The sequence below is a fragment of the uncultured Corynebacterium sp. genome, assembly GCF_946998835.1.
Lineage (GTDB): Bacteria > Actinomycetota > Actinomycetes > Mycobacteriales > Mycobacteriaceae > Corynebacterium.
In genome coordinates this window covers 1-57,671 of record NZ_CAMQAZ010000015.1, presented here as the reverse complement: position 1 = coordinate 57,671, position 57,671 = coordinate 1, and the positions used below count along the sequence as shown (strand labels likewise).

The following is a 57,671-nucleotide window of genomic DNA, read 5'->3' as shown; positions in this document are numbered from 1 at the left end:
CGTGCCGGATACGCGCATCACGCCTCCGGGCGAGGGCTCGCTTGACGACGGCACGGAGACCACTCCCTCCTCTGCCGACGGTGACACTGCCACATCGGAGGCCAACACTCCGGAGGTGCCGCAGGACCAGCGCGTTGTGCCCTCCCCCACAGCGGCCAGCGGCTCTGACTGTCGTAGTGAAGACAATGCCGCGGCCACACCGACTGCCAAGGCTGACTCACCGAAGTTCAACGAGGTCGAGCATGCAGCCAAGATGGGTGCCCGGGAGATTCCGGCGCAGGCTGAGCACCGCGCTGAGGTAGAACGCACTGGTGGCGCTGAGGCTGCGCAAACGGCGCCAGCGGCCTCGGGTGTTTCGGGTACCTCGGGTGCCTCGGGTGCCTCCCCATCCCAGCCAACTCAGTCGACCCAGCCAAGTCAGCCAACTCAGCCATCGCCAGCGGCTATGCCCGGCGCGACGACTGAAACCGCTAGAAACACTGAGAACAGTGGCGGGGCCGAGAATGGGGACACAGCTGGCAATGCAGGGTCGGCGGCGGAGTCGTCGGCAAGCGAAGGCAGCGTCAGTGAGAGCACACCAAAGCCAAGCCCGCGCCCGAACCCGTCGATGATGGCACCGCGGAGGAAGCTGCGCAGTCGGTATGTGCCCCTGCCGAACGAGGTGTGGGCATCCGCGGGGTTCCAGACGCCGTTCGATGTGGGCCAGCAGTATGCGAACTGGTGGTACGAGAATATTGCGACCGAGCAGGCACGCGATAGCGCCCACTTGCTCTCCGGCGGTGGACTGCCGCCGGACATTGATCGTCCGCTGCTGCAGTTTGCGTGCGAGACTCTGCACGAATACACGCTGACGGAGACGCAGCGTGTCAATCTGCGCGATGGTTTCCACGCGGGTATCCGTGGGGTTCTGCTCGCCCGGAAGAACGGCAAGCTGGAAGAGTAGCGCGGCTAGCGGTCTGGTCGATGCTGTCGGCGCCAAAGGCGCTGTTGACGCGAAAAAGTGTCGGGGTTTATAGCAGTTTATGGCGGATTTTCCCGCTCACACTGCTATAAACCCCGACACTTTCTTGTTTGGTTTCTTGTTTGGTGGCCACTGGTGGCCGTCGGTAGTCGGTTAAGGCTACTTCGCGTCGTCTACATCTGCCGCAGTGTCTGCCGCGGTATCGGTTGCGCTGCCCGCTTCGGTGTCGGTGGTATCCTCAGCGACCTCTGCATCCGCGCTATCCTCAGCGGACTCCAGCTCACCTGCGTTGCCCTTCGCGGCAGCACCGGACTCGAGGGCGGTGTTCTCGTTATTCATCTGGGCGCGGATCTCAGCCAGGCGCATATTGGCAGCGGCATCGCGAGTGGAGGTCTCAATCTCGGCCATACGACCTGCCTGTGAGGACTCCGCGAGCTCCTGGGCACCCAGCGCATTGGCGTAGCGGCCTTCAATCTTCTCACGGACCGAATCCAGGGTCGGCACATTCGGATTTTCAGAAATTCCCTGCATACTCTGAAGAGTCTTCGATGCAGTCTCCTGCATCTTGGCCTGATCCGCCTGCGACTCAAGCTTGCGAATATCCTGCTTAATCTGCTCGTAGCGAGCCTGTGACTGCTGCGCCTGACGCTGTGCCTCCTCAGCAGCAGATACGGCCTGCTGGTGGAGCTGCGTGGTGTTCTCCAGCTCCTTTTCCACATTCACCAGCTGCGTGGCAAACACCTCCGCGGTGCTTTCCATCTTCTGCGCAGTTGCCTCATCCCCCTTGGCGCGAGCCTGATCCGCATTAGCGAGAGCCTGGCGGGTGTTCTCAGTAATCTTGTCGCGCTCGGAGGTCAACCGACCAAGCTGCATCTCCAGCTGATTGCGGTTGCCGATAATAGCCGCCGCCTGACGCTGAATCTCCTGATGACGCTGGCGCTCAGCCTCAGCAGCCTGTGCAATCTGAACTTTCGGGTCCGCGTTGTCCTCAATCTTCTTGTCGAATGAAGACATCATGTACTTCCAGCCCTTAGCAAATGGATTAGCCATGCAAATCCAACCTTCCTCAAATATGCGGCGTAAGTTAACAGAACCGAGAAAATTCCATCTTTTCAAAAATTGTACGTGAGCTGGCTCGCTCTCTCTCGATAAACAGAATGAGCTAGTTGACGGCGAGCGCGACTCGCACAGAGTTGTAGACTCTCTAAACATGGTTCATTGCCCTAAACGCGCGCACCGTGGAATCGCCGCGAGTCTCGCCGCGGTTATTACTCTGTCAGCCACTGCACCGCTGGCAAACGCGACAGCCACAGCAAACGCTGATACCACCGGCACCGATGCATTTCCCCAGGTAGTCTTAGCATCGCCATCCTCGACCGAGCCCACTAAGCCGTCCGACGCAAAAACCAAGAAGACCCCTGAAAAGGCCTCTGAAAAAACCACGGAGAAGACCCCGGGCAAGACCGCTGACAAGTCGGCGGAGAAAACCGCTTCAACGACATCGGAAAAGTCCTCCACCAAGCCGTCGAAAAGCACTGCGAAGAGCAATCCGAAGAAGTTTCCACCGATTGTGCCCGGAGCCAAAACCCAATGGGGTCAGGATGTGCAAACGCGGCTCGACGAAGTGACCGAGAAGTTCGACGATAAGGGCGGCATGCTCGGCATGGGCATCCTGGACCGCCAGACCGGTGAGTTCATCTGCAATTCGCATTGCGACGATAAGTTTCGGCTTGCCAGTCTCATGAAGGTGTTCGTCGCCGACGTTGTGGCCTACTCCAACTACACGCCACCTAAGAAGGGCGAAATTGTTGCCGGCAAGGGCGATATGCCAGTCGAGGGCAACCCCGATGCCATGCTGCGCGATGACATGATTCGCTACTCCAACAACGAGGCGACCGACGCGCTGTGGGATGCCTACGGCCAAACTCGCATCGTTGACAATGTTCGAGACCGCTATGGCCTGTCGGATAAGACTGTCGGCTCGCCTATGTGGGGAGCCACCACCAGCACCCCGGCCGACATGGTCGCCTACTTTGACCGCATGCTGAGCGAAAAGGGCGGACTGAGCCACACAGAGACCAGATACATGCGTCAGCTGATGTACTCGCTACCGCGATACTCTTACGGCGATGCGGACCAGAACTTCGGCCTCCGCGCTGCACTGCCGAAGGAAACCATCGCAAACAAATCCGGCTGGTACGAAGAGCAGCACACCACCGCCGGCTTCTTAGGCGACAATGACCGCTACGCCATCGCTGTTCTAGGCAAAAACCTGACCGCTGACGATCTCACCGAAGCCGTCAAGAACGTATTCCCAAGTGGACAGGTGCTGCCAAAAAATGAGAAGGAAACAAAGCCCACCTACACCAGCATGCCCCTTTCGACTGAGGAAGACTCGAACTCAGTCAATCCAGCAGTGTGGGCACTAATGGCCGCAATCGTGGGCTTTGGCCTCGGCTGGCTCATTCGCAGCCAGAGCGCGGACTAGAACAGAATTACTCGGCGGCGCTGTCTTGTGCCGCCTGCTCGGCGATCTGCGCACGGACATCATCCATGTTCAGCTCCGACGCCTGGCCAACCAGATCACTCAGAGCGGTCTCCGGCAGCACACCGGAGTGCTGGAACAGCAGGATTCCCTCGCGGAAAACAAACAGCGTCGGAATCGACTGAATACCCAGAGCTGCCGAAACCTCCTGGTTGGCATCGGTGTCCAGCTTCGCGAACACTACCTCCGGGTGCTTCTCCGATGCCTTCTCAAAGATTGGAGCGAACTGGCGGCACGGACCGCACCAGGATGCCCAGGCATCAACGAGCACAATGTCGTTGTTCTGAATGGTCTCAGCGAAAGTCTCGTTCGTAATATCAACAGTTGCCATGGGACTAACTCCTCTTACTCTTTAATGTCGCGTTCTAAATTCACGTTTTTTACGTAGGTTTTTACCCGTTAGTTCCCCACAACGCACGCGGGGGTCGATTCATTCCCGCGGGGTTCGCGGAAACGTCGTAAAGCGGCGTGTTTTAGTGATTGATGCGGACGGTGTTGACCTGTTTGCCCAGGCCATCGATGGTAATGACCATCTCCTGGCCGTTTTGAAGGTATGTCGGCGGATTCATGCCGTGGCCGACGCCCGCAGGAGTGCCCGTGGAGATGACATCACCCGGGTTGAGCTGGACGAACTGCGAAATGTAGGCGATCAACTTCGCGGGGGAGAAAACGAGATCGGCAATTGGTGCATCCTGACGTAGCTCCCCGTCAATGTACGTGCGCACGCGAGCCGAATCCGCGTCGAAGGCATCAGCAGTGAGCATCCACGGACCGAAAGCGCTGGCACGCTGCAACGTCTTGCCCTGCAGCCACTGCTCGGTGGCGTACTGGAAATCGCGCTGCGTGAAGTCATTCATAATCGCATACCCAGCGATAGCCTCCTCGGCCTGCTCCTCCGACACCCGCAAGCACGTCTCGCCGACGATAACTGCGAGCTCACCTTCGTAATCGAGCTTGTTGGCGCTGGCCTCCGGCACTCGGATGTCATCCTTTGCGCCGGCCACGGCATCAGCAAACTTCGCGAACAACGTCGGCACCTCAGGGCGCTCGTGCCCCATCTCATCGATGTGGGCGGCGTAGTTCAGCCCGACGCAGACAATCTTGCCCGGGCGCGTAATCAGTGGCGCGAACGCCCACGCACTCTCCGCCATGACGTTGTCAGGATTGCTCCCCGCCTCCGCCAGGAGTTCTTCCGCTTCACGACGCCACCCTGGCCGCGCTAACACATCCCCGAGACAGTGGTCATCGAAAAGGACCGCTACGCCGTCGCCGAGAACAGCGGCGCGCGTTCCACCCTGGTGTCGCAACGTTGCTAGACGCATGGCTCTCTCATTTCCCCGTGGTTATTCTTTTTCTCACTACTGCGGCCTGATTATCTCCGCCTCCACGCTACCGCCTTGGCGAGCCGAGTTAGGAAGCAGGTTCGCCCTTAGGGGCGCGCGGGGCTGCGCTGAAAGACCCGTTGCTCCGGCGTTGTCATGCGCACAACCCACGCCGGGCGGGCGAAGAGCCAGCCGGCGCCAATGGCGAGCAGAAGCCGGTGCAGACCCAGACACAGCACTGCCGCGATAATGGTCACCAGCGGGGTCATGATGACCAAGTGCGGGTCACTCGGCAGGATGAGGTCGAAAACAATCATGACCACAACCAGCATGGGAATGTGCATGAGGAAGATGGGCAGCGTTCGGCCACCTATCTTTTCAAAAGGTACGACCAGGCGAGTGTTCTGCAGCATCGCCATAACATTAATTGCAGCCAATGCGCCAGTGGTGGACAGGTACACGCGGGTGAAGCCAACGTTGCCATCGTTAAAGCTGGAGTAGGTGACCTGCACCCAGATTGCCACCGCCAGGAACGCCGTCAGTGTCACAAGCAGTGAGAGGCCGCTGCGACGCTGTGCCATCCGGAAGATCCAGGGCGCACCATACATGCCCAGCACGTAGAAGAACAGCATCTTGCTGACGAAGTCCCACGACCAGCTGGATGACGCAAAAGGAGCCCAGGCGCTAATGAGGCCTGAAACAATCAGCTGAATCGCCGGATGTACCCACCGGAATGCTCGTGTGAGGATTGCAAACAGCGCCAGGGCCCACAGGAACCACAGGTAGGATGTCGGCTCGATAGTTGCGTGAAGAGTGTTGTAGATACGCGGGCCCCACGCGCTCCGGTCCGTAATCGGCGGCGGATACACAATCCCGTCCGCATCCACATGCGTATACGGCATGAGGAAAAGCACCAGGTCACGAAGTGGCACCCAGATTACATAGAGATAGACCATCACCCAGATTCGGCGATTGGCCAGCTTATGCCAGGACTCTTTGAGCGCCTTGCCGGCAAACAGTCCCGACAGCAGGAAGAATAGCGGCATGCGGATGGGTCCGAGGAAGAAGTTGAAACCCGCCCATTGCGCCGTGTAGTAACCGTGCGCCTGCAGCTCGGTGATGGCATGGCCGAGCACGACGAGGAGGATGCACAGCCCCTTGGCCGCATCTACCCAGCCGACGCGCTGCTTCGGTGCGCGTTTCTGGCTTTTGGCTTTGGCCTCCGCTGCCACGGGAGCGGCAGTTGATGACATAGTGCTTCCCCGCTTCCCGACGACTCCGCGTAACCCTCAATAATCCGTAAAACCCTGTCAACGCACGAAAACTCGCTCCGCTGACTGCCACTCACCTTACCTAGCCACCCGAGCTGCACTAATTTTGGGTGGCTAGGCCCGCTGACTAGAGTGAACCGCTGGGCTCCTCAGCGAGGTTCGCGAACCTGGAGTAGTGCAGCTGGTGGGCCACTGCAATACTTCCGGTCGGTCCACCACGGTGCTTCGCGACGATAATGTCCGCCTCACCAGCACGTTCATGGTCAGCCTCTTGCGAGTCCGGCCGGTAGATCAACATGACAATATCGGCATCCTGCTCCAGCGAACCCGACTCACGCAGGTCCGAGACCTGGGGCTTCTTATCCGTACGGGCTTCCGGGCCACGGTTCAGCTGTGAGATTGCAATCAGCGGCACCTCTAGCTCCTTCGCCAGCAGCTTCAGCTGACGGGAGAACTCCGAGACCTCTTGCTGCCTTGACTCGACCTTCTTACCCGAGCTCATCAGCTGCAGGTAGTCGACCACAATCATCTTTAGATCGTGCTTCTGTTTCAGCTGACGTGCCTTCGCGCGAATCTCCATCATGGTCAAGTTCGGCGAGTCATCAATAAACAGCGGGGCGTCCCGAATCTTGTCACCGACCTCGACCAATTTGGTCCAGTCTCGTTCATCCAGGTCACCGGAACGCAACGATGCCATGTTGATCTTCGCCTCGGCGGACATGATGCGCATCATGATTTCATTGCGCGACATTTCCAGCGAGAAGATAGCACTGGTCATACCGTTGCGGATGGATGCCGAACGCATGAAGTCCATCGCGAGCGTGGACTTACCCACACCCGGGCGGGCCGCGATAATCACCATCTGACCTGGATGAAGACCGTTGGTCAGCTTATCCAGGTTGGTAATTCCCGTCGGCACGCCCTGCGCCAGACCGCCGTTTTGGGTAATGAGATCCAGTTCTTCCAGCGTGTCATCAAGGACATCGGCAATGGGAACGTAGTCATTCTTCGTGTTCTCGCGACCGACGCTGAAGATGAGTTGCTGTGCCTCATCCACCAGCTGCTCCGGCTCCGTATCCTCCGCACCCGCATAGCCAATTTGGGCAATTTTCGTGCCGGCCTCCACAAGACGCCGAATTGTGGCCTTCTCTGCGACAATGCGCGCGTAGAACTGCGCATTCGCCGCTGTGGGCACCAGCGAGGCCAACGTGTGCAGGTACAGCGGGCCACCAATGCGCTCCAAGTCGCCAGTACGGTCCAGGCGCCCTGCCAGCAGAATGGGATCGATCTCCGATGACTCACCGTAGAGGTGCAGAATCGCCGAATAGATGGTCTGATGCGCCGGCCGGTAGAAATCCTCCGGTGTCAGCTGTTCATATACATCCGCGACGACCTCGGAGTTCAGTAGCATCGCACCGAGCACGCTCTGCTCTGCCTCGATGTTGTGCGGCGGCGTGCGCTCAAAGGTCGCCCCAGCTACGGCACTCGCACGTGCGCCACGTCCACGGTCTCGCTCCCAGTCCCGAGTCCCGCCCCCGCTTGACGACGCTCCGTTGCCCGAGCTTTGTGAAAACGAGTACTCCTCCGGTGGCGCATCCTCTACCGGTGGTTCCGGTGGCAAGGGAATGTCATCGAAGGAATCGTCGTGGGAATTCACCGCGAAAGAAGATCCTTCCTCCCCTGCCCCGGCTTGATCACCATCACCTACAGGCTGACTCATTGTGAGCTGCTCCTCCCCTTCTGAACCACTTTGGCGCTTGTCCAACCGCCGACATGTAGGACCCTGACTATCTACCGCAGTTATACCCGCTCGGCCGGATTGACGGACCTGTAAAAGTACCCTCAAAAGCAGCGGAAGACAATCTTCTGACTACTTTATCCCCGAAGTTATCCACAACTCCTGTGGATAAACCTGGGGAGAACGTGTGCACAAGCAGGAAAAGCCCAGGTGAACTACCGGTAACCCTAAACTCTCACTTGAGGGTTAACGGGGGTGGTTCATATTTGCCCTGGTCAAGAATCTTCTTCCCAGGTCAGGCTGCATTTTCTTGAAACTCTAGCGAATTCAGGAATGAAGAGCCGCTGTAACATCAGTACTGCTCACGCGGGTGTTATTAACGCTAAATTAATAAGACTTTTGTGGGCTCGAAAAAAGTTATCCACGACGGGTGCATAAGTTACCCACAGGTTTATCCACAGGAATCGTCGTTAAGCTGTGGAGAACTACCAAGGGTCTGCCGCGGCACCTGCGTAAAGAGCCTCAAACCGGCCTAAAACCACGAAAAGCCCCGACCTCTCACTACGAAAGATCAGAGCTTCACGTGTGCTGTTGTCATTGGGCCTCGGAGCCCGCGCACATCTTTTAAACGCAGGACTCGTCGGCCGCCGTCAAAGTAAAAACTTTAAACCGCGAAATTACGCGGCGACGACCTGTACGGAAACATGCGCGGTGATCTGCGGGTGCAGCGCGATGTCAACGGTGTGCTTACCAAGGGACTTAATCTGGCTCGGAGCAAGCACGACTGCGCGCTTGTCGATAGCCTGACCGGAAGCCTTACGAACTGCATCGGCGATGTCACCCTTGGTGACAGAACCGAACAGCTTGCCATTTTCCGAAGCCTTCACAGCAACGGAGACGTTGTCGAGCGAATCAATCTTCTGCTTGACTTCACGTGCATGGTCGAGGTCGCGAATAGCGCGAGCCTCCTGGGCACGACGAATGCCCTCGATCTGCTTTTCTGCGCCGCGGGTGGCAACAATTGCCAGTCCACGAGGAAGCAGGTAGTTACGTCCGTAGCCGGCCTTGACCTCAACGATGTCGCCTGCGACACCGAGCTTGTCAACGTCGGCGGTGAGGATCAGCTTCATGATCCCTGCCTTTCGCTGGATATGTCTTTAAAAGATTTTGAGAATTGTGGATGCTAAATCTGCTGCAAACTAGTCACGTAGTGCCGTGGCTGGAAGGAGCTTAGAACGGAGGCTCATCGCCGCCGAAGCCACCACCGGCCGGAGGAGCTGAATTCCACGGATCTTCCGCAGGGGCTCCGCCACCAAAACCGCGATCGCTCTGTCCACCCTGATTGCCCTGGTTACCGCCAAAGCCACCGCCGAAACTGCCGCCGGCATTTCCACCCTGGCCGCGATTACCGCCACCAAAGTTTCCACCGCCATTGCGCGGAGTGCGCGTGACCTGAGCTCGAGCGAACTTCAGGGACGGACCCACCTCATCGACCTCAACCTCGAAGACAGTGCGACGCTCGCCCTCACGGGTCTCGTAGCTGCGCTGGCGCAGACGACCCTGGACGATGACGCGCATACCCTTGGAGAGACTCTCTACAGCGTTTTCCGCTGCCTCACGCCACAGGCTGCAGGTGAGGAACATGCCCTCGCCGTCAACCCACTGGCCCTCTCGATACACTCGCGGAGTCGACGCGACGCGGAAATTCGCCACGGCGGTGCCGTTCTGGGTGTACTTGAGCTCTGGGTCAGCAACCAGGTTGCCAACCACCGTGATTTGTACGTCTCCCTGAGCCATGCTTTTTCTCCTCGGTTGAATTCTGTCGAGCTGATGATGGGGGCTTTCGCCCGCTATCCTACGGCTTTCGCATTCCCGGCGTGCCTCATTCGAGCACTACGGATTCGCGATTACGGCGCAGATTAACGATCAACCCGCAGCACCTTGGTGCGCAGGATGCTGTCGTTCAGATTCAGACGACGGTCGAGCTCCAGCACGGTTGCGGACTCGCAGGTGAGGTCGACGACAACGTAGATGCCGTCTTCCTTCTTCTCGATCGGGTAGGCGAGGTGGCGCTTACCCCAGATGTCCACCTTCTCCACCTTGCCGTTCTCCTTGCGGACAACGTCGAGGTACTTCTCCAGGGACGGGCCTACGGTGCGCTCATCCTGAGACGGATCGATAATAATCATTACTTCGTAGTGACGCACGGACCTCATCACCTCCTATGGTCTAGTTCTTGTATTTCGGCTACACAGCGTGGTGTGCTGGCACTATCTTTCATGCCAACCGCTATGCAGCAGGAGGATCGTTGCGTCAAGCAACCCTGCCAGGGTACCGCAGGCAGATGTATATGTCCTAATCGCAAGTGCCGTCGGCAAGCGGAGTTGGCCAGCAGGGTTGGTGCGTCGAAAAGAAAAGAGACGCACACAGGTCTACTACGTGCGTCTCGTGAAAGTGTGAAGTTATCGTGCGAGCAGTGGGCAGCCACGTCCTAGCAGCTGACTGCCTATCCTGCGTCCTACATTGACGTGGAGGAGGCGTGCGTCAACGCGATAATCACCGGGATGACCGTCGCGAAGAGGAAAGCCGCAAGACACAGAGCCCAGATAATCGCCGGCTTCCACTTCTGCATGAAGCCCCAGAAAGCGGTACCGAACATCAGGAAGCCAATCGCGACACAGACGATGGTGAAAATTACCCAGCTATCCATTTACTGACCACCCTCGGGGTTACCTGGATCTCCGCCGCCCTCATTTCCACCACCGGGAACTCCCGGAAGCGGAATCGGCAAGAGATCGGCAATTCCACCACCATTGCCACCCGGGAATGGCGGCGGACCAGGCTGCTCCGCAGAGGACTCGGGCGTCGACTCCTCGGTCGCTGACTCTTCGGTAGTTTCCGAGGTACTGCTCTGCTCAGAGTCACTGGTCGACGACTCCTGGTACTGCGGCGCGCCCGCGACTCCCCCGACTGGCTCCGGCTTAGAGAAGTACTCAAAGTCCTTACTAGCCAGAGCGTTGTCCATCGTGTACTTCCACAAATCGCCCGGGGTCTGAGCACCATACATGATGCCACCGCTGGAGTTGTACAACGCCGAACCGTCGACGTTGCCGACCCACACCGCAGTCGACAGCTGCGGAGTCGAGCCAATCATCCACGCATCCTTGTTCAGACCGGTGTCACCCAACTGCGTGGTACCGGTCTTAGCTGCCGACGGACGGCCACCACTCAGCGGCTTGTTGCTGTAGCCAGCAATCGGCTGCATGGCCGAAATCACGTTGGTCGCCACTGCCTTGGAAACCCGGCGGTCACCATTGTCAGCATTGGCCTCGTACACAATCTCGCCCTTGGAGTTCTCGACCTTCTCCACGAAGTGAGTCTGCTGGTAGACACCGTCATTTGTCAGAGTTGCCAGACCAACGGCCATATCCAGCGGACGCGTGAGGTACTGCCCCAGAGCAATACCGTCCTGCGAGTGACCATTGTCATCCATCAGCGTCTTTTCAATCCCCGGGAGGGACTCAGCCACACCCAGGCGGTGCGCCATCTTGGCGGTGTCATCCGGACCATTCTTCAGGTCACGCTGCAGGCGAATGAATGGAGTATTCAACGACTGCTTCAAGGACTCATAGATTGGGAGAACACCACCACCAGCGCCTCCGGCGTTGTACAGAGTGACGTTACCGGACTGGACGGGTGCCGAAGAGTACTGCGCGGTCAGTGGAATGCCCTGATCGAGCGCTGCCGCCAGGGCGAAAATCTTGAAAGTAGAACCGGTCTGCAGCCCACTGTTGGCGTAGTCCCAACCAGTCGGATCATCGCCACCGTAGTAAGCGCGAACAGCACCGGTCTTCGGCTCCACCGAAACGATTGCAGCACGCATGCCGGTTGACTGGTCGATGTAGGTCTCCATCGCATCCAAAGCTGCCTGCTGAACCGTCGGGTCAATGGTCGTCGTAATGCGCAGACCACCAGTGTTGACCTCCTGCTCGGAGATACCTTCGCGCTCCAGCTCAGCCAGCACCTGGTTCTTAATCATCGCAGCCGCGCCCGGTTCCGGAGCCTGCTTCGGCGCCAGCGCCGGGTCGATGGTCTCCGGATACTGCATACCCCCGCGGTCCTGCGGCGAAATGATGTTCATCTCCACCAGACCATCGAGAACGTAGTTCCAGCGGTGCTCCGCCTCCGGACGATTCGTCCACGGATCCAGAGCGGACGGACGCTGAATCGAGGCCGCCAGAACCGCGCCCTCTTCCACATTCAGCTCGCCGACTTCCTTGCCGAAGTAGGCCTTCGACGCAGCAGCAATGCCGTAGGCGTTACGACCGAAGTAGATGGTGTTGAGGTAGGCCTCAAGGATTTCATCCTTGGTCCACTCACGGGCCATCTTCGCCGACATCACCAACTCTTTAGCCTTACGAGTCAGTGTGCGTTCATTGCCCACCACGGCATTCTTGACGTACTGCTGCGTAATAGTCGAACCGCCACCGGCGCTGGAGTTACCAGTCACCAGACCGAGGGCCGCACGACCATAACCGGTCAGCGAGAAACCGGGGTTGGTGTAAAAGTCGCGGTCCTCAGCTGCCAGAACTGCATTGCGCACAGCATCCGGCACCTGGTCGATAGTGATATTGCTTCGGTTACCACCCTCCGGAACAATGCGGGTGATTTCCTTCTCGCCAGTGCGGTCATAAATCACCGCAATCTGGCTATTGGCCAATTCCTCTGGTTCTGGCACGTCCGTCGTCGCGTAGGCAACACCAAACACAACGACCGGCAACAAAACCACCAACGCCACGGCGAGAGCGAGCCACGCTATAATCCGCCGCTTGGTATCGACGGACTGTTCATCTTGCGCCATCGGGTCTTCCTCTTCATGGTCATCTGGGGCGCCCTGCCCCTCCGTCGGCTCCGATTCGCTTACCGACGTCATTTCCGAATCGGTAACCGGATTCTCCTTATAGTCACCGACTGAAGCTACATCTATGTCGTCGCTGAAGTCGTCGTCCAGCGATGCATCATCGGAGCGTGCATGCGTGTTGAAGGAGTCAGCGTCCGGCTGATCCCACCACTCGCCTGATGAATTAGACCCCTGACCCTCGTGAGGGTTATTAGGACCGCCTGGGTTATCGGGTCGATCATTGCTCACGGGTGCTCTCCCTAGTTTTCTGACTCTTCTCGAGCTGCCTGAAGTGTCCGGATCAGGAAACTCCACTTGCACCCGAGGCACACCTCAACTTCTTTGACGGTGCACGAACCATACTCATTAACTATTGCGGATAATTCGTTTTCAGTACAAGCAGAGCCCGAACGACGGCCCAAATTTTCTCCGAATACCCAGAATACGAGCCGGAGGTCCGATTTGCGACATACCGGGCACTCTTCCTGGGACTTTCTGCCGTGAAACCGCGCAGCGGCGACCAATCGAGCATCGGCATCGCAGAGTGATTTCCGTGAAATCTCCCCTGCGCGCCACTGCTCCAATAACTGCTTCTTGAGCAAGGAGTGATCAATCTCGCCCTGCCATGTCATCACGAGGACAGATTAGCAGGTGCGCAGACGCGGATTTCACCCCCGCTTGATCGGTAAACACGTGCCCCCTAGCGGTGTGGACATCGGCAAGAAACGCATAAAGGTATAACGTCACGCTCGTTACCTCGCTCGATGCGTGCACCCGCTCACGGACCCCCACCGCAGGTGCTGGGCCCTGACTCGGGGCCCTGGTTCGAGGTCCCCACAGTGCGAGGTCAAAGCCTCCGAGCACAGACTTTCAAGGAGAAATACCAAATGAGTTCAATTCGCGTCGCTATCGTCGGCGTGGGCAACTGCGCCTCCTCCCTGGTGCAGGGTGTCGAGTTCTACCGCGATGCAAAGCCGGACGAGACCATCCCTGGCCTCATGCACGTCGTCTTCGGCGACTACCACGTCTCCGATGTCGAGTTCGTCGCAGCTTTCGATGTTGACGACAAGAAGGTCGGCAAGGACCTCTCCGAGGCCATTGTTTCCTCCGAAAACTGCACCATCAAGATTGCTGATGTCCCCACTCTCGGCGTTGAGGTTCAGCGTGGCCCGACCCTCGACGGCGTCGGCAAGTACTACGCGGACACCATCGACGAGTCCCCGGCGGAACCGGTCGACGTTGTCCAGGCCCTGAAGGATGCCAAGGTCGATGTCCTGGTCTCCTACCTGCCGGTTGGTTCCGAGCAGGCCGACAAGTTCTACGCACAGTGCGCCATTGACGCTGGTGTAGCTTTCGTCAACGCCCTGCCTGTCTTCATTGCCTCCGATCCGGAGTGGGCCAAGAAGTTCGAGGACGCCGGTGTTCCAATTGTCGGCGACGACATCAAGAGCCAGGTCGGCGCAACCATCACCCACCGTGTCATGGCGAAACTGTTCGAAGACCGCGGTGTCCGTCTCGAGCGCACCCTGCAGCTCAACGTCGGCGGCAACATGGACTTCAAGAACATGCTCGAACGTGAGCGCCTTGAGTCCAAGAAAATCTCCAAGACTCAGGCCGTGACCTCCAACCTCACCGGTCCGCTCGCTGGCAAGATCGATGACCGCAACGTCCACATCGGCCCGTCCGACTGGGTGGACTGGCTGGATGACCGCAAGTGGGCCTACGTCCGTCTCGAGGGCAAGGCCTTCGGCGAGGTGCCGCTGAATCTCGAGTACAAGCTGGAGGTCTGGGACTCCCCGAACTCTGCCGGCATCATCATCGACGCTGTTCGCGCCGCCAAGATCGCCAAGGATCGCGGTATCGGCGGCCCGGTCTACGCCGCTTCTTCCTACCTGATGAAGTCCCCGCCGAAGCAGCTTGCCGACGACGTTGCGCGAGCACAGCTCGAAGCCTTTATCAAGGGCGAAGACTAAACGGACTAAACGCTAAAGACGCGCCACAACGCCAATGCGCCAATGGCTACCTGCGAAGTAGCCATTGGCGCTTTTGCGCTTTTCTGCCTAGTTGACCGCGACGAAGTGGAGCACGCTGTGCTCGTCGTAAAGCTGTCCGCAGATTTATCGCGCCGTACTGAGTTTTTGCGTAAGAACCGAGGGTAACTATCTGATTTTATTGCCAAAATCAGCAGTTGTAGAAAAATAACTAGCACCCCAAATAAATTTCGTATTGGCAACTAGCACTGTTCGCATATAACATCGTCGCTATGACTTTATCTTCGGGCTCGCTTGGCACCCCTGATGCCATTACTCCTCTCGCGCTCGCTGAGCGCATCCGCCCTCTTCTAACTCGCGCCGAACTGCTCTACAGCCGCCGCTCCTCGGAGTCCCAGCTCAGCCGCGCACAGCTGTCCATCATGATGACTCTGGAGACACTGGGCGCCTGCCGTATCAGCCAGTTGGCTGAGGCAGAGGCCATCCGCATGCCCACCGCCTCCAATGCGGTGCACCACCTCGAGGTTGCCGGCATGGTCGAGCGGGTCCGCGACAGCAAGGACCGCCGTGGTGTTCGAGTGGAATTGACCGACCGAGGCCGTGAAGAGCTGCACCGCGTTTCCGAGGAACGCAACCAGCAGATGGCTGAGATGTTCAGCACCCTGACTCAGGAAGAGCTGGAATTTGGCGCTGGTCTTGAAACGATTCTGTCTAAGATCCTCGACAACTACCCAGAGCACCCGAAGACAAACCCGGGCATCTAGCTCCTTTTCGCTCTGTTTTTCAGCTAACCCTTGCGCGGTTTACGCTCCGCAGGCAGGACACATAGCCTTTAGGTTTTATAGTCGGCGTTTTATATATGCCGACTTATCCACGTAGGCTATTAGCCAGAAGCACCACTTGGATATTTCTGGTTAATCACAGGAGGATTAGCGATGGCTTCCCGCCCGCTTCGTATCATGATTGCGTGGCGTCCAGGCGAATACGGCTCTGAAACACTGGCCTACGCTGCCTGGTTAGCTCGCACCACTAAGGTGCAAATTCGCGTCGTAAGCGCACTTTCACGCGGCTGGCCGCTGACCTCACTGGCCCGGTTGAGCACCAACGACTCCTGGGTTGCCAACGAGACCGAGTCTCTGCAGAAGATCATCAAGGATGAACTGAAACTTGCGGGTCTGCGCAAGGGCATGCTTGACGACGATCCTGTGCGGATCATCGAGTCCTCCAGCGAATCCACGACTATCTGTAACGAGGCCGAAGAATTCGAAGCCGATGTAGTTCTACTTGGCACCCGCCGAAGTAATACCAAGGATTGGGCCGCCAAGAATCGCAGTCGCTTTACTGCGGGTTCCACCTCAGATGCGCTGCTGCATTATTCACCAATTCCGCTGGGGCTGGCTATCCCAGGCGCGAAGCTCTCCAAGCACGGTGTCACTCGCGTCAGCATTTGTTACATCGACACCCCGCAATCGCACCACGCGTTGAATAAGGCTGCTGACCTGGCATATCGCTGGGAAGTTCCACTGCGCCTGGTGTCCTTTACACCCCGCGGTGCGACCATGTACCCCACGGAGAACGGCTATGGCCCGTCCTCCGACTTGATGATTGAATGGCGCGAGCAGGCCATGGGGCTACTCGATCGCGGTATCGACCGTGCGCATACCCGTTACCCAGATTTGTCCATTGATTCAGAAGTGGCCTCCGGCAACGGTTGGGAAGAGGCCATTCAGTCCATCAAGTGGAAGAAGGGGGACCTGCTCGTCTTGGGCTCGTCCACGCTCGGCCCCTTTGGACGAATTTTCATCGGATCGTCGACCAACCACATTGTTCGCCACAGCCCGGTGCCAATGCTGATTACCCCAGCCTAATTACTCCGGCCTAATATGGCAGGCACATCAAATGGCATTAGTACGGTATTAGTACGGCATTTTAGAGGCGAGGGGAGCAGATGGTAGACAACACACCTGAGCGCGATGAGGATGAACTCTTCGACGAGCTTGAGCGCAAGATGTACTCCGGCAAGCGCGCCTATGTCTACACCGCAGGCGTGATTCTTACGACCCTGCTGGCGGGCCTCATTATTGGTATCGCCGGCGCAATCGTCGGTGGCCCCACCTGTGATGCGGGCAAGTCTAGCTTCATCTGCTCACGCACTTGGGAGATTCTCTTCCCGGTTGTCCCAGGCGTAATCTCCCTGGTCGGCTGCCTTTTGGGCTTCTGGCAGACCTACGTGGAGTGGAAGAACTTCCGCAACTGGCGCCCGTGGCTGGCCATGTGCTGGGTGCTCATGCCTTTCACTTTGATGTGGATGGTCTCCACATTCGGTGTCCTTATCCTTGGCGTGAAGTAGGGGTAAGAGGCGGCCAGCCTCGGTGCCACCCTCTTGAGGTTTTTGCAAGAAAGCCTCAAGCGAGAAAGTGTCCGGGTTTATGACAAATTTGAGCCAATTTTAGGCCTCAAACTGTCATAAACCCGGACACTTTCTTGTATGCACTGGCTTCCTTGGCTACTTCTTCACAACCAGGTTGACCATCTTGCCCGGAACGACAATGACCTTCACGATATTGCCACCGGCGTTCTCCACAGCTGCGACCACCTTTTCGTCGGCACGCGCCACGGCCTCAATGTCCTCGCGGGAGGCATCGGTTGCCACGTCAATGCGGGCGCGAACCTTGCCGTTGATCTGAACTGGCAGCTCAACGGTGTCGTCGACCAGCCACTTTTCGTCAACTGCCGGCCACGGACCGTGTGCCAGGGACTCGGTGTGGCCGAGGCGGCTCCACAGTTCCTCCGCAATGTGCGGTGCCACAGGGCCAAGCATGAGCGCCAGCGGCTCCACAGCAGCGCGCGGTGCACCGGCCGAACCGTAGGTCTTGGTCAGGTAGTTGACGTACTCAATAAGCTTTGCGACGGCCGTGTTGTCACGCAGCTCCGCGTAGTCAGAGGTAACCCCTTCCACGGTGCGGTTGAGGGCCTTGAGGTCGTCGTCGGTAAGCGCTGCGTCCGTGACGGCGAGCTCGCCGGTGTCCTCGCTGACCACCAGGCGCCAAGCGCGCTGGAGGAAGCGCTGCGAGCCGACCAGATCCTTCGTAGCCCACGGGCGGGAAGTGTCCAGCGGACCCATGGCCATCTCGTAGACACGCAGGGTGTCGGCGCCGTAGTTGTCGCAGACTTCGTCGGGGGAGACGGCGTTCTTCAGGGACTTGCCCATCTTGCCATACTCCTGGAATACCTCCAGGTCAGAGCCATCTTCGGCGCCTCCTGGGATGAGGAACTTACCATCGCGCTCAACAACCTGATCCGCCGGCTGGTAGACACCGCGGGCATCGGTGTAGGCGTAGGCCTGGATGTAGCCCTGGTTGAACAGGCGACGGTATGGCTCCTTGGAGGTCACGTAGCCGAGGTCGAAGAGGACCTTGTGCCAGAAGCGGGAGTAGAGCAGGTGCAGCACTGCGTGCTCAACACCACCGACGTAGAGGTCGACACCACCCGGGTCGTCCTTGCCGTGGGTCTCCGGGCGCGGGCCGGTCCAGTAGCGCTCGTTTTCCAGGTCGACGAACTTCTCAGCGTTGTTCGGATCGATGTAGCGCAGCTGGTACCAGGAAGAACCTGCCCAGTTCGGCATGACGTTGGTGTCGCGGCGGTACTTCTTCTTGCCATCGCCGAGGTCGAGCTCGACGTTGACCCAGTCAGTGGCCTTGTCCAGGGGAGCCTTTGGCTCGGTGTCGGCGTCGTCCGGGTCGAAGGTGACCGGCTTGTAGTCCTCGACCTCTGGCAGCTCAACCGGCAGCATGGACTCGGGCAGTGCGTGGGCGTGGCCGTCCTCGTCGTAGACGATGGGGAAGGGCTCACCCCAGTAGCGCTGGCGGGCGAACAGCCAGTCGCGCAGCTTGTACTGGACCTTCTCGTGGCCAGTACCTTCCTTCTCCAGCCACTCGATGACAGTGGCGATGGCGGTGTCCTTGTCCATGCCGTTGATGTCCAGGCCGGAGTCGTTGGCGGAGTTCACGCATGTGCCGTTACCGACGTACGCTTCCTTCGCAATGTCGCCACCTGCGACAACCTCGCGGATTGGCAGACCGAAAGCGGTGGCGAACTCGTAGTCACGCTCATCGTGAGCGGGTACGGCCATGATGGCACCGGTGCCGTAGCCGATTAGGACGTAGTCGGAGATGAACACCGGCACCTGCTCGCCGCTGACCGGGTTGGTGGCGTAAGCGCCCAGAAAGACGCCGGTCTTTTCCTTGTTCTCCTGACGTTCCAGGTCGGACTTGGAGGCGATTGCGGCGCGGTAAGCGGCAACGGCCTCAGCCGGGGTTTCTTTGCCGAAGGTCCAACGCTCATCGACGCCCTCGTAGGAACCGCTGCCGGCTTCGACCAGCTTGTCCACCAGCTCGTGCTCTGGAGCGAGCACCATGTAGGAGGCACCGAAAAGGGTGTCTGGGCGAGTGGTGAAGACCGTAATCTTGGTGGAGACCTTCGGCCCGACCTCAGCTGTAAAGTCGACCTCGGCACCGCGGGAGCGGCCAATCCAGTTGCGCTGCATGGACTTGACCTTGTCCGGCCAGTCCAGCAGCTCCAGGTCGTCGACCAGGCGGTCGGCGTATGCGGTGATGCGCATCATCCACTGACCCAGGCGCTTGCGGAAGACCGGGAAGTTACCGCGCTCGGAGCGGCCCTCGGCGGTCACTTCCTCATTGGACAGCACAGTGCCGAGGCCCGGGCACCAGTTGACCATCGAATTCGACTGGTAGACCAGGCGGAATTCATCGACGGCTTCGCGCTGCTCAGTCCCGCTGAGCTCGGCGTAGACACGACCGTCCTTGGTAGCCATCTCGCCGGACTCCAACAGCGGAATCAGCTCATCGATGCGACGTGCCTTCTTCTGCTCCTCATCGAACCAGGCGTTGTAAATCTGCAGGAAAATCCACTGGGTCCACTTGTAGTAATCCAAGTCAGTAGTCGCGAAAACACGACGGCGGTCATGGCCGAGACCCAGGCGGCCCAGCTGGCGCTCCATGTTGGCGATATTCGCTTCCGTCGTCACGCGCGGGTGCGTACCGGTCTGGATCGCGAACTGCTCCGCCGGCAGCCCGAAGGCGTCGTAGCCCAGGGTGTGCAGCACGTTTGCGCCTTGCATGCGGTGGAAGCGTGCGAAGACGTCGGTGGCGATGTAGCCCAGCGGGTGGCCTACGTGCAGGCCGACACCGGACGGGTACGGGAACATGTCCTGGACGAAAAGCTTGTCCTCCGGCGGAGTCGAGCCGTCGGCAGCTGCTAGATCGCCCACCGGGTTCGGGGCGTAGAAGGTGCCGTTATCTTTCCAATACGCCTGCCACTTTCCCTCTAGCTGAGTCGCCAGCTCGGGGGAGTAGCGGTAGTCGGTGGCTTCTGCCGAGGACGAGGACTTTTCGCTGTTGGTCATGGTCTCACAGTCTAATAGGTGCGTTTGGCACGTGCCCAACCACCTATATAAATTGGAGGCATGATTGTCATCCCTGTAATTACCCTGGTTCTGGCTGTTTGCGTAGCCGTTGTCGCTGGTTTGGCATGGTCGGCGAAGCTGCCGGGTAATAACTGGATTGGAATTCGCGCGCCCGAGGCTCGAAAGTCGCAGGAAAACTGGGATATTACGCACCGTGTTGCCGGTCCGCCGTGGGCTGTGTCTGCCATCGCTTTCCTCGGTGCCGCCATGCTCGGTTTCCTCGCCGTCCGCCCGGAGGCCTCCGGTTGGATGTGGCTGTGGTACGCCGTCGCTCTGCTTGCCGGTATCGCCATGCTCGGCGTCGGTGCGGCTATCGGCTCGCACACCATCGCGCTTTACGACGCCAAGGTCTCCACCGAGTCCGACTCCGGTTGTGGGTGCGGTGACGGTGACAGCGGTTGTGGCTGTGACTCCGCCGCCACTGACGCTGCTGCTAATGCCTCGAACAAAGATGCCTGCTGCTCCGACGACCCGGCAGCTGACTGCGGTGTCTCCGGTGGCTGCGGCTCCTGTGGGCTGGAGGGACTGTGCACGGACCAGGGCACGTCCTCGAATGCCACCTTCAAGCCGGTGGACAAGGATGCGCTACGCAAGGCAGCTGAACAGCAGAAGTAAAACGTTATTGCAGGAAAAAGCTTCTGCAAAACGGTAAAACAGCAAAACAGTAAGACAACATCTGGTTGCACACTAAGCTATTTGTTCATGTGGCAACGAATTGTGAATTGGCGTCCAGATCCCCTCATCGTCGGTATCGTTGCTGCAGCGATACTGGCGATTATTTTTCCTGCAAGCGGCACGACCGCTGAGGTTTTCGGCTGGGCAACGAAGATTGCCATTGGTTTCCTATTCTTCCTCTACGGTGCACGCCTGAGTCCGCAGGACGCATTGGCCGGTGTCAAACACTGGCGACTGCACGTGACCATTCTGGCTTTCACATTCGTGCTGTTCCCAATCCTCGGCCTGTTGATGAAACCGCTGGATTTGATTCTCTCCCCAGGGCTTTACCTGGGCATTCTGTACATGACGCTGGCCCCGTCAACAGTGCAGTCGAGTGTGAACTTCACGTCCATCGCCAAGGGCAATGTCGCTGGTGCGATTGTCAGTGCTTCGGCTTCTAACCTGCTGGGCATCGTCGTCACACCGGTGCTAGTGATGCTGCTGATGGCCACTGGCGGTGGCGTCCACGTTGATTCTTCGGTGTTTTTGGATATTTCGCTGCAGTTGCTGCTGCCATTCGCAATCGGCCAGGTCACTCGCCGCTGGACCTTCAAGTTCGCCGCGGCAAAGGTGACCAAGAATGTCGACCGACTTTCCATCGCAATGGTTGTCTACGCCGCATTCTCCCAGGGCATGGTGCAGGGCATTTGGTCGAAGGTACCAGTCGGAGACATTGTCATTCTGTGTGTGCTCTCGGTCGTGCTGGTGGAGTTCGTGTTGCGCCTGTCTGGTTTCATCGCAAAGAAGATGGGCTTCGACCGCGGCGATCGCATTGCCATTCAGTTCTGTGGTTCGAAGAAGTCCCTGGCCACCGGCCTGCCAATGGCCGCTGTTATCTTCGGCGCCGATGCCAGCCTCTACATTTTGCCGCTGATGATTTTCCACCAGATTCAGTTGATGATCTGTGCGGTCTATGCCGCTCGTTGGGGCAAGGAGGCAGAAGCTGAGCCGGAGCGACAGCCAGCGTAGCGCGGTCTCATAGCCAGGACCGACCTGGGACACGTAGCTGAGAGACGAATCCAGCCTGGGACATAGAGCCACATATACTGGGGCGCACAATAGGAAGTTCGGTTTTAAACGAGCAAACGAAAGTGTGAAATCCAATATGGCTAACGAGAATCCGGCCCCTGTCTCACCGGAGCAGCGCGCCGCAGAAGAGACCGCAATCAACGAGTTCTGGTCGTGGTGGAACTCTTTTGGCGCCGATGCACTCGACGCAATGTTCAGCGTGCAGCTCGGTGTCGATGGCGCACCGAACGCCGCCGATGTGGACATTATTGATGTCCAGAAGGAAGTCGGCGGCCGCATCGCCGCTATTAATGACCGCCTCATTTGGGGTTTTGAGGCCGGTGCTCCGTATTCTCGCCATCTTCTGACTGTGAGCGCCGCAGGTGACCCGGAGCTGCGCCCAGTCGCTCGCCGTTGGCTGGAGGCCGCGCCTGACGACGGCGCAGTGTGGTCTTTCACCGACCTCCGTCAGGCAGACCCGGCGATGAAGCTGTCGCTGGGAGATGTCGCGGCCACGTTGGTTGCGCAGGGCTCTCTCGATGCTGAGGCTCCCGCCGAGGTCGACCCGGCAGATGCCCGCGTGGCTGTGAGTACTGGCCATGGGGCAGTGGACGTTCGCCTGTTCCACCCGCTGTTCCCGGCAATTGCTCAGCTGGAGGACGGCGAGCGCCTGGTAGCTCAACTCGGTTTCACGCTGCTGCAGCTGGCTCTCGGTGAGGAGGACTTCGGCCTGTGGCTGCGCGGCTTTGCCTTCGCTGGCGAGGAGCCTGAAGGTGCTATCCCGCTACCGGAGCTGGGCAGTGTCGTCGAGAAGCTCGCGGAAGAGTGCCCGGAGTGGCTCACCATTGATGCCGAAGCCAACGGCCAGCCGCTCGTCGTCGCTACTCGCGCTCCGATTACGCAGCTAGTGAGCCCGACTATGACGCAGCATGTCCTGATTCAGCTCATGCTTGCTCGCATTGATGACAAGGGCTTGCCGACGGACGAGTCCAAGGAATCCCTCTCTGAGTTCAATACCGCTGCTGCCGAAGTCATCGCTGAGGACAAGGGTATTTTCGTCGCGACGGAACAGTGCGATGGCATGGCTCTGATGCACTTTTTCATTGACCCAGCCTCCGACGCTGAGGCTGGTTTGCGTACGCTTGCGGAGAAGTGGTCCGAGGGCGAGCACGTTGTTGACACCGCTTACGACCCGGCTTGGCAGCGCGTCGGTCACCTGCGCGTGTAGTCACACGACCAGGTTCACGAGCACCATATACAGCGCCGTGCCCACAAATATCGAGGCCACGGTGTTGCGCCGCCACCAGTGCAGGAAGATGGTGACCACCAGCGCCACGGGCACGGCCCACGCGGCGCCGGGGTCGCCACCCTCGCCGCTGAGCCCCAACCGGCCAAAGACGGTGTAGGCAACCAACGCAACCATGACTCCAACCGGCATGGTCGTGCCGAGGAATTCGAACAGGGGAGAGCCCTTCAGAGTGCGCACGAAGGCAAACGGCAGTGCGCGCAGCGCAACTGTCACCGCACCCATCGCAAAGAGCGCGGCAAGCACATAGCCAGAATTGGGCAATGCGGTCATGCGCGCTCTCCCTCCGCCGTACGCTCCGTGCTTGCCGACGTCATGCGCATCACCCGATCCACTCCCGGTGACCACACGCGCAGCAGCAGGATTCCGAAGTACAGAAGCAGCCCGATAACCAGCATTTGCTTGGGGTTAATCAGCCAACCCACCAACGTGCAGACGATGGCCGACAGGGGCAATGACCAGTCCTTGGAAGTCTCAAACGCGTCCATGGCCAGCACCGTAAAAAGCGCTACCAGTGCGAACTCGGCACCGCGGATCCCCTCGGGCAACGCTGCTCCCGTCAAGGCCCCGACAATACCGGAGCCCACCCACAGCAATTGGCAGAGAATCTGAATCGTGAGCAGGCGGCGGCCCGACATCTCTTCGGTTGGATTCGCCGCAGAGACAATAGCATACGACTCGTCGGTAAGCGCATATGTCGAGTATGCGCGACCGAGACGGGAGCGGATCCTGTCGCGGGGGAACGTCAGCCCATAGAAGACGTGGCGGAAGTTGACCATAAACGAGGTCACTGCACAGCCGAGCAGACCAGTATGGGCCATGACCAGGCCAACAGCGAGGAACTCCATCGACCCCGCATAGACCACAATGGAGAAGATTGGTGCCCACCACCAGCTAAAACCGGTCTGGGCGACGAGCAGCCCAAAAGCGAGGCCCAGCGGAATAAGGCCCATACCCACGGGCAGTGTCTGCCGAATACCGGCGGCTATGTCGCTGCGGTTGCTAGTTGCAGTGGCGTTTACCTCGGCGCTATTTCCCTCGATATTGATGTTCTCACCCATTTAGTTGTCGCGGACATCTACGGGATAGGTGCCATACAACGGCAGCGGCCAGGGCTGACGGCGCATGCAATCACCCCAGATGTCAGCGGCAGCAGGGGCAAGTACATCGGAGGGCAGGGCGGGGGCGACGTACCAATCCCCGCGGTCGAGTTCGTCTTCCAACTGACCCGGATCCCAGCCGGCATAACCGGCGAAGATACGCGCACCATCGATGCGATCACGCACATCCTCCGGCTTCACACCGATGTTGACCAGCGCAAACCGGTGCGCGATACGTTCCATCAGCGGTGCGCCGGTGATGTTGTCGGTCTCCTCTGAGACGGTGGCGCCATTTCGCACCACGCCAATGCAGATTGGCTGCGTCTGGTTGACCGGGCCACCGACGTAGAGCACCGGCGGCTTAGCCATCAATGGCGCCCAGGGCTCCAGCACATTGTGCACAGGAGTCTGTGAACGCTGCGTGAGGTCAACGCCGAGGGTGCCGTGTTCATCGTGCTCAATGAGGAAAATGACCGAGCGGGCGAACTCCGGCGAGAGCATGCCCGGCGCGGCAAGCAGCAGCATGCCGGCGGCCGGGTCATTGCGCTCAAGGCTGGTAAAGAACCGGTCCCCATAGAGGTTTTCCGGATTAATCGGTGCCATTAGCTCTCACTTTCGCTTTCGGCCGGCTCACCGGACTGCTCGTACCACCATTTTTTCAGCGCCAGAATAGCATCTTCGCGCTCCAGCGGACCGGACTCCAGTCGCAGCTCTTTCAGGTAATTCCAGGCCTGCCCGACTTCCTTGCCGGGCTTTAAATCCAGAATTTCCATGATCTCGTTACCGTCCAGGTCCGGGCGCACACGTGCGAGGTCCTCCTGCTCGGCGAGCTCTTCAATTCGCGCTTCCAGGCTGTCGCAGGCTCGCGCGAGGCGTGCTGCTTTACGACGGTTCCTCGTCGTACAGTCAGCCCGCACGATTTTGTTGAGCCGTTCCAAAAGGTCTCCGGCATCGGTGACATAGCGGCGCACTGCCGAGTCCGTCCACTTGCCTTCGCCGTAACCGTGGAAGCGCATGTGCAGATAGACCAGCTGTGAGATCTCGTGGCTGGTCTTCTTCGGGAACTTCAGCTTCCGAAGACGGCGTCGCACCAGCTTCGCACCGACCACCTCATGCTGATAGAAGGTGACGTTGCCCTGCTCGTTGTAGGCACGGGTGGCGGGTTTGCCGCAGTCGTGCAGCAGCGCCGCCCAGCGCAGCACGAGATCCGGTTCACCCGGTTCTTCCTGGTCAATGGCCTGCCGCATGACCTGCAGGGAGTGTTGGTAGACATCCTTGTGCTGGCGGTGTTCATCCTGCGTCATGCGCATGTCGGAAATCTCCGGCAGGACGCGGTCAGCCAACCCGGATTCCACCATCAGGTCGATGCCTCGACTGGGGTCTGCACCCAGGATGAGTTTGTTCAGCTCAGCGGAGACGCGCTCAACCGTGATGCGGTCAATCTCGCTGGACATTTCCTTTAAGGCCTTCAACACCCGCGGTGCCACATCGAACCCGAGCTGGGATGCGAAACGGCAGGCGCGCAGCATGCGCAGGGGATCGTCGCCAAAGCTAATCTCCGGCGCACCTGGGGTATCCAACACCCCCGCAACCAAGTCTTCGAAACCTCCGAGCGGGTCGAGGAAGGTGCGGGTACCGTCACCATGCAGCTCGACGGCGATGGCGTTACAGCGGAAGTCGCGCCGGATTAGGTCGCCTTCCAGCGTGTCGCCAAAGGTGACTTCCGGATTACGGCTCACCTGGTCGTAGGTGTCCGCACGGAACGTGGTGATCTCCACCTGACGGCCGTGGCGCTCTGCGGACAGCGTGCCAAACTCAATACCGGTATCCCAAACGATGTCGGCCCAGTCATCGAGAATGGCGCGCGTTACCTCCGGGCGAGCGTCGGTGGTGAAATCAAGATCCACCCCCAGGCGCCCTAAGAGGGCATCGCGCACAGAACCGCCGACAAGGTACAACCGGTGGCCGGCCGTATTAAACGCGGCCGCCAACGAATCGAGAATTTCCGACTCCTTGGCAATCGCCTGATCTGCTACTGCGAGCATTGCGGTCTTGCGCACTTGTGGGTCCACGTCGGCAGCAGCCGGAGTAGCGCCGTGGGGCGTAGTGTCCTCGGGCTGTTCACCATTTGTCGTTGAAGGAGTCGATTGTGTCACGACCGACACAATACCCGCTTATACCTATAAACCCGGTAGTCTAAGTGGAATGAACAACGTGGTACGCAATGACAACTCGGCGGGAACGAACCGTCGACGTCGTCGGCGACCGCGCAGAAGGGGCGGCGCTTCCGCGTCCACCAACACCAATAGCGCTACTAGCAGCGGAAATTCCGCGAAGCGCAACAACTCTGGCGCCAATGGCCCCAAATCGGGCAAGCCAATCTCCGGTGGTGCCAAGAAGTCTTCCAAATCATCGAAGTCGGCACGGGGCTCGAAGCAGTCGCACAATCGCGGCAGCCGCAAACACGGGCAGGATAGGCACAACCGCCGTCGTAACGCACAGTCGAAGCGCACGAATAATCGTCGCGCGCAGGCATCGCGCCCGCAGAATACGGCGCCGATGCAGACCTCGATTGAGACGTCAGCGGGCGGATTGGTCGTCTCTGGCCTGGCTGAGGCGGTCGGCGACGGCGGCAAGGTCGATCTGTCGCGGATTTATGTTGCGCTGATTGGCCGGCACGATCGCCGCGGACGTCTGCTGTGGTCAATGCCCAAGGGCCATGTCGAGTCCGGCGAAGCCTTCGATTCCACTGCCGAACGCGAAGTCTGGGAAGAGACGGGTATTCGCGGCGAGGTCATCGAAGAGCTCGGCGTTATTGACTACTGGTTTGTCTCCGACGGCATGCGGATTCACAAGACCGTGCACCACCACCTTCTGCGCTACGTCGATGGCGATTTGAACGACGAGGACCCCGAGGTCACTCAAGTCATGTGGGTTCCTGTGGATACCCTCGTGGAACGGCTGGCCTACGCTGACGAGCGCAAACTGGCCCGGCGCGCACACAATATGCTGCCCGATCTCGCCCGCGCGGAGAAGCGAGCAGGTCGGCAGACGCCGAGGTGATTGCCTCTATGTTCAGGTTGGAGTTGCCAAGGACTGCTGTTCGTAAAGTCACGGCCGCTACCGCTGCGCTCGTACTGTGCTTGCCGACGGCCGTTGCGCCCCCAGCTTTTGCACAGGACCAGCAGCTGTGGGGAAGCAGCACCAATCGTGTCGGCGAGCAAGGCCCCCTTCGGCTTTCAATAACCGATTTCACACCTCAGGTCGCGCCTTTGCATTCGACGCTGACCGTCAAAGTGCAGGTGCGCAACACCTCTGATGCGGATATCAGCAATGTGTCGCTGCGCCTGCAGCGAGCTGATGCGTTGGCTTCCTCTGCCGATGCGCGGACGATTCTCGCCGAGCCCGAATCGGTCTTCAATGTGGCTGGTGATTTCAGTACCCCGATTGTGCTGAAAGCGGGGGAGACGCGCGAGATTACCTTGAACGTTCCTATCTCCGCGCCGGCACCGGAGGGACTCGACATCACTGAGGCGGGTACATTTCCACTGCTCATCAACGCCAATGGTCAGCCAGTGGATGACATTGACCGCCTCCTGGCAGAGACGCGCGTACTACTGCCGGTCACCGATCCGCTTGCTGCGACGGACGAGTCGGGGGAACGTGCCGATGACGAGGAAGATACCGACACCGATGCTGGCACTCCCGACGCGCCGGCCAACCAAGACCCCGCGCCGTTTTCCCTGATTTGGCCCATCAGCCAGCCAGTACCACTAGTCGGTGGCGAAACCGGTGACGCACCCTCGTCACCGAATCTCATTCTGACCAATAACTCACTGGCAGATTCCCTCGACAATGGTGGCCGTCTCGACGGCCTGCTCACATCATTGGAAAAGGGCTTCAGTGGGCCCGATGGACAACGGCTGCGGGAGTCAACGTGCATCGCTATCGACCCAGAGACCCTCGATGCGATCTCCCGGATGACCGACGAATACTGGATTGGTAACAGTCGGCCAAGCCCCGTGGAGGCCTCTCCACGGCTGCGTGATTCCTGGGGCAGCGCGGACGATACCAACCTCACGCACATGCCCGCTAGCGACGCTGCCGCTTCCTGGCTCGAGCGCCTGCACAAGCTCACGCAAGACACCTGTACGCTGTCGCTGCCATGGGGTGGTACCGATATCAGTGCTGTCGCTCGCGTTGGCGATCAAGAGCTTTCCATGGAGGCACTTGCCGCTGGTCAGCACACTATTGCCAAGCATTTAAATGTCCAGACACTGCCGGGGGTTTACCTGCCAGCCGAGGGGTTCGTGACGTCGGAAAGCACTCCGCTGTATTCCGCGGCCACGGCCCTGGACGGAATCACTCCGGAGCGCGCATTCGAAGACCGCGCAGATCAGGACACGTCGGCACCGCCCCCACCGACTCCGCCAGAGGCGGCACACGATACCACCGTGTTAGTCGCGGACAACACCGCCGTCACCGCCGACGGTCTGACGTTGCCCACGGGCCACAGTGGCGTGCTTGCCGACGGCAGCCGCGCCTTCGCCCTCCCCGGAGCACTGACGGCCTCTCTGGCGGCGACCGGACGATCGCCGCAGACGGTGGCGTATTCGAACGTGCTCGGCCGTTACAATTTCAGCATCGACTCCGAGACTGCACGTATGCAAATGGCAATCGGCACGATGTTCCAATCACTGGCCGATTCGAATGATTCCCGCGCAGCCGTGGTGGCGGCCCCACCGGCCGGTTGGAATCCTCGCGCCAGTGATGCTGAGGATTTCATGGCCGCAGTTCGGGACGCGGTGCACTCCAATTTGGCGGAGCCGACACCACTGGCTGACACGCTTAGCAGCGCGGCTCACGACCTAGATGCGGGGCCTGTCACCCCAATCGACGAGATAGCCGATCCCGCGCCGGTGAATGAGGCACGCGTGGACAAGGCGCAGCTGGCCTCGCGCGAAATCACTGATCTCACCACAATCATGTCCAACAATTCGAACGTGGCACTCACGCGGTATGAATTCACCCGCCCGCTGCGCCACGACTTGCTGCGCTCATTTACGGCGCTCGGCCGACGGGACATGACGCATTCCGCCGAAGTACAGCAGCAGAGTGAGGAGCTCAGTGACCAGGCGCTGATTATGACTCGGCGCCTGCGTAATTCGGTGACCCTGGTGGCTCCTGGTGGTGTCTACACGCGCGCAACTCAGTTGTCACCGGTTGTGGTGCTGGCACGCAACGGGCTGCCGCTGCCGGTGCCCGCGTTCGTGCGCGTAGGAGCTGGTGATTCGGTGATGGAGGAGAAGTACGAAGCTTCCATCCCCGCTAAGGGATCGGTGACTGTCCAGTTCACTCCGAAGTCAGGTGACGATGCGGAATTCACTTCGGCAACCAATGCGCCGGAAGGGCAGCGGCCGCGAGGAGGCGGCGCTAGTTCCCACAATTTGTTGCTGTGGCTCGAATCTCCCGATGGCGCGCCTATTTCTCAATCAGTGAGTATTTCCGTGCGATCGGGCGCTTCGGTAGGGATTCTGGCTGTCGTGACACTGGTCGTCGTCACTGTTGGCGGGTTTTTTGCTGCAAAACGGTCACAGCCCTTTCGGAAATAGACCTCCTTTTAAGCAACAATAGGACATGTGACTGACTCAGACGCGCATAAATCTGGACTTCGAGGCCGCATTCGTCGCCCCGCGCCGCCGGCCCCGGTACCGGCGGCACGGCCGACAGCCGAACTACAGTCGGCAGAAGCAGCCCCGGACCTGACCCGCGTATCCGGCCGCAAGGCAAGCTCCGACACTGCCCTGGAGACGAAGGCCAATACGCCATCATCGTCGGCAGCGGAGAAAGCGACAGCAACGGCAACGACTGCCGACGATTCCACAGGGAACTCCACGGCGGATGCAGATCAGGGACAGTCGAACTCTGACATCGTGGCCTCGACGGGCTCGATGGCGGTGGCCACCCTCATCTCGCGCATCACGGGTTTCCTGCGAAACCTGCTTATCGGCGCGACGCTGGGCCCCGCTGTCGCTTCAGCCTTCAACGTCGCCAACACCCTGCCAAACCTGATTACGGAAATCGTCCTCGGCGCGGTGCTGACCTCCCTGGTGGTGCCGGTGTTGGTACGCGCGGAGAAGGAGGACCCGGACCACGGTGCCGCCTTCATCAGACGCCTCTTAACCGTGTCGATGACACTGCTGGCAGTAGTAACGGTGCTGGCGGTGATAGGCGCACCACTATTGACCAGACTGAGCCTCAATGAGGCCGGCAAGGTCAACGTGCCACTGGCTACCTCATTTGCGTTTTTATTATTGCCGCAGATTATCTTCTACGGCATATTTGCGCTGCTCATGGCGGTTCTTAACACCAAGGGAATCTTTAAACCCGGCGCGTGGGCACCCGTTGCCAACAACGTTGTAGCCATTGCCACGCTCTTGCTCTATCTGCTGCTGCCCGGTCAACTAAGCCCGGATTCGGATGGTTCCCTATCCGATCCGCATATTTTGCTGCTGGGTCTTGGCACCACCTTGGGTGTCGTTATTCAGGCGGCCATTATGGTTCCTTACCTCAAGCGCGCGGGTATTGATCTGCGTCCGCTCTGGGGCATTGACGACCGTATCAAGCAGTTCACTGGTATGGGTGTTGCGATTATCACCTATGTGGCGATCTCCCAGGTCGGCTATTTCATCACCACCAACATCGCCTCGACTGCTTCCAAGGCAGCGCCAATGATCTATCAGCAGGCATGGCTGCTGCTACAGGTGCCCTACGGCATCATCGGTGTCACACTGCTGACCGCCATCATGCCACGCCTGTCGCGCAATGCAGCCGACGGCAATGATGAGGCAGTGGTGCGCGACCTTTCGATTGGTACTCGCCTGACCATGATTGCGCTGGTGCCAATCGTTGCCTTCTTCACTGCCTTCGGCCGCCCGATTGCCGTCGGTCTGTTCGCCTATCTTGAGTTCCCCCGCGAGACCGCGGAGATTCTCGGTTGGACACTGTCGTTCTCGGCATTCTCGCTTATCCCATACGCCATTGTGCTTCTGCACCTACGCGTCTTCTACGCCCGGGAAGAAGCGTGGACACCGACCTTCATCATCCTCGGCATTACCACCGTGAAGGTGATTCTGTCGTTCCTCGCCCCCCGCCTGGCCTCTGACGACGAGACCGTTGTCGTCCTGCTCGGTGCTGCCAACGGTTTCGGTTTCGTCGCAGGTGCGGTGATTGGCTACTTGCTGCTGCGCCGCACGCTCGGGCACTTGGACAGTAAGGCGACCATCCACACGGTGCTGTGGGCCTTGGGTGCATCGATTGTTGGCGTTGCCGTTGCTTGGGGTGCATTCGCACTGACCGACCTCGGACTGTTCAACTTCTTCGGTTCCTTCGGCGTACTGCTGCAAACCATTGTCACCGGCGTGGTTTTCCTCATCGGTACCGGCGTTGTACTGGCCCAGGCCCCGCTGGAAGAGGTACGGGTTCTCGGCGGCTTCCTCGGCCGTATCCCGGGTCTGCGCCGCTTTGCTCCACAGCCCCATGCCGCGGACAATGCCGTCGCCGACCGCGATGCCATGGAGCGCGAACGCGGTTTCGCCGCCGACGCTTTCTCCATCGCCCCGTCGAACCTCATCGGCGAGGCTACGGGTCTGGCAAACGAGGGCTTCACCGCCTCGCCGCTCCTGCCACCGATGCCGACGCAGGGGTCTCGACCGACCCGCTATGTGCCGGGCGAAATGGTTTCGGGCGGCCGTTTCCGCCTGCGCTCCGAGATTGCCACCTACCCAGGTCTGCGCCTGTGGCGTGCCATGGACATGGGTGATCCCGACAACTCGGATGTCGCGCTTGTCTTCGTCGACACGATTGCGCTGCCGTACTACGACAGCTCGCCATCGGCCGCCGCGCAGAAGATTGCGACCACAACCAACGAGCTCCGTGATTTGGCCAGTGCCGGTATGTCACGCATTCACAGTGTGGCAAAGACGCGCACCGAGGTTCTGATTGTCGCCGACTGGACCAGAAGTATCGGTATTGATCGGTTCGACCAGGATGCGCACCCCGATGCCCTGGCGCTCGCGGTGGCTTCCCTCGCGGAGACGGTTGCCGATGCCCACGAATCCGGCCGCTGCCTGGGCCTGATTAACAAGCCTGGACAGTTGCGCATCAGTAGCGAGGGCCAGATTTACAACGCTTTCCCCGTCGTTTTGCCCGATGCCAACGAGCGTTCAGACTACGACGCGCTACTGACAGTTGTCGATGAGTTGTTTGCTCAGGCACCTAATATCCCGTCGGATATTTCCGAGGCAATTGACCGCGCAAAGCAGGCCGACCCCGAGGCCTTGGAGGAGCACCCCTCCCCGGCCCGCACGCTTGCCGAAGAACTGCGCTCCGCGGCTCTCGGACCCGATTCCTCTGAATTCCTGGCCATTGATCCCGATACCAGTTCGAATGAATCCGTCGATGCCAACGGCAAGGTTCAGCAGTCTAAGGGTTATGGCAAGAGCCGCACCCGCGCATTCAGTACCGGCGCAATGGTTGTCGGTGTAGTGATTGTTGGTGCGCTCGTTGCCGCCGGCATCTTCGGCCTGGTCAACCGTTCGGCCGATGCTCCGATTAACTCCGAGTCTGTGCGCCGCGCCCCCGCTAAGCTCACGGCACTTTCGCTTGCCGACGCCAAGGAGTGGCAGGCCGACAGCGATAACCCGGCAGCTGGCCCGGACAACCCAGATTTGGCCGGTCGGACTATCGATGATGACGCGGAAACCTACTGGGTTTCGTCCAATTACCTCAGCCAGTTCGGCAATAGTCCAAACGACTTCAAGCCCGGTGTAGGTATTCGAGTAACTCTGGACGAGCCGGCTACTATCCGTGAGCTCAAGGTCGTGGCGACTCCGGGTGCGCAGATTGAGGTGCGCGGCCTACGCGATGCCACATCGACAAACCTGGACGGCACGGAGGTGCTCGGCCACGCAACTGCCACCTCCGGTACCACCACTATCGACATTGATGGGCATGACACAGAGTGGAAGGATTTGGTTATCTGGGTCTCTGGCTTGCCGACGGCCGCAGAGTCGGTAGCCGACAGTAATTCTGATACGGAAACTGATACTGACGATACTGACAATCCACTTGTCGGAGACCGTGATTTGGCCGTGCAATCTCCAGAGACTCTAGTCCCCGTCGCTATTGGCGACATTCAGGTTCATGGTTCGGAATAGTCGCCTGAGCTGGTGGTAGGTAACGACGACGTAAGCTGTTTGAAGTTATCCACAGCCACTGGAACATTTTGAAATCCATCCACAGCCCGCGGTCTCCACGGCAGTTTTGCCGAGCGGAGAACGCGGGTTTCGTGTTTGCATAGGAGCCATGAACTTTGGGGGAAGAAAACGAATTGGGGACAGTCACCGCAAGGCCCGGGCGGGTCGGCGGCTGGGGGATTATGGCGTCGTCGGCACGCGAAAGCAAGCAACGGCTGACGAGATTGATCGTGAATTGTTGAAAGCTCACTTGGCGGGGGATCGTCGGGCGTTTGCGGTGTTGGTGCAGCGTTATTATTCGCAGTTGGTAGCGATGGCGAGGCGATATCGTCGAGATGATTTTGATCCGTTGGATGGAGTGCAAGAGGGCCTGGCGCGTGCCATCGCAGGCGCGGCAAATTTCCGGGGGCGATCGACCGTGGCGACGTGGCTTACGTGCATTGTGAAGAATGCCTGCATTGATCACAACCGTGGTCGATTCGGAGAGGTTCCTCTTTGTGACAGGGACGAGGATTTTGAAACGTTCATTGGTTCACAGCCAGTGCCATGCCCGGATGTTCCGCTACGCGTGACCATGGCGGCGGCGCTGGAGCAGTTGCCTCCAGATCAGCGAGATGCACTGTTGTACTTGGATATCTTTGGCTATTCGCTGCAGGAGACCTCGCGCAGTATTGGGCAGCCGAGCGGGACCTTGAAGTCCCGGCGGGCACGGGCACGTCATACACTTCGGCGGCAGTTGGAAGAAGTCCAGGCGGCCTGACAATGGCGGGGGAGCGCGGAGGACCGGAGAATAGGGTTGGCTGGGTTCACGTTGGCTGAGATAGCTGGTTCCGGTAGTTTCTTTGTCGGAGCTGAAAAATCTGCTTACTACTGAGCATCACGGATTGTCATGTGGTGTGAGAGATTAAAATTATAGGAGTCTTCATGAGCGATATCGTTCACGACCTGATCATCGTTGGTTCTGGTCCCGCCGGATACACGGCTGCTACTTATGCAGCCCGCGCAGACCTGAAGCCTGTGGTGTTCGAGGGCATCGAGTTTGGTGGCCTGCTTATGACGACTACTGAGGTGGAGAACTACCCAGGTTTCTCCGAAGGCATCATGGGTCCGGAGCTGATGGATCAGATGCGTGCACAGGCGGAACGCTTCGGCGCCGACCTGCGTATGGAAATCGTGGATCGCATGGATCTCACGGGCGATGTTAAGTCCGTGTGGGTTGGCGAGGAAGAGCACAAGGCTCACGCCGTCATTCTGGCGACCGGCGCCGCGCCGCGTTATGTTGGCGCTCCGGGCGAACAGGCTCTGCTCGGTCACGGTGTCAGCGCCTGCGCTACCTGTGATGGTTTCTTCTTCCGTGATCACGATATTGCTGTCATCGGTGGCGGCGATTCTGCGATGGAAGAAGCAACTTTCCTTACCAAATTCGCCCGTTCGGTGACTATTGTCCACCGCCGCGATGAGTTCCGCGCTTCGAAGATTATGGTCGAGCGCGCACAGAACAATGACAAGATTCGCTTTGCGACGAACAAGGTCGTATCCCAGGTTCTTGGCGAGGACAAGGGGTCCGTTACCGGCCTGGAGTTGGAAGACACGGTTACCGGAGAGAAGTCCGTCATCGATGTGACAGCAATGTTTGTAGCAATCGGCCATGAGCCACGTTCGCAGATGGTTCGCGATCAGCTCGATTGCGATGACAATGGCTACATCAAGGTAGCGTCCCCGAGCACTCAGACTTCACTGAAGGGTGTCTTTGCCGCAGGCGATGTCGTCGATTCATATTACCAGCAGGCTATTACAGCAGCCGGTTCTGGCTGCAAGGCTGCACTGGATGCTGAGCACTACTTGGAAACTGTTTCTAGGTAGCTAACGGGGAGATAACTTCCCTACCTGCTCTAATGCCACCTAGTTGGCGTTTGTCAATTATTGGTCCGGGCCAACGATTTCTCACAACCAATAATTGAAAATTCCGATAATCGGTTGCACGAATCGTTGGTGGGGCTTAAAACGTTCGCCTTCAAACTTGCGTCTTCAAGATAGTTGAAACAAAGCGATGTGCCTCATACTCGGAGATGCCAGCCAGTAAACAACTTCAATAAACAACTTAGTACTTCACCTACATCATCGGAAGCCCTAAATTCCGGGTCCTTTTTTCACTCACACCGGTGCCAAAGGCTGACGAAACTAGGTTGAAAAATTAGAATCAACATAACTAAGAACCCCATAGGAATTTATCTGAAGGAGAGGAAATTCATGGCTCCAGTAACCGTTACCGCCGATACCTTTAAGTCCGACGTCATCGAGTCCGATAAGCCAGTACTCGTTGACTTCTGGGCAGAGTGGTGTGGCCCGTGCAAGAAGATCTCCCCAGTACTCGACGAGGTTGCAACCGAGCTCGACGGTAAGGCTGTTATCGCTAAGGTCAACGTCGATGAGGAACGTGCACTCGCTGGCATGTTCCAGATTATGTCTATCCCGAGCCTGCTTCTGTTCAAGGACGGCAAGAAGGTAGACGAAGTACGTGGTGTCCGTCCGAAGGCTGACATTGTAAAGCTGATCGAGAAGCACCTTTAAGAGGCTTCCCCAAAGGGAATTTTGGGGCACTCGCTTTAGAGGCGAAGTCACGCCGCGTCGGTGCACACCTCGTTACTTACGGTTCCGTCGGCGACACGCCATTAAAATGTGACTAAAGTTGCTTGTGTGATTTAGTGTTAACTCTTGGGTGTCGTCGTCGGGCTTTCCGACGCGCCCTCGTAACAATCAATTTTGCGCCGGCGACCTGGTACTCTAGCTTGAAAAGGCGAATTACGCCTTCCTTAATACTGCGGAGGGGCCACGTCACCGCGCCAAGTTGGAAAATGCTACTGAGAAAGGCCTCTGTGGGCGTTTGGGATTTCTTGATCGGAGTCCCATTTGACTCGAGGGCCAGTAGTACTGATTAAGCGCGGTGTGTCCCCGCAACGCCTTAGATGTGAGTGTGGAGTTCGGAAGGGAGTCTTCGTGCCAGAGTTTCTGAAGGTGGGCGATCGGTCACCTCGGGTCGCCGAGGTGCGATCCACCCTGGCCCGTCTAAGCCTTTTGCCGAACTGGAAGGGTTCGGCTGCGGAGGAAGAGTCCCCTCAGTGGTCTGGCGACGATGACCTCTTTGACGAGGAACTGCGCGACGCACTCCTGGCTTTCCAGCAATCTCGTGGCGTGTACGCCGACGGTATTATCCGGGACAATACTCTGCGCCTGCTGCGGGAGGCTTCCTACACACTAGGTACCCGCGTTCTTTCCTACGACCCACTGTCACAGATGACCGGCGAGGACGTGGGTGTCCTCCAGGCCACCTTGCAGGAACTCGGCTTCCACGACGCACGCGTCGATGGCCACTTTGGGCCGAAAACCGATGCCTCTGTACGCGAGTACCAACTCAACTACGGGCTCGAGCCCGACGGTATCTGCGGTCCAGTTACTCTCCGTGCGCTGAGTTATTTGGGCAGAAGGGTTACCGGCGGCTCAGTCAGTGCTTTTCACGAGAAGGAAGTACTCCGCTCGATGGGCCCGAAGCTCTCGGGCAAGCGCATTGTCATCGATCCCGGCCTTGGAGCAGAAGACCCCGGGATGCTGGTAGATGGCCCGTATGGCCAGATTTCTGAAGAAGAGATTCTTTGGGATTTGGCATCACGCATCGAAGGTCGTCTTGTCGCCGCAGGTGCGGAAACCATTTTGTCTCGTCCTCGCACCGACAACCCGTCGATTGAGGATCGTGCTGAGATGGCAAATGCGTTCGGCGCTGACATTTTCATCTCTCTGCAGGCTGATCACTATCACAATGACCGTGCCAGCGGTGTTGCGACCTTCTACTTCGGTTCTATGAAGGGTTCCAATTCGATTCTGGGTGAGCAGCTCTCCGGCCTTATCCAGCGCGAAATTGTCGCTCGTACGGGCCTGGTGGACTGCCGCTCGCACGCTCGCACCTGGGATCTCCTGCGTTTGACCAGGATGCCTACGGTGGAAGTAGTAGTTGGTTACCTGACCAACGAAAATGACGTGGCACTCCTGTCCTCACCCGATCAGCGCGACATCATCGCCGAATCTATTGTCGTTGCGGTCAAACGCCTATATCTCGGCGAGGAGGAGCAGCAGCCGATGACCGGTGCGTACAGCTTTGCTCAACTTATTGAGGAAGAAAAGGACTAAGTTCTCACTCCTTACTCCTCACTCAAGTGCCTGAACAAACAGTCAACTCAGATACTGAACAAGTTCGAGCGCATAAATGGCTCTTTTGCGCTTAAATCCAGCGCACGGCCCACCTCTTCGTCCCAGTCGAGTTCCGCATCCAGCTCAATACGTAGTTTCGGATGAATCGGGTGCGGTGTCACTACCCGAAACCCTGAGTTAAGTAGCGTCCGCGTGCGAATCACGTCACCTGCGTTGTGGTTAACGGCCGCTAGGGAGTCAGAAATACAGGGCTTCGGGTTTAGTTTCTCTTCGAGTTGCGCCTCAAAGTCAGCAATTAGATTCTCCGCACCGTCGTCAGGCGAGTCCGATGATGGCATCGGCGCCGACATAGAATCCGTTGTGCCACTACAACCAAAGGCCTCCACCGCCGAAATCCCGCGTAGCGCGAGCCTGTGCAGTGCAGTCACAATGAGCACGCGGAGCATGTCATCGTCGACTTCTAAAGCGTTGTAGTGCAAACTCGTCAGCGCAATTGCGTCCGGTGAGATTGGTCCGGATGGCATGGAAAATGTCGTCGGGCAAAAACGTGGGGGAGCGAAGAGCAGCGTGCCGACGGTCTCAGGTTGCCCATCGAAATGCGTTGCCGAGGTCTTTCTTCGGAGCGAATACCCGCAGGGGCCCCAGGAAAGGTAGACGGTGTTGAGCCATGCCTCCTTCTCGAGGCGTACCTGAGCGGCTAAATCGGGGCTTAAATCGCGATTTAGGGAGGTTTTAGACGGTCCGTCGATGTCGGTAGGGGATTGATCATTCGGAGGCCTCAAATGGGCGTCGGATGCATTATCCCCGCCCTGTGGATTCCCGCCCATTGGGCTGGTATGCGAATCGGTTGTCCGCGGATCATGCGAGAAGTGGGGTAGGGCAGTAGAGGTATGAATACTTTCCATGCCCTGTTCCCAAAATAGACTCAACATCGTCTCCGGGTAGATGGCATCGATGTCGGCCAGTGAAATTTTCTCGATGAATACGTCTGTCACGATATACGCGCTTATTCTTCGTTGAGATGCATCAGGGACATGATGCGATCAAAGTCTTCAAGGTTTCCGAATTCGATCACAATCTTGCCTTTACGCTTGCCCATCTGAGCGGTCACCTTCGTATCGAAAGAGTTCGACAGTCGATCAGCCCAGTTGTGGAGGACCTCCGGTTGCGGAGTTGGCTCGCGGTGTTGCTTCTTCGGTTGCTCGCCAGCGTTTAGCAATGTGACGGCTTCTTCAGTTGCACGAACCGAGAGGCCTTCAGCGACAATGCGCTCTGCAAGCCGCTGCTGCGCCTCCTTGCCCGCCTTGATACCAAGCAAGGCACGCGCGTGACCTGCCGACAAGACACCCACCGCTACTCGACGCTGCACTTCCACCGGCAGCTGCAGAAGTCGAATCATGTTGGTGATAACGGGTCGTGAACGACCAATACGATCGGCAAGCTCGGCCTGGGTAACACCAAATTCCTCCAGCAGCTGTTGGTATGCTGCAGCCTCTTCAAGAGGATTGAGCTGAACACGATGGATATTCTCCAACAGGGCGTCGCGGAGCATATCCTGGTTTGGCGTGTCACGCACAATCGAAGGGATTGTGTCGATTCCAGCTCGCTGAGAAGCTCGCCAACGACGCTCACCCATAATGATTTCAAACTCAGGCTGCGGTGCATTTGGGTCTTCCTTGCGTGCCGCATCTAGCGCCGCACCGCGACTATCTTCAGTGATGGGCCGGACGATGATTGGCTGCAAAAGACCAAATTCGCGAATGGAATGCGCTAACTCATTCAGCGGCTCCTCGTCGAAGACCTCTCGGGGCTGCTTCGGGTTCGGCGTAATGAGCTTTACGTCAATTTCTCGATAAGTAGCGCCGAATTCAGCTGCGGCCGCGTCTAAATCAGCTCCCTCTGTGTCAGCATTGACAATTGAAGTGGGAGCCTGGCTAGAAATTGTTTCACGTGAAACATTATCGGCTTCTCCCTTTTTGCCTTTAGAATTAACGTCACTGTGACGTTTCGCAGCTTCATTGTCATTAGCATTGCGCTGCGTATTTTTCAGGAATTTTTCGGACTTTTGGGTTTTATCGGATATGGCTTGAGAACCAGTCACAGCCGCACCCGTTACTCCGCTAGAGTCACTGCTTCCTGATTGCGGCGACCCTTGAGTACGACGGGGGCCAAAAATAATATCCGCAGCACTCTCACCAACAGATGGGTTTGCCGCTGGAGCAGTTGGGATCAAGGCGGCGATACCGCGGCCAAGTCCTCCCTTGCGGTTCTCCTTCTTCTGATTCGACATCGCTTACTACTCCTAGTGGCTCTAGTTTGTCTCGCTGGAATTTAACGGGGTAGGGGAGGGGGTTGGCTTCTGACCAATAGCGCTTCCGGCCGGAACTGAGGAATAGTCACCTCGAGTTGCCAGCTCCTTTGCGGCATCCAGGTAAGCAACCGCGCCACGGGAACCTGGATCGTAGGAGATAACAGTTTGCGAGTAGCCTGGTGCCTCCGAAACCTTTACGGACCGTGGAATGAGATTACGGAGGACAACCTCACCGAAGTAGTTACGCACCTCATTTGCAACCTCTTCCGAAAGCTTGGTACGACCATCAAACATGGTGAGCAGTACAGCGGAAATGTGTAGCTCCGGGTTGAGGTGCTGACGAATCATCTGCACATTATTCATCAGCTGAGTCACGCCCTCCAGAGCATAGAACTCACACTGAATCGGTATCAGCACCTCATTGGCTGCGGTCATCGAATTCAGCGTTAGAAGGCCAAGCGATGGTGGACAGTCGATGATGAGAAAATCAAAGCCATTATCAATGAGGTACTGATCTGGGACGGCATCGAGAAGTCGACGTTCACGGTTGAGAAGTGAGACCAACTCAATCTCGGACCCGGCCAAGTCCAATGTCGCTGGCACGCAGAAAAGGTTCTCTGATTCCGGCGAACGCTGAATGACGTCATCAATCTGCAGCTCACCGATAAGCAACTCGTAAGTCGACGGAGTACCCGAAACATGTTCAATACCCAGAGCCGTCGATGCATTACCCTGTGGGTCGTTATCAATCACCAGAACCTTAAGCCCATGTCGAGCTAAGGCCGATGCGATGTTAACCGCAGAGGTGGTCTTACCGACCCCGCCCTTCTGGTTAGCGATAGTGATTCGACGCGGTCGTTCAGGTCGCGGAAGCGATAGCCTATTCGGGGCCTTAACTTGCGCTGCTCGCTGAGCTGCCGCAGCGATGGGTGTATCTTGCCAGGATTTCCGGCTCATTAACTATTCCCCTTACAAGCACAGCAATCACCAATCATGGCCACTGGAGTGCGGATAAAAACTCAAAAGCTGAAGATTGCGGGATTGTTTCACGTGAAACACCCACTTTAATCGGCAGGATTATTCCTTGCCGGGATACTCATCCCACTTTAGCCCGTCGACGCTATGGGCCTCAACGCCTAAACTCAGACGGACGCAGCGCTGACAATCAAGGCAGGGTAGTGGGGTCCTAAATTACTTCTTTTGGATAATCACAGCATACGTCGGGGTGTCTAGTACTGAAGCCCCCACCTCTACAACAAGAGGATTAATTCCCTTTGCTTTAGTGATGAGTTTCGCGTCGCGGTCAATCTCCTCCTGAGCGGTTCCGCCCTTCAACGCAACCATCGCGCCACCGGACTTCACCAGTGGCAGTGACCATCCAGCCAGCTTTCCGAGCGGAGCTACCGCACGAGAGGTTACGACATCTACCTGTCCAACTTCTGCCCGCACCAACTTTTCTTCTGCTCGACCGCGAACAACCGTGACGTTATCTAAACCGAAGTCGGTTACAACTTCATTCAAAAAGGTTGTGCGACGGAGCAAAGGTTCCACCAGTACAACCTTCAGGTCCGGCCGCGCCAGCGCCAGGGGAATTCCCGGCAATCCTGCACCCGATCCGATATCGGCAACGGTGAGCCCCTTACCAATCGCCTCCCCAACAACCGCAGAATTAATAATGTGCCGATCCCACAACTTCGGAGTCTCACGCGGACCAATCAAGCCGCGTACGGTCGCCTCTTCGGCCAACCATGCGTGGTAACGACGCGCTAGGTCCGCCTTGTCTCCAAAAACACGATTAATGACCGCATTCACCTCTACGTCATTCACCTTTGCGGAATCCGTTTGCTTACCGACGTTCCCCGAGTTGCTACTCACCAGTTTCACTAACCTTTCTTGCGCAATGGGGCAGAAGTACCCTCACACTGTCAAGCTTCTCTCAATACTCCTAGTGTACGGCAGCGGCTCTGCGATGTTTCACGTGAAACATTAACCGCATGAAAGCGTGAAACCCCAATCATCCTCAGCGCAAAATAACAATCATGTAATAACAGTGGTTGGATTTAATGTCTGGTTCTTTAGCCCCTTGCCCATTCGGGAAAGCCGGACAAAATTGCCCATCAAAGATGACACCAGGAATAGGTTGTTAAGAGAGTAGATTGACACCTCGGCAACTAAGACAAAAAATCGCCCCACACGCGTCGTGTGGGGCGATTTCAAAAGTATTCAGTTGTGTAGACGAAGCACTATGCTGCTTTAGCTATTTTTTCTTACGCTTCCGATTTTTCCGATTCGCTGGCTTCTGTCCCGGCGCCGGTTTAGAAGCCGGCCCCTGCTGTCCCTTGCCCGAGTTGCCGTCTGGCAGGTGATCGGAAGCCTTGTTGCCGTCAACGTTCTCACCGGACTGTGCCTGCTGAAAATTCTGACCGGCCTTACGCTTGCCGCCCTTCTTCGGGTTAATTGGCTTCTGACCAACCTTCGGAGCCAGCTTCTCCTGTGCCTCGCGCTTAGCAGCCTTCTTAGCCGCGACAGCTTCCTTCTCTTCCTCATCCAGCTTGCCGAAAATGTAGCGCTGCTGGAAGTAGGTCCACACGTTGTTAGTCACCATGTAAACCAGAAGACCAATGTGCCAGAACGCACCCGTGACAAGAATCATGATTGGGAAGAACCAAAGCATCATCTTGTTCATCATGTCCATCTGCTGACCCATGGGGCCTTCCTGGCGCTTGACCAGACCAGCTTCCTGGCGAGCACGCGTGCGCTCAACCGACATGCGAGCGTTAAAGTGCGTTGCCAGTGCGGAAATAATAATCAGTGGAATGGCAACGACCATGATGTCCATGCGGGTGAAGTCCGCCGGCGTACCAGGCACTGTGAAGGCTGCGTACTGATCTTCACCCATACCGACCGAACTGGACAGCGGGGCGTTGAACACACGAGCCAGAAGGAACGACCGAACCTCGTCCACACCGAAGATGTAGTTAGGGGTGTTCCAGTTCTGTTCCACCGACATGCCGAGCGCGTTACCGGATGTACCCGTGCGGTTAAATGAACGCAGCACGTGGAACAGGCCAATGAAGACTGGCATCTGGACCAACACTGGCAGACAGCCGCCCAGCGGGTTGACACCCATTTCCTTCTGCAGCTGACGCATAGCGAGCGCCTGCGCCTGCTGGTCGTTCTTGTACTTCTCCTTGATGGCCTGCATCTCAGGAGCGAGTTGCTGCATCTTGATGGCAGAACGCTGCTGGTTCATCATCGGCTTGAACAGCAGGATACGGATGGTGACCACAAGCAGAATAATGGACAACACCCACGAGATACCCGAGGAGGGATCAAATAGGAAACCTGAGGCCTTATGCCAGAACCACAGGATGGCCGAAATCGGCCAATACACAAAATTGAGCACGGTCTAGGATCACTCCGTTCTTTAAGGGACAGCGCACATGCGCGTTCGTCTACAAAGCCCTGTCAAAAGCTCAGCATTACTAGAGGTTACCTGTGCATTCGCTTCAACCACGAACCCAGGCCGGGGAATGTGGAAGGAACTGGGTCCCAGCCACCCGGATGCCAAGGCGCACATCGAAAGATACGCAACAAAGTCAGCCACAGCCCACGGATGGCTCCGAAGCGTCGTACGGCCTCAAGACCATAAGCGGAGCAGGTCGGTTCAAAGCGACAGGTGCTCGTAGGCTTCAGGTTGGAGATGCGACGACGGTAGAAAAGAATCGCCCTCTCGGCCACACGGGCACCGGGGCCGTGGGCGAGGGGGCCGTCGTCAAGCGAATTAGCGCCGGCGTTCGTAGGCGGCGAGTGCCGATTGCACATCGTGGGACAGCTCCTGGCTGGTGGCTGTGGCAGATGCCGGCAGCGCGCGAACGACAATGTCCATGGTGGACGGTAGCTCCTGTGCAGCCTCAGCCATGATGTGGCGGAGTTTGCGAGAGACTGCGTGACGAGTCACGGCGTTGCCCACAGCTTTAGATACAACAAGACCGACACGTGGACCACCAAACCTGGCAATCTGCGTATCGGTCTTGTTTTCACCGCCGGGATTAGCGGTATCACGAATATGCAAGACCAAAGTCTTGCGTCCGATTCGGCGTCCACGTCGCACGGTGACCGTGAAGTCACGCGAGGAACGCAGCTTATTGCTCTGGGGGAGCACCGAAATCGGTGTCCTCTTAATTAAGCGGACAGGCGGGCACGGCCCTTGCTGCGGCGTGCTGCCACAACGGCGCGACCGGAACGGGTACGCATACGGGTACGGAAGCCGTGCACGCGTGCACGACGGCGGTTATTCGGCTGGAACGTCCGCTTCGACACGGTTGACACTCCTTGAAACTCAAACGACCACGAGTCCGCGCTGAGCGCACCACAGTAAACCCCTCGCTTCGAGTGCGAGGCAGCGATGCACCTGACGCATTCCCGTGATGCACGGAAAATTTACTTGCCGACAGGTTGAAAGCTACAAGCGTTCTGTCGGGTCCAAGCATGAGCTCGGACTCATATCTCAATGGATATGAAACACCCAGATAGGGTACGTCGAATCGAGCGCGGAATTCAAATCAACACGCCGCATTTACCTGGAGAATCATTTTCCAAGTTTTCTGGCAGTACCGATGTTGACCTGTGGAAATACTAGCTTGTACACCGCAATCCACAGGGGATTGAACCGATGAGCTGTGGATAACTTCCACACCACGAATCACAACGAGCAGGGGAAATAGCGCGTTTACCTAGGTAAACGCAGACTAGGGGGTCATTTTTCATTGTGGGCAAACTGTGGATAAGCTGTTAATCAATTAGCGACAACGTTTATCCACAGGTGTGGACAAACATGTGGAAGTCCTGCTCGGGGCGTATACCGCCTTGTGTAGAAATACCCCACAGGGCGAATTACAAGAAATAGCCCCCAAATGGGAATACATGGCACTTTTTCCACGCCAAAAACACTCCACAAAACGAGTCGCCTCGATAAATTTTGATGAACGTAAACATGTAAAAGGACATCTACACAGTGAGCGAACAACCAGAAATGCCAGGCGGACTCTGGGAGCAGGTAGTTTCCATCCTGACTTCACCAGAAGGTGCGCCGGAGTTGGGTATTGCACCGCTCCGCCCGCCGCACAAGGCGCTGCTGCGATCGGTAACGCACACTGGTGACTTTCCGGGCTTTTTCCTCCTCAGCACCCAATCACCGGTTGTCCAGGCACTAGTAAAAGAAGAGCTCAAGGGCATTATTGAAACCGTTCTCACATCGCTAACGGGCGAAGAGCTGGAAACGGTCATCACTGTTGCCGATCCCGCCGATGATGCTGATGAGGGCCAGGCGGCAGAAGCTGTCCAACCATCCGGACAGCAGTCTCCGCAGCACTCCGGACAGGTCTCATCTGCAACTTCACGTCCACCGCAAGCTCAGCGCCAGCAGCAACAACCGCAACAGCAGTCTGGCCGTAATTACCCGTTCCCCAATGCCGGTGCGAACGATTTCAATATCCCTGAGCAGCACCAGGGATCGGCGCAGACGCACCAGTCAAACGTGCGCAGTCAGCAGGGTGCCCAGACACAGCATCGTCCCATGGACGCCGTCGATTCCATGGCGCAGGGACTTTCTCACTCATCGGCCGAGAATCCAATGACGATTGCTGATCAGCGCCAGGTCACAAGCCCTTTCCGCTCTGAGAGCCACGGCACTCCAACCGAGATGAGCACGCCATTCGAGGAGCCCACTCTCAACCCGAACTACACCTTCGAGACCTTTGTTATCGGTCCGCAGAACAAGTTCGCCGCCGCTGCCGCCGTCGCTGTAGCGGAGTCCCCAGGGCGCACCTACAACCCGCTGTTTATCTCCGGCGGTTCAGGCCTCGGTAAGACGCATCTGCTCCACGGCATTGGTCACTACGCCAAGCATTTGTACCCTAACCTGCGCGTTCGTTACGTTTCCTCGGAAGAGTTCACCAACGACTTCATTAATTCCGTGCGTGACGACGCCCAGGAATCCTTCAAGCGTCGCTACCGCGATTTGGACATGCTCATCATCGATGACATCCAGTTTTTGGAGGGCAAGGAAGGCACCCAGGAAGAGTTCTTCCATACGTTCAATGCTCTGCACCAGTCCAACCACCAGATTGTGCTGTCGTCGGACCGTCCGCCTCGGGAGCTCAAGACCCTGGAAGATCGCCTTCGCACCCGTTTCCAATGGGGCCTCAACCCGGACCTGCAGTACCCAGACCTGGAAACTCGAATCGCCATTTTGTCGAAGAAGGCACAGCTGTCTGACCTGGTAGTTCCGCATGATGTGCTCCAGTACATCGCAGAGAATACTTCATCTTCTATTCGTGAGCTCGAGGGGCGTCTGCTACAGATTAGCGCTCATGCATCGATGATTCATGAGCCTGTGACCTTGAAGTTTGCGCAGGAGATTCTCGGCGCTGACGAGATTGAGGTGCAGATTACCCCGGAGATCATCATCTCCACCACAGCTGAGTACTTCGACCTCACAGTTGCGGATCTGGTGGGCCCAGGCAAGACTCGGCCAGTTGCCCATGCCCGCCAAATTGCGATGTACCTGACGAGGTCCTTCACTGAGCTTTCGCTGCCGTCGATTGGGCGAGAGTTCGGAAATCGTGACCACTCGACGGTTTTGCACGCTGAACGCAAGATTGTTAAGGAAATCCAGGAAAAGAAACCCTCAAAGGACCAGGTCAACGACCTGACCACGCGCATTCGGGATCGAGCTCGCGGGACGGCCTAACACCGCGGGCTCGGAGTGCGGAATTCTTGTTATTAACTGCGGTTTTTCCGTGCACAGAGCTGTGGACAACTAGCAAATTTTGTGGATAAAAATTGGAGTCCGACCATTGTCCACAGACACCCCAAGTTATCCACAGCTAGACACACTGGTTATCCACAGTCTGAAACCCCTGAAGACCAGCGGGAATCATGTAATTTCACAATGTGCACACCCCCTATTACTCCTCCCGACTTTAAAAATCTCTAGAAACTCCTAGATAAAAGGGGGCCTGCGCACAACCTCGCTACTCATAATCTCAGTCGGACTACAGGATTCTCAGTGAGCTCTGTGGCAGTCTGCAGTAGAGTTGTACGATGGAATCTTTGTAACTCCAGTCTTGTGCGCTGACATCGCACACTGGGGGCAGCACAAAAGACGGCCAATAACAGACATCCAATACCGGTGGAGGAACGATGGAGCAGACCGAAGTCCGTATTCGCGCGGCCAAGGACGATCTCGCGGGTGCGGTGAGCTGGGTTGCTCGTAACCTGCCTGCACGTCCGACTCAGCCGATTCTGCGCGGCATGATTTTCCTTGCTGATGACAACGGTCTACAGCTCGCTGGCTACGACTACGAGGTCTCCACTCAGATTCGTATTAGCGCTGAGGTCGATGAGCCCGGTCGCTTCGCCGTCAACGGCAAGTTGGTTTCTGACATTGTCTCTAAGCTGCCGAATAAGCAGGTAGAGATGCACTTTGATGGCACTAAGGTCATCGTTCGCTGTGGTTCTTCCCGCTTCGAACTACCGAGCCTGACGCTGGAGGACTACCCGCAGCTGCCAGAAGCTCCGGCAGCTACCGGTACTGTCGATGCTTCGCTGTTGGCCGAGGCCATTGGCCAGGTCGCCATCGCAGCAGGCAAGGATGAGTCGCTGCCGATGCTGACTGGTATCCGGATGGAGACCGAGGGCAACGAGGTCACCCTCGCGGCTACCGACCGTTTCCGCCTGGCGGTTCGCAGCTTCGAGTGGGAGCAAATCCCGTCAGGAGAGACCAAGCTGCTCATCCCGGCCAAAACCTTCGCGGAGACTGCCCGCACGCTTGACACCAGCTCCAGCGAGCCGGTGACCTTGGCATTCGGCGATGGCTCCGATGACCGCGAGGTCGGATCGGAAGGTCTGCTGGCGATTCTCGCCGATCCGCGTCGCACCACCACGCGACTGCTGGACGCCGAGTTCCCGAAGTTCCGTCCGCTGCTGCCGAAGCAGCATTCCTCCATGGCTGTTGCCCGTGTTGACCAGCTGCAGGATGCCATCCGCCGTGTGTCCCTGATGGCAGATCACGGTGCGCAGATTCGCATGGACTTCTCCGACGGCCAGGTTGTCCTCTCCGCTCACGGCGACGAGGTCGGCCATGCGGAAGAGACCGTGGCCTGCAACTTCTACGGTGAGCCGCTGCTGATTGCGTTCAACCCGCAGTACCTGCTGGAGGGGCTCAGCGCTGTTCGCTCCCACCGCGTTCTGCTGGGCTTCACGCAGCCGTCGCGTCCTGCGATTCTCATTCCGGAGCCGGAGGAAATTCCGGAGCTCGGGGAGGACGGTTACTTCCCAACGCCGGAGACCGACTTCACTTACCTGCTGATGCCCGTGCGCCTGCCGGGCTAGTCTTCGGCTATGCACATTCGGTATTTATCCTTGCGCGACTTCCGCTCCTGGCCGGAGTTGGAAGTCGAGTTCGCGCCTGGAATTACCGTTTTTACCGGGCAAAATGGCTACGGCAAGACCAATATTGTCGAGGCCGTTGGGTACCTCTCCACGCTCGGTTCGCATCGAGTTTCTACGGATGCTCCGTTGGTCCGCTCGGGTAGCCCGTCGGCACGCATTTCTGCGACGGCGGTCAACGATGGCCGCGAGCTGACGGCGCATCTGCTTATCAATCCGCACCGCGCGAATCAGGCGCAGATTAATCGCACGCGGCTGAAGTCCCCGCGGGAGCTGCTGGGAATCGTCAAGTCGGTCTTTTTCTCACCAGAGGATCTCACGCTGGTCAAGGGCGAGCCCGCCGCGCGCCGCCGCTACATCGACGATTTGCTCGCTTTACGACGTCCCCTGTCCGCCGGTATCCGCATTCAATACGACAAAATCTTGCGTCAGAAGAATGCGTTGTTGAAGTCGGCGAGCTCGACGCTGCGACGTGGCTATTCTTCCTCGGAGGGGCAGGCAGCACTGAGCACGCTGGATACCTGGGATGCGCAATTAGCCCAGGTGGGAGCGGCGTTAATGGCTGCGCGCATGGACTTGATCGCCGAGCTTTCCGAGCATGTCAGCCAGGCCTATGCCACACTCGCGCCGCATTCGCGCCCGGCCAGAATCGCCTATGCGCCGAAGGTCGACAGTGTCGATGGCGGCCCACTGCCCAGCGAACCGGAGCTGCTAGAGGCACTGTTGCTGACGAAGATGGCCGAGCGCCGCACCGCGGAGATTGAGCGCGGTTCCTGCCTCGTCGGTCCGCACCGCGATGATCTCGACCTCATTCTCGGCACCGATCCCGCTAAGGGCTTTGCCAGCCACGGCGAAACTTGGTCTTTTGCGCTCGCGTTGCGTCTCGGCGCGTACTTTTTGCTCCGCGCCGATGGTCCCGATCCCGTCTTAGTGCTTGACGACGTGTTTGCGGAACTCGACCGGCATCGTCGAGAAGCCCTCATGGACATTGCGCAGCAGGCCGAGCAGGTACTGATTACCTCGGCGGTCGGGGAGGAGCTGCCACGAGCACTGGTGCAGGATTCGTCGGTGACTCATCACACGGTGACGGTGACGCAGACCGAGCAGGGTCGGATTTCGCTTTTGGATGAGGATGGTCGAGAAAATGGAGCCGGATAACTCACCGGAAGAGGAAAACGACCTGGTCAGCGAAGCTTTCTTCCGCATGCGTGCTGCCGCTAAAGAGGGTGGGCACAAGTTGCCGAATCTCCAGCGGCCGCCGAGGAAGAAGGGCTCGTGGGCTGGTCTCGACTCCCGTGTGCCTGTGAAGGCCGCGGAGGGGATTGTTGCGGACGTCGATAAGCAGCGGGCAGCGCAGGCAGTGGTGCGGGACCGCGCCGGCACGGTGATTTCGCCGAGTCTATTGAAGGAGTCGGGGATTCGGCTGTACCGGAAATATGATCGTCGACCTGCGCCGATTGGTGCGGTGCTGAATAAGGCCGTGGTTGATCGCGGTTGGCAGATTCACATCGCCCACGGTGTGATTATGACGGAGTGGGATTCGATGGTCGGCAAGGTTGTTGCGGAACACTCCCAGGTCAAGGAGTTCAAGGACGGCACTTTGGTGGTCGAGTGCCAGTCGACGGCATGGGCAACTCAGCTGAGGTTGGCGCAGCGGCAGGTGTTGAAGTCGATTGCGGAGCGCGTCGGCGATGGTGTAGTCGAGGAGATCAAAGTACTGGGCCCGAAGGCGCCGAGTTGGCGCAAGGGCAAACTGCACATTGAGGGCCGAGGTCCGCGCGATACTTACGGGTAAAGGTCGGTAAAAGGTCTACGAATAATCGTCGATATGCGTAAAACTGCGAAATTTGCTCCTTTGAGCGCATCAGCTCTATCCACTGTAGGGGACTACGTTGGGGTAAGATAGGCAGGAGAATATCGGCAGGCGGTTCTTGGGACGCTATCGACACCTACCTAGCCAAAGTGGTTAGTACTGATAGCGCTAAGCCGCCGGCCTATTTTTCGCGCGCTGACGAATGTGGCGCGGGGAGAGAACCAAGAATAGGAGACGCGCCGAACCGTGGCTGCTACCGAACATCAATATGACGCCTCATCGATTACGATCCTCGAGGGCCTCGAGGCCGTGCGTAAACGACCGGGTATGTACATTGGCTCGACTGGTGAGCGTGGCCTGCACCACCTGGTGTGGGAAGTTGTAGATAACTCCGTCGATGAGGCTATGGCGGGTTACGCCACCGATGTTGAGGTCACCCTGCTGGAAGACGGCGCTGTAGAGGTCCGCGATAACGGCCGTGGTATTCCGGTGGAAATGCACCCGTCGGGCATGCCGACGGTGCAGGTGGTTATGACTCAGCTGCACGCCGGCGGCAAGTTTGACTCGGAGTCCTACGCCGTTTCCGGCGGTCTGCACGGTGTGGGTATTTCGGTGGTCAACGCGCTGTCGACACGAATGGAAACCGAGGTCATCCGTGATGGCTACACCTGGTACCAGAACTTCGACCACGCAGTTCCGGAAGAAATTATCCGCGGTAAGAAGACTCGCGGTTCGGGTACCACGCAGCGTTTCTGGCCGGACCCGGAGATTTTTGAGACCACCGATTTCAAGTTCGACACCATTGCTCGCCGTCTGCGCGAGATGGCGTTTTTGAACAAGGGCCTGACCATCACGTTGGTGGACAAGCGCGTCTCCGAGGAGGAGCTCGAGGCCGAGGCTCTGGCGGAGCAGGCGGAGACCGAATCTGCTGAGGTCGCCAAGGATGCGGCCACTGCCGAGCAGGAAAAGGCCGAGAAGACCACGAAGCCGAAGGAGCGCCGCAAGGTCTTCCACTACCCGAATGGTCTGCGCGATTATGTCGAGTCTCTGAACAAGTCGAAGAACATCATCCACCCGACCATCATTTCCTTCGATGCTGCAGGTGAGGGCCACGAGGTCGAGATTGCAATGCAGTGGAACTCGGGCTACTCCGAGTCGGTGCACACCTTCGCCAACACCATTAACACCATCGAGGGCGGTACGCACGAAGAGGGTTTTCGTTCTGCGCTGACGTCGCTGATGAACCGTTATGCGCGTGAGCACCGCCTGCTGAAGGAGAAGGAGAATAACCTCTCCGGTGAGGACTGCCGTGAAGGGCTTGCCGCCGTCATTTCGGTGAAGGTCGCCGACCCGCAGTTCGAGGGCCAGACGAAGACCAAGCTGGGTAACACCGAGGTGCGTTCCTTCGTTCAGCGTATGACCAATGAGCACATCGGCCACTGGCTGGAGGCCAATCCGGCTGAGGCCAAGGCCATTGTCAACAAGGCCATCGCGTCGGCGCATGCTCGTCAGGCGGCTCGTAAGGCCCGCGACCTGGTGCGTCGTAAGTCCGCAACGGATCTCGGTGGTCTGCCGGGTAAGTTGGCTGACTGTCGTTCGAAGGACCCGAAGCAGTCCGAGCTGTTCATCGTGGAGGGTGACTCCGCAGGTGGTTCCGCAAAGGCGGGTCGAAACTCGCTGTTCCAGGCTATTTTGCCGCTGCGCGGTAAGATTCTGAACGTCGAAAAGGCGCGCCTGGATAAGACCCTGAAGAATAACGAGGTCCAGGCCATTATTACGGCGCTGGGCACCGGTATTCACGACGAGTTCGACATCGAGAAGCTGCGCTACCACAAGATTGTGCTGATGGCCGACGCCGACGTCGACGGTCAACACATTGCTACGCTGCTGCTGACACTGCTGTTCCGCCTGATGCGCCCGCTGATTGATGAGGGACACGTCTACCTCGCTCAGCCGCCGCTGTACAAGCTCAAGTGGGCAAAGGGCGAGCCGGGCTACGCCTACTCCGATGCCGAGCGCGATCAGCTGCTGGAAGAGGGCCTGGCTGCCAACCGCAAGATCAACAAGGACGACGGCGTCCAACGCTACAAGGGTCTCGGTGAGATGAACGCCGCAGAGCTGTGGGATACCACCATGGATCCGGATCACCGCGTACTGCGACAAGTTGCGCTCGAGGATGCGCAGAAGGCTGACGAACTATTCACCATTCTGATGGGCGATGACGTTGCTTCACGACGTTCGTTCATCACCCGTAATGCGAAGGATGTTCGCTTCCTTGACGTCTAAACCGGTACCTGGTTTGTAGTCTGGTTTTTCGGCTTGTCGGTTCCCCTGACAAAACCTCTGTTCAACCATTAATGTTTATGAAATGGAAGATACGCGAGGAAGCATGGTCAACGGGGAACCACCGGTCGAGCCACGTATTGTGCAGGAGACATTGCCCGATGGCTCCGTGACCCCGATGGCGCTTCGGACTCCCGAAGGTACGCCTCGGGGCATTGTCGTTATTTGGCCGGGCTTTGGCATGGGTGCTCGCTATTACCGGCCGATTGCTCAGGAGCTGCAGCGCCGTGGTTTTTGTGTCCTGACCTCAGAATTACGGGGCCAGGGCAATCAGACGGCGGTGGCCACCCGCCGCCATAATTGGGGCTACCAGGATCTTGCGTCGGTGGATTACCCGTTGGCAGTGGCTCGTGCCCGCAAGGAGTTTGACCATCTCGCTGCGGGGGAGGGACCAGGGGAGGGCACAGGAGAAAAGCTGCCCGTCTACCTGCTCTGTCATTCCATGGGCGGCCAGATTGCTTCGCTGTATCTGGCTCGACCGGAAGCGGACGTGGCCGGCGTGGTGATGGTTGGCTCCGGCACCCCGCACTACAAGTGTTTTACCGGCAATGAGTACAAACGCCTCCGTTACGGCGCACCGTTCATGCAGGTGGTGTCCCAGATTCTGGGTTATTGGCCAGCAGGTAGGTTTGATGTGGCCGGCTACGGTCGGCAGGCCCGTAACCATGTGGTGGAGTGGGCGCGGTTCTCGCGCACGGGTCTCTTGCGACCCCGGGGTGCGGACATCGACTATGCCGCTGAGATGCCGAAGGTGACCACTCCGGCACTGCTGCTGAACTGTGGTGGTGACCGTGACTGTCCGGAGGCTTCGGCGCAGGCGCTGGCGCGGATGTTGCCAAATTCGGCGAAGTACGAGTTCATTGAGCAGCGCTTGGGGCACAACCGTTGGGCGCGTGAGCCGCAGGCTGTGGTTAATCGTCTCGAGCGGTTTATTGAGGAAATTTAAATCCCGTCTTTGACCAGGTCCCAGCTCTCCGCGAATGACACCTCTTCGCCGTTGATTGTGAGGAGTATGTGCGCGAGCAAAGCGCCCAACGCGGTGTTGCCGGAACTCATTGGTTTCACGTGAAACGTTGCAAAAGCGACCGCCTGCGCTGCCGCGGAGAGTGTCGGAAAAGTTCGATGACCAGCGATGACACCCGCACTGGTGGCGGCAATGGTGCTGATTGCCCACGGCCGTACGAGGGTAGCGTCGGCCAATTCCGGCACATTGGTAACCAATTCTTCCATGGCCGCCAAAATTGCTGCGTCGCTGAGTGGCTGAATCTTCGGCGCTCTCATTCGAGTGATCCGCGGGGTCGTGGAGAGCTCAACTTTCGCAGCAGTGCCATGTCGGTATCAATCACGCTTGCTGTGATTTCCCGAGCCTGTCCTTGCTGAAGAACCCTCTCCGCGGCGGATTCAATCGCGCGGATGACGGCCTCGTGTTTGGATGCGCCCTCCATCTGTGCCAACAGCGCCAGGGCGGTGTCCTGTTCTTTCGTGAGCCTTAAGGTCATTGCCATTGGTGCACTCGCATCTCGCTCCCTCGCTTCTCGCTCCTCAAAAATCAGAGAAGTGATACCACAATGGTATCGAAAAGTTGCACACGACGTCGTAAAGCGTGTTCTAAAGCCCTGTAGAATGGATGCGAACCTCTTGTAAGTAAAGGAAGCAGTCATTGAGCGACGATAACAACAACGACGGCTCATCCTTCGGAAGTGGAGTATTGGGCCACCAAGTTCGCCCGATCGACATCAATGAAGAGATGCAGTCGAGCTATATCGACTACGCCATGAGCGTGATTGTTGGCCGTGCGCTGCCGGAGATCCGAGACGGTCTCAAGCCAGTGCACCGCCGCATTCTCTACGCCATGTTCGACAACGGCTACCGCCCGGAGCGCGGATATGTGAAGTCCGCAAAACCGGTCTCGGACACGATGGGTAACTACCACCCGCACGGCGACAGCGCTATTTACGACACCATGGTGCGCATGGCGCAGCCGTGGTCCATGCGCTATCCGCTTGTCGACGGTCAGGGTAACTTCGGCTCCCGCGGTGACGACGGCCCCGCAGCTATGCGTTACACGGAGGCCCGTCTGACGCCGTTGGCCATGGAAATGGTCCGCGACATTCGCGAAAACACCGTCGATTTCCAGCCGAACTACGACGGTCGTACGACAGAGCCAGTTATTCTGCCGTCGCGTGTCCCGCAGCTGCTGATGAACGGTTCCGGCGGTATTGCCGTCGGTATGGCCACCAACATCCCGCCGCACAACCTGCGTGAGGTGGCGGATGCCATCAACTGGTGCCTGGACAACCCGGAAGCGGATGAAAAGACCACGCTGGATGCGGTCATGGAGCGCATCAAGGGCCCGGATTTCCCAACTGCCGCCCAGATTGTCGGCGACAAGGGCATCAAGGAGGCCTACACCACCGGCCGCGGTTCAATCCGCATGCGCGGTGTGACCTCGATTGAGCAGGAGGGCACTCGTCAGTCGATTGTCATCACCGAGCTGCCGTACCAGGTCAACCCGGACCGCATGATCGCCAATATTGCGGATCAGGTCAAGGATGGGCGTCTGCAGGGCATCGCCTCGATTGATGACGAATCCGACCTGAAGTGGGGCATGCGTATCGTCGTCAAGCTCAAGCGCGACGCCGTGCCGCGTGTGGTGCTGAACAACCTGTACAAGCACTCCCAGCTGCAGACCAGCTTCGGTGCGAACATGCTCGCCATCGTCGACGGTGTGCCGCGTACGCTGCGCATTGACCAGATGGTGACGCTGTACGTCGCCCACCAGATCGAGGTCATTGTTCGACGGACCCAGTTCCGCCTGGACGAGAAGGAAAAGCGTGCCCATATCCTGCGCGGCCTGGTCAAGGCCCTGGATATGTTGGACGAGGTCATCGCCCTGATTCGCCGGTCTGCCACGGTCGATACCGCGCGTACCGGCCTGATGGGGCTGCTCGAGATTGACGAGATTCAGGCCGACGCCATCCTGGCGATGCAGCTGCGCCGTCTGGCTGCCCTGGAGCGCCAGAAGATTATCGACGAGTTGGCCGAGATCGAACTCGAGATTGCCGACCTGAAGGACATCCTGGCCAAGCCGGAGCGTCAGCGCGCCATCGTTAAGGAAGAGCTGGGCGAGGTAGTGGAGAAGTACGGCGATGACCGTCGTACCCAGATCGTGGCCGCTGAAGGCGACGTCACCGAAGAGGACCTCATCGCCCGCGAGAACGTGGTTGTGACCATCACTTCCACGGGCTACGCCAAGCGCACCAAGGTTGATGCCTACAAGGCACAGCGCCGTGGTGGCAAGGGCGTGCGCGGTGCGGACCTGAAGCAGGACGACATTGTCCGCCACTTCTTCGTCTGCTCCACGCACGACTGGATTCTGTTCTTCACCAATAAGGGGCGCGTCTACCGTCTCAAGGCCTACGAACTGCCGGAGGCCACTCGCGCCGCCCGCGGTCAGCATGTTGCCAACCTGCTGGAGTTCCAGCCGGAAGAGCGCATCGCCGAGGTGCTGCAGATTCAGAGCTACCAGGACAGTCCGTACCTGGTGCTGGCCACCAGCGAAGGCAAGGTCAAGAAGTCCCGCCTGGAGGACTACGAGTCCGCACGCTCCGCTGGCCTGATTGCCATCAACCTGCGCGAAGGCGACTCCCTGATTGGTGCTCGTCTGTGCTCTGCTGACGATGACCTGCTGCTCGTCTCCGAGCGCGGACAGGCCATCCGCTTCACGGCCTCCGACGACGCGCTGCGCCCGATGGGCCGCGCCACCGCTGGTGTCCAGGGCATGCGCTTCAAGGGCGATGACAAGCTGCTCAGCATGGTTGTGGTCGAGGAAGATCACAACCTGCTGGTCGCTACGACTGGTGGCTTCGGCAAGAAGACCAAGCTCAGCGAGTACACCCCGCAGAATCGCGGCGGTATGGGCGTCCTGACGCTGAAGTATGACCCGAAGCGTGGTCCGCTGATGGGCGCCCTGGTGGTCGACAACGACGACGAAATCTTCGCTGTCACCTCCGCTGGCGACATCATCCGCACCAACGTCAACGAGATTCGCGCTACCTCGCGTGCCACTAAGGGCGTGCGCCTGGTCAATCTCGCTGACGGTGTGGAGCTGCTGGCTATCGACCGCAACGTTGAGGATGAGGGCGAGGAGACCGCTTCCAAGGTCTCTGAGGCTGGAACCTTGGACGTAGTCCCGAAGCGCACCGGCACCACCAAGAGCACCGGTGCCGCTGAGTCCGGTGACTCGGAGGCGGAGAAGGAGTAAGCGCATGGCCGAAACTAACTTGGTAGTCGACAAGGTGAGCCCCTGGTCCGCCATGCGCATTACGGCGGCCACTGGCTTCATTGGCTTCCTCGTCTGGCTTGCCGCGGTCGGCCTGCTCTACCTTTTGCTCTCCGGGATGGGGCTGCTCGCCCCCATCAGTGAATTGATTGGCGGGGAGGACTCCATCGGCGCGGGTCTCGTGCTCGGCCTGGCAGCCGCTGTTGGCGCGCTGTGGTGGGTGCTGTCGATTGGGTTCATGGCCCTCGGTGCGGTCATCTACAACGCCTGCGGCGGTCTCGTTGGAGGTCTCAAGATCTCGCTTGCCGACGACAGCTAGGCTGCCTTGCCTCCTTATGGCCCCGGTGTCACCCCCGTTCGGTGGCCCCGGGGTCGCGTTGGTTCAGAGGTGTTTTTAAGTGAACTGGTCATGGAGTAGTTGTAATGACTACTTAATGACTGCTTTTTAGCTCAATATTTAGGCCTCTGACCAGGCGATTTGTGAAGTGTCATGGTTACGGGTTAAGTTATATCTCGTTCCACGGGGCCTATAGCTCAGGCGGTTAGAGCACTTCGCTGATAACGAAGGGGTCGGAGGTTCAAGTCCTCCTAGGCCCACTACCGAACAAGGTATAATTGCTCGGTGTATGGGGCTTTAGCTCAATTGGTAGAGCACTTGACTCTT

At 58.3% G+C, this 57,671-nt stretch carries 51 protein-coding genes and 1 tRNA gene (1 of these 52 running past the window's edge); 26 read left to right on the top strand and 26 right to left on the bottom strand.

Features of this window, described 5'->3' with window-relative positions:
* Positions 1-943, top strand: partial view of an NYN domain-containing protein gene (locus Q0U90_RS06775; protein ID WP_297452833.1) — the 3' portion only. It extends 623 nt beyond the left edge of the window; the window shows 943 of its 1,566 coding nt (coding positions 624-1,566); its start codon lies beyond the left edge, outside the window; it ends in the stop codon at positions 941-943.
* A 177-nt stretch (positions 944-1,120) separates the two neighbouring features.
* Here Q0U90_RS06775 and Q0U90_RS06770 read toward each other — a convergent pair whose 3' ends face one another.
* Positions 1,121-2,011 carry a PspA/IM30 family protein gene (locus tag Q0U90_RS06770; RefSeq protein WP_297452831.1) on the bottom strand — a complete coding sequence of 297 codons (891 nt, stop codon included), beginning with the start codon at positions 2,009-2,011 and terminating at the stop codon, positions 1,121-1,123.
* Between the two features lie 160 nt (positions 2,012-2,171).
* On the opposite strand from Q0U90_RS06770, the gene Q0U90_RS06765 reads away from it, so the two are divergent.
* On the top strand, positions 2,172-3,449 hold the full coding sequence (locus Q0U90_RS06765; protein ID WP_297452829.1) for a serine hydrolase: 1,278 nt from the start codon (positions 2,172-2,174) through the stop codon (positions 3,447-3,449).
* Between the two features lie 7 nt (positions 3,450-3,456).
* Here Q0U90_RS06765 and trxA (Q0U90_RS06760) read toward each other — a convergent pair whose 3' ends face one another.
* The 10 genes from trxA (Q0U90_RS06760) to Q0U90_RS11645 form a co-directional block, all read right to left on the bottom strand.
* Entirely contained in the window at positions 3,457-3,837 is a 381-nt protein-coding gene (gene trxA, locus Q0U90_RS06760) for a thioredoxin (protein WP_297452827.1), read from the bottom strand.
* Positions 3,838-3,979: 142 nt separating this feature from the next.
* A complete protein-coding gene (locus Q0U90_RS06755; protein WP_297452825.1) occupies positions 3,980-4,828 on the bottom strand; it encodes a fumarylacetoacetate hydrolase family protein in 849 nt (282 codons plus the stop codon).
* A 107-nt stretch (positions 4,829-4,935) separates the two neighbouring features.
* The gene (locus tag Q0U90_RS06750) at positions 4,936-6,081 is read right to left on the bottom strand and encodes an acyltransferase family protein (protein WP_297452823.1); all 1,146 of its coding nucleotides are present in this window, start codon (positions 6,079-6,081) and stop codon (positions 4,936-4,938) included.
* A gap of 145 nt (positions 6,082-6,226) precedes the next feature.
* The gene (gene dnaB, locus Q0U90_RS06745) at positions 6,227-7,819 is read right to left on the bottom strand and encodes a replicative DNA helicase (protein ID WP_297452821.1); all 1,593 of its coding nucleotides are present in this window, start codon (positions 7,817-7,819) and stop codon (positions 6,227-6,229) included.
* Positions 7,820-8,514: 695 nt separating this feature from the next.
* On the bottom strand, positions 8,515-8,967 hold the full coding sequence (gene rplI, locus Q0U90_RS06740) for a 50S ribosomal protein L9 (RefSeq protein ID WP_005511982.1): 453 nt from the start codon (positions 8,965-8,967) through the stop codon (positions 8,515-8,517).
* A gap of 100 nt (positions 8,968-9,067) precedes the next feature.
* Complete coding sequence (locus tag Q0U90_RS06735) at positions 9,068-9,634, bottom strand: single-stranded DNA-binding protein (RefSeq protein ID WP_297452819.1); 567 nt, start codon at positions 9,632-9,634, stop codon at positions 9,068-9,070.
* A gap of 122 nt (positions 9,635-9,756) precedes the next feature.
* Entirely contained in the window at positions 9,757-10,044 is a 288-nt protein-coding gene (gene rpsF, locus Q0U90_RS06730) for a 30S ribosomal protein S6 (protein ID WP_005511978.1), read from the bottom strand.
* A 311-nt stretch (positions 10,045-10,355) separates the two neighbouring features.
* Positions 10,356-10,547 (bottom strand): hypothetical protein, encoded by a 192-nt coding sequence (locus Q0U90_RS06725; protein WP_297452817.1) that lies wholly within the window; start codon positions 10,545-10,547, stop codon positions 10,356-10,358.
* On the bottom strand, positions 10,548-12,986 hold the full coding sequence (locus tag Q0U90_RS06720) for a transglycosylase domain-containing protein (RefSeq protein ID WP_297452815.1): 2,439 nt from the start codon (positions 12,984-12,986) through the stop codon (positions 10,548-10,550).
* Between the two features lie 11 nt (positions 12,987-12,997).
* Positions 12,998-13,369: a DUF5318 family protein gene (locus Q0U90_RS11645; RefSeq protein ID WP_366516640.1), complete on the bottom strand. Its 372-nt coding sequence runs from the start codon at positions 13,367-13,369 to the stop codon at positions 12,998-13,000.
* A gap of 255 nt (positions 13,370-13,624) precedes the next feature.
* Here Q0U90_RS11645 and Q0U90_RS06715 point away from each other — a divergent pair, with 255 nt between their 5' ends.
* From Q0U90_RS06715 to Q0U90_RS06695, 5 genes are all read left to right on the top strand, one after another.
* Positions 13,625-14,710: an inositol-3-phosphate synthase gene (locus Q0U90_RS06715; RefSeq protein ID WP_297452813.1), complete on the top strand. Its 1,086-nt coding sequence runs from the start codon at positions 13,625-13,627 to the stop codon at positions 14,708-14,710.
* A gap of 42 nt (positions 14,711-14,752) precedes the next feature.
* The gene (locus Q0U90_RS06710; protein WP_297452811.1) at positions 14,753-14,896 is read left to right on the top strand and encodes a hypothetical protein; all 144 of its coding nucleotides are present in this window, start codon (positions 14,753-14,755) and stop codon (positions 14,894-14,896) included.
* A 104-nt stretch (positions 14,897-15,000) separates the two neighbouring features.
* Positions 15,001-15,492: a MarR family transcriptional regulator gene (locus tag Q0U90_RS06705; RefSeq protein WP_297452809.1), complete on the top strand. Its 492-nt coding sequence runs from the start codon at positions 15,001-15,003 to the stop codon at positions 15,490-15,492.
* Between the two features lie 171 nt (positions 15,493-15,663).
* A complete protein-coding gene (locus tag Q0U90_RS06700; protein ID WP_297452807.1) occupies positions 15,664-16,596 on the top strand; it encodes a universal stress protein in 933 nt (310 codons plus the stop codon).
* An 80-nt stretch (positions 16,597-16,676) separates the two neighbouring features.
* Positions 16,677-17,078 carry a hypothetical protein gene (locus Q0U90_RS06695; RefSeq protein ID WP_070851539.1) on the top strand — a complete coding sequence of 134 codons (402 nt, stop codon included), beginning with the start codon at positions 16,677-16,679 and terminating at the stop codon, positions 17,076-17,078.
* 156 nt (positions 17,079-17,234) lie between these two features.
* Here Q0U90_RS06695 and leuS read toward each other — a convergent pair whose 3' ends face one another.
* Positions 17,235-20,153, bottom strand: coding sequence for a leucine--tRNA ligase (gene leuS, locus Q0U90_RS06690; RefSeq protein ID WP_297452803.1), 2,919 nt, complete (start codon positions 20,151-20,153; stop codon positions 17,235-17,237).
* 60 nt (positions 20,154-20,213) lie between these two features.
* Here leuS and Q0U90_RS06685 point away from each other — a divergent pair, with 60 nt between their 5' ends.
* The 3 genes from Q0U90_RS06685 (at position 20,214) to Q0U90_RS06675 (ending at position 23,166) form a co-directional block, all read left to right on the top strand.
* Complete coding sequence (locus Q0U90_RS06685; protein ID WP_297452801.1) at positions 20,214-20,828, top strand: SdpI family protein; 615 nt, start codon at positions 20,214-20,216, stop codon at positions 20,826-20,828.
* A gap of 87 nt (positions 20,829-20,915) precedes the next feature.
* A complete protein-coding gene (locus tag Q0U90_RS06680) occupies positions 20,916-21,899 on the top strand; it encodes a bile acid:sodium symporter family protein (RefSeq protein ID WP_297452799.1) in 984 nt (327 codons plus the stop codon).
* A 136-nt stretch (positions 21,900-22,035) separates the two neighbouring features.
* Positions 22,036-23,166: a DUF695 domain-containing protein gene (locus tag Q0U90_RS06675; RefSeq protein ID WP_297452797.1), complete on the top strand. Its 1,131-nt coding sequence runs from the start codon at positions 22,036-22,038 to the stop codon at positions 23,164-23,166.
* Here Q0U90_RS06675 and Q0U90_RS06670 read toward each other — a convergent pair whose 3' ends face one another.
* The 4 genes from Q0U90_RS06670 to Q0U90_RS06655 all read right to left on the bottom strand — a co-directional run bounded on the left by Q0U90_RS06670 (position 23,167) and on the right by Q0U90_RS06655 (position 26,389).
* On the bottom strand, positions 23,167-23,517 hold the full coding sequence (locus tag Q0U90_RS06670; protein WP_297452795.1) for an AzlD domain-containing protein: 351 nt from the start codon (positions 23,515-23,517) through the stop codon (positions 23,167-23,169).
* Positions 23,514-24,197 carry an AzlC family ABC transporter permease gene (locus tag Q0U90_RS06665; RefSeq protein WP_297452843.1) on the bottom strand — a complete coding sequence of 228 codons (684 nt, stop codon included), beginning with the start codon at positions 24,195-24,197 and terminating at the stop codon, positions 23,514-23,516. Before Q0U90_RS06665 ends, Q0U90_RS06670 begins: the two co-directional genes overlap by 4 nt.
* A 108-nt stretch (positions 24,198-24,305) precedes the next feature.
* Positions 24,306-24,947 carry a YqgE/AlgH family protein gene (locus Q0U90_RS06660; RefSeq protein ID WP_297452793.1) on the bottom strand — a complete coding sequence of 214 codons (642 nt, stop codon included), beginning with the start codon at positions 24,945-24,947 and terminating at the stop codon, positions 24,306-24,308.
* On the bottom strand, positions 24,947-26,389 hold the full coding sequence (locus Q0U90_RS06655; protein WP_297452841.1) for a CCA tRNA nucleotidyltransferase: 1,443 nt from the start codon (positions 26,387-26,389) through the stop codon (positions 24,947-24,949). Before Q0U90_RS06655 ends, Q0U90_RS06660 begins: the two co-directional genes overlap by 1 nt.
* 169 nt (positions 26,390-26,558) lie before the next feature.
* Between Q0U90_RS06655 and Q0U90_RS06650 the strand changes: the two genes are divergently transcribed.
* The 7 genes from Q0U90_RS06650 (at position 26,559) to Q0U90_RS06620 (ending at position 37,783) form a co-directional block, all read left to right on the top strand.
* The gene (locus Q0U90_RS06650; RefSeq protein ID WP_297452840.1) at positions 26,559-27,407 is read left to right on the top strand and encodes an NUDIX hydrolase; all 849 of its coding nucleotides are present in this window, start codon (positions 26,559-26,561) and stop codon (positions 27,405-27,407) included.
* Between the two features lie 8 nt (positions 27,408-27,415).
* Positions 27,416-29,956, top strand: coding sequence for a hypothetical protein (locus Q0U90_RS06645; protein ID WP_297452791.1), 2,541 nt, complete (start codon positions 27,416-27,418; stop codon positions 29,954-29,956).
* Between the two features lie 27 nt (positions 29,957-29,983).
* Entirely contained in the window at positions 29,984-33,562 is a 3,579-nt protein-coding gene (locus Q0U90_RS06640; RefSeq protein ID WP_297452789.1) for a murein biosynthesis integral membrane protein MurJ, read from the top strand.
* Positions 33,563-33,710: 148 nt separating this feature from the next.
* Entirely contained in the window at positions 33,711-34,361 is a 651-nt protein-coding gene (locus Q0U90_RS06635; RefSeq protein WP_297452787.1) for a sigma-70 family RNA polymerase sigma factor, read from the top strand.
* Between the two features lie 164 nt (positions 34,362-34,525).
* Positions 34,526-35,464: a thioredoxin-disulfide reductase gene (gene trxB / locus Q0U90_RS06630; RefSeq protein WP_297452785.1), complete on the top strand. Its 939-nt coding sequence runs from the start codon at positions 34,526-34,528 to the stop codon at positions 35,462-35,464.
* Positions 35,465-35,851: 387 nt separating this feature from the next.
* Complete coding sequence (gene trxA / locus Q0U90_RS06625) at positions 35,852-36,172, top strand: thioredoxin (protein WP_297452783.1); 321 nt, start codon at positions 35,852-35,854, stop codon at positions 36,170-36,172.
* A gap of 426 nt (positions 36,173-36,598) precedes the next feature.
* Positions 36,599-37,783 carry an N-acetylmuramoyl-L-alanine amidase gene (locus Q0U90_RS06620; RefSeq protein WP_297452781.1) on the top strand — a complete coding sequence of 395 codons (1,185 nt, stop codon included), beginning with the start codon at positions 36,599-36,601 and terminating at the stop codon, positions 37,781-37,783.
* A gap of 47 nt (positions 37,784-37,830) precedes the next feature.
* Here Q0U90_RS06620 and Q0U90_RS06615 read toward each other — a convergent pair whose 3' ends face one another.
* From Q0U90_RS06615 to rpmH, 8 genes are all read right to left on the bottom strand, one after another.
* The gene (locus tag Q0U90_RS06615) at positions 37,831-38,799 is read right to left on the bottom strand and encodes a hypothetical protein (protein WP_297452779.1); all 969 of its coding nucleotides are present in this window, start codon (positions 38,797-38,799) and stop codon (positions 37,831-37,833) included.
* A gap of 11 nt (positions 38,800-38,810) precedes the next feature.
* Positions 38,811-40,094 carry a ParB/RepB/Spo0J family partition protein gene (locus Q0U90_RS06610; protein ID WP_297452777.1) on the bottom strand — a complete coding sequence of 428 codons (1,284 nt, stop codon included), beginning with the start codon at positions 40,092-40,094 and terminating at the stop codon, positions 38,811-38,813.
* Positions 40,095-40,115: 21 nt separating this feature from the next.
* Positions 40,116-41,072, bottom strand: a complete 957-nt coding sequence (locus Q0U90_RS06605; RefSeq protein ID WP_297452775.1) for a ParA family protein — start codon at positions 41,070-41,072, stop codon at positions 40,116-40,118.
* Between the two features lie 234 nt (positions 41,073-41,306).
* Entirely contained in the window at positions 41,307-41,942 is a 636-nt protein-coding gene (gene rsmG, locus Q0U90_RS06600) for a 16S rRNA (guanine(527)-N(7))-methyltransferase RsmG (RefSeq protein ID WP_297452838.1), read from the bottom strand.
* Between the two features lie 430 nt (positions 41,943-42,372).
* Positions 42,373-43,521 (bottom strand): membrane protein insertase YidC, encoded by a 1,149-nt coding sequence (gene yidC / locus Q0U90_RS06595; RefSeq protein WP_297452773.1) that lies wholly within the window; start codon positions 43,519-43,521, stop codon positions 42,373-42,375.
* 86 nt (positions 43,522-43,607) lie between these two features.
* Complete coding sequence (yidD, locus tag Q0U90_RS06590) at positions 43,608-43,940, bottom strand: membrane protein insertion efficiency factor YidD (protein WP_297452771.1); 333 nt, start codon at positions 43,938-43,940, stop codon at positions 43,608-43,610.
* Positions 43,900-44,280 (bottom strand): ribonuclease P protein component, encoded by a 381-nt coding sequence (rnpA, locus tag Q0U90_RS06585; protein ID WP_297452769.1) that lies wholly within the window; start codon positions 44,278-44,280, stop codon positions 43,900-43,902. Before rnpA ends, yidD begins: the two co-directional genes overlap by 41 nt.
* A 20-nt stretch (positions 44,281-44,300) precedes the next feature.
* Positions 44,301-44,438 (bottom strand): 50S ribosomal protein L34, encoded by a 138-nt coding sequence (gene rpmH, locus Q0U90_RS06580; RefSeq protein ID WP_005511646.1) that lies wholly within the window; start codon positions 44,436-44,438, stop codon positions 44,301-44,303.
* Positions 44,439-45,132: 694 nt separating this feature from the next.
* Here rpmH and dnaA point away from each other — a divergent pair.
* From dnaA to Q0U90_RS06550, 6 genes are all read left to right on the top strand, one after another.
* On the top strand, positions 45,133-46,869 hold the full coding sequence (dnaA, locus tag Q0U90_RS06575; protein ID WP_297452763.1) for a chromosomal replication initiator protein DnaA: 1,737 nt from the start codon (positions 45,133-45,135) through the stop codon (positions 46,867-46,869).
* A 452-nt stretch (positions 46,870-47,321) separates the two neighbouring features.
* Positions 47,322-48,512 carry a DNA polymerase III subunit beta gene (gene dnaN / locus Q0U90_RS06570; protein ID WP_297452761.1) on the top strand — a complete coding sequence of 397 codons (1,191 nt, stop codon included), beginning with the start codon at positions 47,322-47,324 and terminating at the stop codon, positions 48,510-48,512.
* A 9-nt stretch (positions 48,513-48,521) separates the two neighbouring features.
* On the top strand, positions 48,522-49,727 hold the full coding sequence (recF, locus tag Q0U90_RS06565) for a DNA replication/repair protein RecF (RefSeq protein WP_297452759.1): 1,206 nt from the start codon (positions 48,522-48,524) through the stop codon (positions 49,725-49,727).
* The gene (locus Q0U90_RS06560) at positions 49,714-50,364 is read left to right on the top strand and encodes a DciA family protein (RefSeq protein WP_297452757.1); all 651 of its coding nucleotides are present in this window, start codon (positions 49,714-49,716) and stop codon (positions 50,362-50,364) included. Before recF ends, Q0U90_RS06560 begins: the two co-directional genes overlap by 14 nt.
* Before the next feature lie 264 nt (positions 50,365-50,628).
* Positions 50,629-52,668, top strand: coding sequence for a DNA topoisomerase (ATP-hydrolyzing) subunit B (gene gyrB / locus Q0U90_RS06555; protein WP_297452754.1), 2,040 nt, complete (start codon positions 50,629-50,631; stop codon positions 52,666-52,668).
* A gap of 82 nt (positions 52,669-52,750) precedes the next feature.
* The gene (locus Q0U90_RS06550) at positions 52,751-53,671 is read left to right on the top strand and encodes an alpha/beta fold hydrolase (RefSeq protein ID WP_366516639.1); all 921 of its coding nucleotides are present in this window, start codon (positions 52,751-52,753) and stop codon (positions 53,669-53,671) included.
* Here the strand turns inward: Q0U90_RS06550 and Q0U90_RS06545 are convergent.
* The gene (locus tag Q0U90_RS06545; protein WP_297452753.1) at positions 53,668-54,006 is read right to left on the bottom strand and encodes a hypothetical protein; all 339 of its coding nucleotides are present in this window, start codon (positions 54,004-54,006) and stop codon (positions 53,668-53,670) included. The genes Q0U90_RS06550 and Q0U90_RS06545 overlap by 4 nt on opposite strands.
* A complete protein-coding gene (locus Q0U90_RS06540) occupies positions 54,003-54,230 on the bottom strand; it encodes a CopG family transcriptional regulator (RefSeq protein WP_297452751.1) in 228 nt (75 codons plus the stop codon). The genes Q0U90_RS06545 and Q0U90_RS06540 overlap by 4 nt, the downstream gene beginning before the upstream one ends.
* A gap of 155 nt (positions 54,231-54,385) precedes the next feature.
* On the opposite strand from Q0U90_RS06540, the gene gyrA reads away from it, so the two are divergent.
* The 3 genes from gyrA (at position 54,386) to Q0U90_RS06525 (ending at position 57,604) form a co-directional block, all read left to right on the top strand.
* Positions 54,386-56,989 (top strand): DNA gyrase subunit A, encoded by a 2,604-nt coding sequence (gene gyrA, locus Q0U90_RS06535; protein WP_297452749.1) that lies wholly within the window; start codon positions 54,386-54,388, stop codon positions 56,987-56,989.
* Positions 56,990-56,993: 4 nt separating this feature from the next.
* Positions 56,994-57,326 (top strand): DUF3566 domain-containing protein, encoded by a 333-nt coding sequence (locus tag Q0U90_RS06530; protein ID WP_297452747.1) that lies wholly within the window; start codon positions 56,994-56,996, stop codon positions 57,324-57,326.
* A gap of 204 nt (positions 57,327-57,530) precedes the next feature.
* A tRNA-Ile gene (locus tag Q0U90_RS06525) sits at positions 57,531-57,604 on the top strand.
* The last annotated feature ends 67 nt before the right edge of the window (positions 57,605-57,671 follow it).

Bases quoted from the DNA above. Each gene is read 5' to 3' on its own strand.
- Q0U90_RS06770 (WP_297452831.1), bottom strand. From the start codon at position 2,011: ATGGCTAATCCATTTGCTAAGGGCTGGAAGTACATGATGTCTTCATTC.
- Q0U90_RS06765 (WP_297452829.1), top strand. From the start codon at position 2,172: ATGGTTCATTGCCCTAAACGCGCGCACCGTGGAATCGCCGCGAGTCTC.
- trxA (WP_297452827.1), bottom strand. From the start codon at position 3,837: ATGGCAACTGTTGATATTACGAACGAGACTTTCGCTGAGACCATTCAG.
- Q0U90_RS06755 (WP_297452825.1), bottom strand. From the start codon at position 4,828: ATGCGTCTAGCAACGTTGCGACACCAGGGTGGAACGCGCGCCGCTGTT.
- Q0U90_RS06750 (WP_297452823.1), bottom strand. From the start codon at position 6,081: ATGTCATCAACTGCCGCTCCCGTGGCAGCGGAGGCCAAAGCCAAAAGC.
- dnaB (WP_297452821.1), bottom strand. From the start codon at position 7,819: ATGAGTCAGCCTGTAGGTGATGGTGATCAAGCCGGGGCAGGGGAGGAA.
- rplI (WP_005511982.1), bottom strand. From the start codon at position 8,967: ATGAAGCTGATCCTCACCGCCGACGTTGACAAGCTCGGTGTCGCAGGC.
- Q0U90_RS06735 (WP_297452819.1), bottom strand. From the start codon at position 9,634: ATGGCTCAGGGAGACGTACAAATCACGGTGGTTGGCAACCTGGTTGCT.
- Q0U90_RS06725 (WP_297452817.1), bottom strand. From the start codon at position 10,547: ATGGATAGCTGGGTAATTTTCACCATCGTCTGTGTCGCGATTGGCTTC.
- Q0U90_RS11645 (WP_366516640.1), bottom strand. From the start codon at position 13,369: ATGACATGGCAGGGCGAGATTGATCACTCCTTGCTCAAGAAGCAGTTA.
- Q0U90_RS06715 (WP_297452813.1), top strand. From the start codon at position 13,625: ATGAGTTCAATTCGCGTCGCTATCGTCGGCGTGGGCAACTGCGCCTCC.
- Q0U90_RS06710 (WP_297452811.1), top strand. From the start codon at position 14,753: ATGGCTACCTGCGAAGTAGCCATTGGCGCTTTTGCGCTTTTCTGCCTA.
- Q0U90_RS06705 (WP_297452809.1), top strand. From the start codon at position 15,001: ATGACTTTATCTTCGGGCTCGCTTGGCACCCCTGATGCCATTACTCCT.
- Q0U90_RS06700 (WP_297452807.1), top strand. From the start codon at position 15,664: ATGGCTTCCCGCCCGCTTCGTATCATGATTGCGTGGCGTCCAGGCGAA.
- Q0U90_RS06695 (WP_070851539.1), top strand. From the start codon at position 16,677: ATGGTAGACAACACACCTGAGCGCGATGAGGATGAACTCTTCGACGAG.
- leuS (WP_297452803.1), bottom strand. From the start codon at position 20,153: ATGACCAACAGCGAAAAGTCCTCGTCCTCGGCAGAAGCCACCGACTAC.
- Q0U90_RS06685 (WP_297452801.1), top strand. From the start codon at position 20,214: ATGATTGTCATCCCTGTAATTACCCTGGTTCTGGCTGTTTGCGTAGCC.
- Q0U90_RS06680 (WP_297452799.1), top strand. From the start codon at position 20,916: ATGTGGCAACGAATTGTGAATTGGCGTCCAGATCCCCTCATCGTCGGT.
- Q0U90_RS06675 (WP_297452797.1), top strand. From the start codon at position 22,036: ATGGCTAACGAGAATCCGGCCCCTGTCTCACCGGAGCAGCGCGCCGCA.
- Q0U90_RS06670 (WP_297452795.1), bottom strand. From the start codon at position 23,517: ATGACCGCATTGCCCAATTCTGGCTATGTGCTTGCCGCGCTCTTTGCG.
- Q0U90_RS06665 (WP_297452843.1), bottom strand. From the start codon at position 24,197: ATGGGCCTTATTCCGCTGGGCCTCGCTTTTGGGCTGCTCGTCGCCCAG.
- Q0U90_RS06660 (WP_297452793.1), bottom strand. From the start codon at position 24,947: ATGGCACCGATTAATCCGGAAAACCTCTATGGGGACCGGTTCTTTACC.
- Q0U90_RS06655 (WP_297452841.1), bottom strand. From the start codon at position 26,389: ATGCTCGCAGTAGCAGATCAGGCGATTGCCAAGGAGTCGGAAATTCTC.
- Q0U90_RS06645 (WP_297452791.1), top strand. From the start codon at position 27,416: ATGTTCAGGTTGGAGTTGCCAAGGACTGCTGTTCGTAAAGTCACGGCC.
- Q0U90_RS06635 (WP_297452787.1), top strand. From the start codon at position 33,711: ATGAACTTTGGGGGAAGAAAACGAATTGGGGACAGTCACCGCAAGGCC.
- trxB (WP_297452785.1), top strand. From the start codon at position 34,526: ATGAGCGATATCGTTCACGACCTGATCATCGTTGGTTCTGGTCCCGCC.
- trxA (WP_297452783.1), top strand. From the start codon at position 35,852: ATGGCTCCAGTAACCGTTACCGCCGATACCTTTAAGTCCGACGTCATC.
- Q0U90_RS06610 (WP_297452777.1), bottom strand. From the start codon at position 40,094: ATGTCGAATCAGAAGAAGGAGAACCGCAAGGGAGGACTTGGCCGCGGT.
- Q0U90_RS06605 (WP_297452775.1), bottom strand. From the start codon at position 41,072: ATGAGCCGGAAATCCTGGCAAGATACACCCATCGCTGCGGCAGCTCAG.
- yidD (WP_297452771.1), bottom strand. From the start codon at position 43,940: ATGTGCAATCGGCACTCGCCGCCTACGAACGCCGGCGCTAATTCGCTT.
- dnaN (WP_297452761.1), top strand. From the start codon at position 47,322: ATGGAGCAGACCGAAGTCCGTATTCGCGCGGCCAAGGACGATCTCGCG.
- recF (WP_297452759.1), top strand. From the start codon at position 48,522: ATGCACATTCGGTATTTATCCTTGCGCGACTTCCGCTCCTGGCCGGAG.
- Q0U90_RS06560 (WP_297452757.1), top strand. From the start codon at position 49,714: ATGGAGCCGGATAACTCACCGGAAGAGGAAAACGACCTGGTCAGCGAA.
- Q0U90_RS06550 (WP_366516639.1), top strand. From the start codon at position 52,751: ATGGAAGATACGCGAGGAAGCATGGTCAACGGGGAACCACCGGTCGAG.
- Q0U90_RS06545 (WP_297452753.1), bottom strand. From the start codon at position 54,006: ATGAGAGCGCCGAAGATTCAGCCACTCAGCGACGCAGCAATTTTGGCG.
- Q0U90_RS06540 (WP_297452751.1), bottom strand. From the start codon at position 54,230: ATGGCAATGACCTTAAGGCTCACGAAAGAACAGGACACCGCCCTGGCG.
- Q0U90_RS06530 (WP_297452747.1), top strand. From the start codon at position 56,994: ATGGCCGAAACTAACTTGGTAGTCGACAAGGTGAGCCCCTGGTCCGCC.